General features: G+C 64.2%; 61 protein-coding genes, 1 tRNA gene and 1 pseudogene. 37 read left to right on the top strand and 26 right to left on the bottom strand.

All coding sequences use genetic code 11. From position 1 onward, the window contains the following. Window positions 1-161 precede the first annotated feature (161 nt). The 3 genes and pseudogenes from J1M81_RS25530 to J1M81_RS25520 all read right to left on the bottom strand — a co-directional run. Window positions 162-518 (bottom strand): annotated as a pseudogene (locus J1M81_RS25530) (biotin/lipoyl-containing protein); the annotation flags it as partial. Continuing rightward, window positions 515-1,519: an alpha-ketoacid dehydrogenase subunit beta gene (locus J1M81_RS25525; RefSeq protein WP_206499133.1), complete on the bottom strand. Its 1,005-nt coding sequence runs from the start codon at window positions 1,517-1,519 to the stop codon at window positions 515-517. The gene J1M81_RS25525 and the pseudogene J1M81_RS25530, both read right to left, overlap by 4 nt. After that, complete coding sequence (locus tag J1M81_RS25520) at window positions 1,516-2,631, bottom strand: thiamine pyrophosphate-dependent dehydrogenase E1 component subunit alpha (RefSeq protein WP_094651622.1); 1,116 nt, start codon at window positions 2,629-2,631, stop codon at window positions 1,516-1,518. The genes J1M81_RS25525 and J1M81_RS25520 overlap by 4 nt, the downstream gene beginning before the upstream one ends. Window positions 2,632-2,789: 158 nt before the next feature. On the opposite strand from J1M81_RS25520, the gene J1M81_RS25515 reads away from it, so the two are divergent. Further along, a complete protein-coding gene (locus tag J1M81_RS25515; protein WP_032368670.1) occupies window positions 2,790-3,275 on the top strand; it encodes an Lrp/AsnC family transcriptional regulator in 486 nt (161 codons plus the stop codon). Between the two features lie 28 nt (window positions 3,276-3,303). On the opposite strand, the gene hppD is transcribed toward J1M81_RS25515, so the two are convergent. Then, window positions 3,304-4,509, bottom strand: a complete 1,206-nt coding sequence (gene hppD / locus J1M81_RS25510; protein WP_206499132.1) for a 4-hydroxyphenylpyruvate dioxygenase — start codon at window positions 4,507-4,509, stop codon at window positions 3,304-3,306. 162 nt (window positions 4,510-4,671) lie between these two features. On the opposite strand from hppD, the gene J1M81_RS25505 reads away from it, so the two are divergent. After that, window positions 4,672-5,184, top strand: a complete 513-nt coding sequence (locus J1M81_RS25505; RefSeq protein ID WP_032367826.1) for an Lrp/AsnC family transcriptional regulator — start codon at window positions 4,672-4,674, stop codon at window positions 5,182-5,184. Window positions 5,185-5,190: 6 nt separating this feature from the next. Here J1M81_RS25505 and fahA read toward each other — a convergent pair whose 3' ends face one another. The 4 genes from fahA to J1M81_RS25485 all read right to left on the bottom strand — a co-directional run bounded on the left by fahA (window position 5,191) and on the right by J1M81_RS25485 (window position 8,954). Beyond that, window positions 5,191-6,357 (bottom strand): fumarylacetoacetase, encoded by a 1,167-nt coding sequence (gene fahA / locus J1M81_RS25500; RefSeq protein ID WP_206499131.1) that lies wholly within the window; start codon window positions 6,355-6,357, stop codon window positions 5,191-5,193. A gap of 19 nt (window positions 6,358-6,376) precedes the next feature. Continuing rightward, window positions 6,377-7,195, bottom strand: coding sequence for a hypothetical protein (locus J1M81_RS25495; protein ID WP_308051318.1), 819 nt, complete (start codon window positions 7,193-7,195; stop codon window positions 6,377-6,379). Continuing rightward, window positions 7,162-8,355 carry a homogentisate 1,2-dioxygenase gene (locus J1M81_RS25490; RefSeq protein WP_206499130.1) on the bottom strand — a complete coding sequence of 398 codons (1,194 nt, stop codon included), beginning with the start codon at window positions 8,353-8,355 and terminating at the stop codon, window positions 7,162-7,164. Before J1M81_RS25490 ends, J1M81_RS25495 begins: the two co-directional genes overlap by 34 nt. A 71-nt stretch (window positions 8,356-8,426) precedes the next feature. Beyond that, window positions 8,427-8,954 carry a MarR family winged helix-turn-helix transcriptional regulator gene (locus tag J1M81_RS25485; RefSeq protein ID WP_032373313.1) on the bottom strand — a complete coding sequence of 176 codons (528 nt, stop codon included), beginning with the start codon at window positions 8,952-8,954 and terminating at the stop codon, window positions 8,427-8,429. 93 nt (window positions 8,955-9,047) lie between these two features. On the opposite strand from J1M81_RS25485, the gene J1M81_RS25480 reads away from it, so the two are divergent. Continuing rightward, window positions 9,048-9,257: a hypothetical protein gene (locus J1M81_RS25480; RefSeq protein WP_032368666.1), complete on the top strand. Its 210-nt coding sequence runs from the start codon at window positions 9,048-9,050 to the stop codon at window positions 9,255-9,257. Here J1M81_RS25480 and J1M81_RS25475 read toward each other — a convergent pair. Next, window positions 9,229-9,627, bottom strand: coding sequence for a hypothetical protein (locus J1M81_RS25475; protein ID WP_032373314.1), 399 nt, complete (start codon window positions 9,625-9,627; stop codon window positions 9,229-9,231). The genes J1M81_RS25480 and J1M81_RS25475 overlap by 29 nt on opposite strands. Before the next feature lie 125 nt (window positions 9,628-9,752). Here J1M81_RS25475 and J1M81_RS25470 point away from each other — a divergent pair, with 125 nt between their 5' ends. The 5 genes from J1M81_RS25470 to J1M81_RS25450 all read left to right on the top strand — a co-directional run bounded on the left by J1M81_RS25470 (window position 9,753) and on the right by J1M81_RS25450 (window position 14,699). After that, window positions 9,753-10,163 carry a hypothetical protein gene (locus J1M81_RS25470; protein WP_032368664.1) on the top strand — a complete coding sequence of 137 codons (411 nt, stop codon included), beginning with the start codon at window positions 9,753-9,755 and terminating at the stop codon, window positions 10,161-10,163. A 196-nt stretch (window positions 10,164-10,359) separates the two neighbouring features. Further along, the gene (locus J1M81_RS25465; protein WP_032368663.1) at window positions 10,360-11,241 is read left to right on the top strand and encodes a dioxygenase; all 882 of its coding nucleotides are present in this window, start codon (window positions 10,360-10,362) and stop codon (window positions 11,239-11,241) included. Between the two features lie 202 nt (window positions 11,242-11,443). Beyond that, on the top strand, window positions 11,444-12,865 hold the full coding sequence (locus J1M81_RS25460) for a lipase family protein (protein WP_032373315.1): 1,422 nt from the start codon (window positions 11,444-11,446) through the stop codon (window positions 12,863-12,865). A gap of 51 nt (window positions 12,866-12,916) precedes the next feature. Continuing rightward, a complete protein-coding gene (locus tag J1M81_RS25455) occupies window positions 12,917-13,558 on the top strand; it encodes a TetR/AcrR family transcriptional regulator (protein ID WP_032399335.1) in 642 nt (213 codons plus the stop codon). A gap of 31 nt (window positions 13,559-13,589) precedes the next feature. Continuing rightward, entirely contained in the window at window positions 13,590-14,699 is a 1,110-nt protein-coding gene (locus tag J1M81_RS25450) for a CaiB/BaiF CoA-transferase family protein (protein ID WP_206499129.1), read from the top strand. A gap of 114 nt (window positions 14,700-14,813) precedes the next feature. Here the strand turns inward: J1M81_RS25450 and J1M81_RS25445 are convergent, their stop codons facing one another. Beyond that, window positions 14,814-15,542, bottom strand: coding sequence for an SIMPL domain-containing protein (locus J1M81_RS25445; RefSeq protein ID WP_230072852.1), 729 nt, complete (start codon window positions 15,540-15,542; stop codon window positions 14,814-14,816). Window positions 15,543-15,580: 38 nt separating this feature from the next. Beyond that, window positions 15,581-16,132 carry a YceI family protein gene (locus J1M81_RS25440; RefSeq protein ID WP_032388009.1) on the bottom strand — a complete coding sequence of 184 codons (552 nt, stop codon included), beginning with the start codon at window positions 16,130-16,132 and terminating at the stop codon, window positions 15,581-15,583. A 70-nt stretch (window positions 16,133-16,202) separates the two neighbouring features. Between J1M81_RS25440 and dhaL the strand changes: the two genes are divergently transcribed. Further along, window positions 16,203-17,861, top strand: coding sequence for a dihydroxyacetone kinase subunit DhaL (gene dhaL, locus J1M81_RS25435; protein WP_206499127.1), 1,659 nt, complete (start codon window positions 16,203-16,205; stop codon window positions 17,859-17,861). Here dhaL and J1M81_RS25430 read toward each other — a convergent pair. Genes J1M81_RS25430 through J1M81_RS25410 form a run of 5 tightly spaced genes read right to left on the bottom strand, consistent with a single transcriptional unit; the run spans window position 17,845 to window position 21,696 of the window. Beyond that, a complete protein-coding gene (locus J1M81_RS25430) occupies window positions 17,845-18,330 on the bottom strand; it encodes a GAF domain-containing protein (RefSeq protein ID WP_206499126.1) in 486 nt (161 codons plus the stop codon). The two genes, dhaL and J1M81_RS25430, sit on opposite strands and share 17 nt — an antisense overlap. Continuing rightward, complete coding sequence (locus J1M81_RS25425) at window positions 18,306-18,995, bottom strand: DUF998 domain-containing protein (protein ID WP_308051317.1); 690 nt, start codon at window positions 18,993-18,995, stop codon at window positions 18,306-18,308. The genes J1M81_RS25430 and J1M81_RS25425 overlap by 25 nt, the downstream gene beginning before the upstream one ends. 9 nt (window positions 18,996-19,004) lie before the next feature. Next, a complete protein-coding gene (locus tag J1M81_RS25420; protein WP_206499125.1) occupies window positions 19,005-20,063 on the bottom strand; it encodes a hypothetical protein in 1,059 nt (352 codons plus the stop codon). Between the two features lie 56 nt (window positions 20,064-20,119). After that, window positions 20,120-20,551, bottom strand: coding sequence for a very short patch repair endonuclease (locus tag J1M81_RS25415; RefSeq protein ID WP_032373321.1), 432 nt, complete (start codon window positions 20,549-20,551; stop codon window positions 20,120-20,122). Beyond that, on the bottom strand, window positions 20,548-21,696 hold the full coding sequence (locus tag J1M81_RS25410; RefSeq protein WP_179274536.1) for a DNA cytosine methyltransferase: 1,149 nt from the start codon (window positions 21,694-21,696) through the stop codon (window positions 20,548-20,550). Before J1M81_RS25410 ends, J1M81_RS25415 begins: the two co-directional genes overlap by 4 nt. 210 nt (window positions 21,697-21,906) lie before the next feature. On the opposite strand from J1M81_RS25410, the gene J1M81_RS25405 reads away from it, so the two are divergent. Further along, a complete protein-coding gene (locus J1M81_RS25405; RefSeq protein ID WP_206499124.1) occupies window positions 21,907-23,700 on the top strand; it encodes an ABC transporter ATP-binding protein in 1,794 nt (597 codons plus the stop codon). Further along, window positions 23,693-25,516, top strand: coding sequence for an ABC transporter ATP-binding protein (locus tag J1M81_RS25400; protein ID WP_206499123.1), 1,824 nt, complete (start codon window positions 23,693-23,695; stop codon window positions 25,514-25,516). The genes J1M81_RS25405 and J1M81_RS25400 overlap by 8 nt, the downstream gene beginning before the upstream one ends. Here the strand turns inward: J1M81_RS25400 and J1M81_RS25395 are convergent. Next, window positions 25,513-25,860 (bottom strand): hypothetical protein, encoded by a 348-nt coding sequence (locus J1M81_RS25395; RefSeq protein WP_032373325.1) that lies wholly within the window; start codon window positions 25,858-25,860, stop codon window positions 25,513-25,515. The genes J1M81_RS25400 and J1M81_RS25395 overlap by 4 nt on opposite strands. A 299-nt stretch (window positions 25,861-26,159) precedes the next feature. Between J1M81_RS25395 and J1M81_RS25390 the strand changes: the two genes are divergently transcribed. Further along, window positions 26,160-26,675 (top strand): putative glycolipid-binding domain-containing protein, encoded by a 516-nt coding sequence (locus J1M81_RS25390; RefSeq protein WP_032373332.1) that lies wholly within the window; start codon window positions 26,160-26,162, stop codon window positions 26,673-26,675. Here the strand turns inward: J1M81_RS25390 and J1M81_RS25385 are convergent. After that, a complete protein-coding gene (locus tag J1M81_RS25385) occupies window positions 26,648-27,619 on the bottom strand; it encodes a prephenate dehydrogenase (RefSeq protein WP_032373333.1) in 972 nt (323 codons plus the stop codon). The two genes, J1M81_RS25390 and J1M81_RS25385, sit on opposite strands and share 28 nt — an antisense overlap. Before the next feature lie 63 nt (window positions 27,620-27,682). Between J1M81_RS25385 and J1M81_RS25380 the strand changes: the two genes are divergently transcribed. From J1M81_RS25380 to J1M81_RS25365, 4 genes are all read left to right on the top strand, one after another. Then, window positions 27,683-28,222 (top strand): tRNA adenosine deaminase-associated protein, encoded by a 540-nt coding sequence (locus J1M81_RS25380; RefSeq protein WP_027494611.1) that lies wholly within the window; start codon window positions 27,683-27,685, stop codon window positions 28,220-28,222. A 3-nt stretch (window positions 28,223-28,225) separates the two neighbouring features. After that, a complete protein-coding gene (locus J1M81_RS25375) occupies window positions 28,226-28,681 on the top strand; it encodes a nucleoside deaminase (protein ID WP_027494610.1) in 456 nt (151 codons plus the stop codon). Between the two features lie 93 nt (window positions 28,682-28,774). Beyond that, complete coding sequence (locus tag J1M81_RS25370; RefSeq protein WP_027494609.1) at window positions 28,775-28,972, top strand: CsbD family protein; 198 nt, start codon at window positions 28,775-28,777, stop codon at window positions 28,970-28,972. 58 nt (window positions 28,973-29,030) lie between these two features. Beyond that, window positions 29,031-29,120, top strand: a tRNA-Ser gene (locus J1M81_RS25365). A 15-nt stretch (window positions 29,121-29,135) separates the two neighbouring features. Here the strand turns inward: J1M81_RS25365 and J1M81_RS25360 are convergent. Continuing rightward, complete coding sequence (locus J1M81_RS25360; protein ID WP_206499122.1) at window positions 29,136-30,287, bottom strand: tyrosine-type recombinase/integrase; 1,152 nt, start codon at window positions 30,285-30,287, stop codon at window positions 29,136-29,138. Then, entirely contained in the window at window positions 30,274-30,774 is a 501-nt protein-coding gene (locus J1M81_RS25355) for a helix-turn-helix domain-containing protein (protein ID WP_206499121.1), read from the bottom strand. The genes J1M81_RS25360 and J1M81_RS25355 overlap by 14 nt, the downstream gene beginning before the upstream one ends. A gap of 115 nt (window positions 30,775-30,889) precedes the next feature. Between J1M81_RS25355 and J1M81_RS25350 the strand changes: the two genes are divergently transcribed. The 14 genes from J1M81_RS25350 (at window position 30,890) to J1M81_RS25285 (ending at window position 37,809) form a co-directional block, all read left to right on the top strand. Beyond that, the gene (locus J1M81_RS25350) at window positions 30,890-31,111 is read left to right on the top strand and encodes a DNA-binding protein (protein WP_206499120.1); all 222 of its coding nucleotides are present in this window, start codon (window positions 30,890-30,892) and stop codon (window positions 31,109-31,111) included. Between the two features lie 112 nt (window positions 31,112-31,223). Continuing rightward, the gene (locus J1M81_RS25345; protein ID WP_206499119.1) at window positions 31,224-31,670 is read left to right on the top strand and encodes a hypothetical protein; all 447 of its coding nucleotides are present in this window, start codon (window positions 31,224-31,226) and stop codon (window positions 31,668-31,670) included. Window positions 31,671-31,690: 20 nt separating this feature from the next. Further along, window positions 31,691-31,897, top strand: coding sequence for a hypothetical protein (locus J1M81_RS25340; RefSeq protein ID WP_206499118.1), 207 nt, complete (start codon window positions 31,691-31,693; stop codon window positions 31,895-31,897). Continuing rightward, the gene (locus J1M81_RS25335; RefSeq protein ID WP_206499117.1) at window positions 31,891-32,280 is read left to right on the top strand and encodes a DUF2742 domain-containing protein; all 390 of its coding nucleotides are present in this window, start codon (window positions 31,891-31,893) and stop codon (window positions 32,278-32,280) included. Before J1M81_RS25340 ends, J1M81_RS25335 begins: the two co-directional genes overlap by 7 nt. Further along, window positions 32,277-34,031, top strand: coding sequence for a hypothetical protein (locus J1M81_RS25330; RefSeq protein WP_206499116.1), 1,755 nt, complete (start codon window positions 32,277-32,279; stop codon window positions 34,029-34,031). The genes J1M81_RS25335 and J1M81_RS25330 overlap by 4 nt, the downstream gene beginning before the upstream one ends. Then, entirely contained in the window at window positions 34,028-34,189 is a 162-nt protein-coding gene (locus J1M81_RS25325; protein ID WP_206499115.1) for a hypothetical protein, read from the top strand. The genes J1M81_RS25330 and J1M81_RS25325 overlap by 4 nt, the downstream gene beginning before the upstream one ends. Further along, window positions 34,186-34,542, top strand: a complete 357-nt coding sequence (locus tag J1M81_RS25320; RefSeq protein WP_206499114.1) for a WhiB family transcriptional regulator — start codon at window positions 34,186-34,188, stop codon at window positions 34,540-34,542. Before J1M81_RS25325 ends, J1M81_RS25320 begins: the two co-directional genes overlap by 4 nt. Further along, window positions 34,539-34,949 (top strand): helix-turn-helix domain-containing protein, encoded by a 411-nt coding sequence (locus tag J1M81_RS25315; protein ID WP_206499113.1) that lies wholly within the window; start codon window positions 34,539-34,541, stop codon window positions 34,947-34,949. The genes J1M81_RS25320 and J1M81_RS25315 overlap by 4 nt, the downstream gene beginning before the upstream one ends. Next, window positions 34,928-35,122: a hypothetical protein gene (locus J1M81_RS25310; RefSeq protein ID WP_206499112.1), complete on the top strand. Its 195-nt coding sequence runs from the start codon at window positions 34,928-34,930 to the stop codon at window positions 35,120-35,122. Before J1M81_RS25315 ends, J1M81_RS25310 begins: the two co-directional genes overlap by 22 nt. Further along, window positions 35,119-36,051 carry a hypothetical protein gene (locus tag J1M81_RS25305; RefSeq protein ID WP_206499111.1) on the top strand — a complete coding sequence of 311 codons (933 nt, stop codon included), beginning with the start codon at window positions 35,119-35,121 and terminating at the stop codon, window positions 36,049-36,051. Before J1M81_RS25310 ends, J1M81_RS25305 begins: the two co-directional genes overlap by 4 nt. 377 nt (window positions 36,052-36,428) lie before the next feature. Then, a complete protein-coding gene (locus J1M81_RS25300; protein ID WP_206499110.1) occupies window positions 36,429-36,791 on the top strand; it encodes a hypothetical protein in 363 nt (120 codons plus the stop codon). Continuing rightward, the gene (locus J1M81_RS25295; RefSeq protein ID WP_206499109.1) at window positions 36,791-37,066 is read left to right on the top strand and encodes a hypothetical protein; all 276 of its coding nucleotides are present in this window, start codon (window positions 36,791-36,793) and stop codon (window positions 37,064-37,066) included. Before J1M81_RS25300 ends, J1M81_RS25295 begins: the two co-directional genes overlap by 1 nt. Window positions 37,067-37,168: 102 nt before the next feature. Further along, window positions 37,169-37,453 (top strand): hypothetical protein, encoded by a 285-nt coding sequence (locus J1M81_RS25290; RefSeq protein WP_206499108.1) that lies wholly within the window; start codon window positions 37,169-37,171, stop codon window positions 37,451-37,453. Next, the gene (locus J1M81_RS25285) at window positions 37,450-37,809 is read left to right on the top strand and encodes a hypothetical protein (RefSeq protein WP_206499107.1); all 360 of its coding nucleotides are present in this window, start codon (window positions 37,450-37,452) and stop codon (window positions 37,807-37,809) included. Before J1M81_RS25290 ends, J1M81_RS25285 begins: the two co-directional genes overlap by 4 nt. Window positions 37,810-37,846: 37 nt before the next feature. Here the strand turns inward: J1M81_RS25285 and J1M81_RS25280 are convergent, their stop codons facing one another. The 5 genes from J1M81_RS25280 to J1M81_RS25260 all read right to left on the bottom strand — a co-directional run bounded on the left by J1M81_RS25280 (window position 37,847) and on the right by J1M81_RS25260 (window position 41,717). Continuing rightward, window positions 37,847-38,473, bottom strand: a complete 627-nt coding sequence (locus J1M81_RS25280; protein WP_206499106.1) for a hypothetical protein — start codon at window positions 38,471-38,473, stop codon at window positions 37,847-37,849. Between the two features lie 31 nt (window positions 38,474-38,504). Then, window positions 38,505-38,762 carry a hypothetical protein gene (locus J1M81_RS25275; protein WP_206499105.1) on the bottom strand — a complete coding sequence of 86 codons (258 nt, stop codon included), beginning with the start codon at window positions 38,760-38,762 and terminating at the stop codon, window positions 38,505-38,507. Between the two features lie 533 nt (window positions 38,763-39,295). After that, window positions 39,296-39,772: a hypothetical protein gene (locus J1M81_RS25270; protein ID WP_032399325.1), complete on the bottom strand. Its 477-nt coding sequence runs from the start codon at window positions 39,770-39,772 to the stop codon at window positions 39,296-39,298. A gap of 23 nt (window positions 39,773-39,795) precedes the next feature. Then, on the bottom strand, window positions 39,796-40,710 hold the full coding sequence (locus J1M81_RS25265; protein WP_032373327.1) for a S9 family peptidase: 915 nt from the start codon (window positions 40,708-40,710) through the stop codon (window positions 39,796-39,798). Continuing rightward, entirely contained in the window at window positions 40,707-41,717 is a 1,011-nt protein-coding gene (locus J1M81_RS25260; RefSeq protein WP_206499104.1) for a PHP domain-containing protein, read from the bottom strand. The genes J1M81_RS25265 and J1M81_RS25260 overlap by 4 nt, the downstream gene beginning before the upstream one ends. Window positions 41,718-41,837: 120 nt before the next feature. On the opposite strand from J1M81_RS25260, the gene J1M81_RS25255 reads away from it, so the two are divergent. Next, window positions 41,838-42,527 (top strand): YceI family protein, encoded by a 690-nt coding sequence (locus tag J1M81_RS25255; protein WP_206499103.1) that lies wholly within the window; start codon window positions 41,838-41,840, stop codon window positions 42,525-42,527. On the opposite strand, the gene J1M81_RS25250 is transcribed toward J1M81_RS25255, so the two are convergent. Beyond that, the gene (locus J1M81_RS25250) at window positions 42,508-43,413 is read right to left on the bottom strand and encodes a sterol desaturase family protein (protein WP_032399324.1); all 906 of its coding nucleotides are present in this window, start codon (window positions 43,411-43,413) and stop codon (window positions 42,508-42,510) included. The genes J1M81_RS25255 and J1M81_RS25250 overlap by 20 nt on opposite strands. A 71-nt stretch (window positions 43,414-43,484) precedes the next feature. Here J1M81_RS25250 and J1M81_RS25245 point away from each other — a divergent pair, with 71 nt between their 5' ends. The 6 genes from J1M81_RS25245 (at window position 43,485) to J1M81_RS25220 (ending at window position 51,218) form a co-directional block, all read left to right on the top strand. Continuing rightward, window positions 43,485-43,940, top strand: a complete 456-nt coding sequence (locus tag J1M81_RS25245; protein ID WP_230593350.1) for a GNAT family N-acetyltransferase — start codon at window positions 43,485-43,487, stop codon at window positions 43,938-43,940. 29 nt (window positions 43,941-43,969) lie between these two features. Continuing rightward, on the top strand, window positions 43,970-44,428 hold the full coding sequence (locus tag J1M81_RS25240; protein WP_027494603.1) for an Rrf2 family transcriptional regulator: 459 nt from the start codon (window positions 43,970-43,972) through the stop codon (window positions 44,426-44,428). Window positions 44,429-44,511: 83 nt separating this feature from the next. Then, the gene (locus J1M81_RS25235) at window positions 44,512-45,165 is read left to right on the top strand and encodes a TetR/AcrR family transcriptional regulator (RefSeq protein ID WP_032368645.1); all 654 of its coding nucleotides are present in this window, start codon (window positions 44,512-44,514) and stop codon (window positions 45,163-45,165) included. 2 nt (window positions 45,166-45,167) lie between these two features. Next, on the top strand, window positions 45,168-47,456 hold the full coding sequence (locus tag J1M81_RS25230) for an MMPL family transporter (RefSeq protein ID WP_032399322.1): 2,289 nt from the start codon (window positions 45,168-45,170) through the stop codon (window positions 47,454-47,456). A 91-nt stretch (window positions 47,457-47,547) separates the two neighbouring features. After that, the gene (locus tag J1M81_RS25225) at window positions 47,548-49,281 is read left to right on the top strand and encodes an ABC transporter ATP-binding protein (RefSeq protein ID WP_027494600.1); all 1,734 of its coding nucleotides are present in this window, start codon (window positions 47,548-47,550) and stop codon (window positions 49,279-49,281) included. A 41-nt stretch (window positions 49,282-49,322) separates the two neighbouring features. Then, window positions 49,323-51,218, top strand: a complete 1,896-nt coding sequence (locus J1M81_RS25220) for an ABC transporter ATP-binding protein (protein WP_032399359.1) — start codon at window positions 49,323-49,325, stop codon at window positions 51,216-51,218. Window positions 51,219-51,381 lie beyond the last annotated feature (163 nt).

Below are 51,381 nucleotides of genomic sequence, written 5' to 3'. Positions count from 1 at the left end.
CATCCGGGCATCCGATCTGGCCATGGATTACTCCATAGCCGGTCACAGTGCCCCGCAGCATCATCACAGCCCGTGTGTCACATGTCCGTGGACATCTCGTGTCTCATATGTCCCCAGACTGAACACGTAGTCTGGGTCGAGTTTCCACTCACGTGCGAAGCTCTTCTTCGACGGCCGGTCGGGCCGTGTCCCGTGCCATAGCCGATCAGCACATTTCCTGAGCCGGCGCGTTCTTCTTCGCGGTATCGCTCATGGGCCGCAGGGGTATCGGCGACGGCACCGCCGGTGATGCTGATCAAGGGTGCGCCGACGGCGAGTGAGGTGCCCTCGGCCGCATGCAGTTCGCCGACAACACCCTCGAAGGGGCAGGGCACCTCGACGGACGCTTTTGCCGTCTCTACTTCGACGACGACCTGATCGATGGTGACGGTATCGCCGGGCTTGACCTTCCACTCCACGATCTCGGCCTCGGTCAGTCCTTCACCGAGATCGGGGAGCAGGAATACCTGCATGCTCATACCGTGACCGCCTTGCTGAGGTCGGGGGCATCGTTCCACTGCAGTCGGTCCATGGCATCGAGCACACGGTCGGCGGACGGCAGGTGAAAGTGCTCGAGTTTCGGTGCAGGGTAGGGAATGTCGAGTCCGGTCACTCGGAGTACCGGAGCGTGCAGGTGATGGAAGCAACGCTCGGATACCCGCGAGGCGATCTCCGCGGCGACACCGGAGAAGCCCTGCGCTTCCTGAATCACGATGCAGCGTCCGGTCTTCCGTACCGAGGCTGCGACGGTTTCGTCGTCGAACGGATTGATCGACCGCAGATCGATCACCTCGACGCTCCGGCCGTCCTCGGCTGCGAACTCTGCGGCCTGCATGGCCACCGACACGGTGGGTCCGTAGGCGAGAAGCGTGACGTCGGTACCGGCACGACGCACGACGGCGGTGCCGATCGGCTCGGTCTTGGTCAGCTCGATGTCGTCCTTGGAGAAGTACAGCCGCTTCGGTTCGAGAAAGATCACCGGATCCGGATCGGCGATGGCATCACGCATCAGCGAGTACGCGTCGGCGACGGTGGACGGGGAGACGACTTTCAGGCCCGGGGTGTGCGCGTAGTAGGCCTCGGACGAGTCGCAGTGATGTTCGACGCCGCCGATACCTCCCGCGAACGGGATGCGGATGACCATCGGCGCGGTGAGTGATCCGCGAGTTCTGTTGCGCAGCTTGGCAACATGGGACACGATCTGCTCGAAAGCCGGGTAGGCAAAGGCGTCGAACTGCATCTCGACGACGGGCTTGTAGCCCGACATCGCCATGCCGATCGCGAATCCGACGATGCCGGACTCCGCGAGCGGGGTGTCGAAGCAACGATCGTCACCGAAGTCTCGGGTCAGTCCGTCGGTGACACGAAAGACGCCGCCGAGCGTGCCGACATCCTCGCCGAACACGACGACCTTCTCGTCCTCGGTCAACGCGTCGCGCAGGGCGGCGTTGAGGGCTCCGGCCATGGTCATCGTGGTCATGACAGTTCTCCTGCTGCGATCTCGGCGGCGACCTGATTTCGCTGTTCGATCAGGCCGGGGGTGGGGGAGGAGTAGACGAACCGGAACAGATCCTCGGGGTCGACGTCCTGCTCGACGTTCATGCCCGCGCGAAGTGCCGCGGCATCCGCGTCGGCGGATACCGTCATCTGCTCGCGCAGGTCGTCGGTGAGCAGACCCTGGGCTTCCAGGTAGGAATCGAGGCGCGAGAGCGGATCTCGGGCCAGCCACCCTTCGACCTCGTCTGCCTTGCGGTAGCGCGTGGCGTCGTCGGCATTGGTGTGGGCGTCCATGCGGTAGGTGTGCGCCTCGACGACCACTGGTCCCTTGCCTGCTCGGACGTACTTCACGGCCTCGTCCATCACGGCCATCATCGCGATCGGGTCGTTGCCGTCGACCTGCTCGCTGCCGATGCCGTAGCCGACACCCTTGTGCGACAACGAGGGTGCTGCACTTTGACGTGCCAGCGGAACGCTGATGGCGAATCCGTTGTTCTGGACCAGGAAGATCACCGGTGCGCGGAACACCGCGGCAAAGTTGAGGGCCTCGTGGAAGTCGCCTTCACTGGTCGCGCCGTCACCGCAGAACGCGAGGGCGATGGTGTCTCGTCCCTGCTTGGCCTCGGCGTAGGCGAAACCGGTCGCGTGCAGCAATTGTGTTGCCAGAGGCGTGCATTGGGGAGCGACCTTGTAGGCGGTGGGATCGTATCCGCAGTGCCAGTAGCCGGCGAGCATACCGAGCAACTCCACCTGGTCGACGCCTCGCGCCGCGAGAGCCATCGAGTCTCGGTACGTCGGAAACATCCAGTCCTGCTCACCCAGGCAGAGTGCCGCGGCGATCTGGCAGGCTTCCTGTCCACGCGAGGAGGGATAGACCGCGAGCCTGCCCTGTTTGGTCAATGCTGTTGCCTGCTGGTCGAATCGGCGGCCGTGGACCATCGAGCGGTACATCTCGAGCAGGCGCTCGTTCGACGGGTGTGCGTAGCGGGCGGCACTGTCCACGCCCGTTCCATCGGGTGCGAGGTACTGCACGGGACGGTCGGCAGGCATGAACTGTTGGTAGGACGTTGCCGGAACCTTCTCGACGGTCGTCATGGGGCATTCTCCTGAGATCGGCTTGTACGGTGATTCTGGCCGAATCGGTGAGGAAGAAGTCCTATGGTCGTAGGATTGCAGACATATTGCCGACATTTCAGGTACGAACTGACTATCTGTCGGATCGGCGTAGCGAACCACCAGGTAGGAGCGGACGAATGGACGACGTCTCGAGACGTGTGGAATTGGACGACACGGATCGTCGCATCCTCGCCGAGCTGACTGCCGACGGGCGGGTCTCGATGCGGGTGCTGGCCGATCGATTGAATCTCTCTCGGGCACATACCTATACACGGGTGGACAGGCTCAAGGATGCGGGTGTCATCGAACGGTTCACCGTGCAGGTGGATCACGGGGCGTCCGGGCTAGGGACCTCAGCGTTCATCGCGTTGTCGATCCGTCAGGATTCGTGGCGCAGTGTGTCCGAGGGGTTGCGGTCGATGGAATTCGTCGACCACTTCAGTTTGCTCGGAGGGGATTTCGACGTGCTGGTACTCATCAGGACTCCCGACAACGAGAGCCTGCGGCAAGTGGTGCTGGAGGGGCTGCAGTCGCTCGACGGCGTCCGGGCGACGCGCACGTGGTTGATCTTCGACGAGGACCGAGGTGGTCTGGGACGAACTGCGCCGCCCACCGAACGCTGACAGTGGGCGGCGTCGTTCGGGGTACGGGTCAGAAGTTGCCGCGAGCGTCCTGCTCACGTTCGATGGCCTCGAACAGTGCCTTGAAGTTGCCAATGCCGAAGCCGAGCGAGCCGTGGCGTTCGATCATCTCGAAGAACACCGTCGGGCGATCGACCAGCGGCTTGGTGAAGATCTGCAGTAGGTACCCGTCCTCGTCTCGGTCGACGAGAATTCCGCGCTTCTGCAACTCTTCGATCGGCACTCGGACGTTACCGATTCGGGCTCGCAGTGCGGGATCCTCGTAGTACGAATCAGGAGTGGCGAGAAATTCGACGCCCGCCGCGCGGAGCGCATCGACCGAAGACAGGATGTCGTTGGTCGCCAGCGCCAGATGCTGTGCGCCCGGGCCGCGGTAGAAATCCAGGTACTCGTCGATCTGTGAGCGCTTCTTCGCGATGGCCGGCTCGTTCAGCGGGAACTTCACTCGGTGGTTGCCGTTGGAGACGACCTTGCTCATCAAGGCCGAGTAATCGGTGGCGATGTCGGCCCCGACGAACTCGGCCATGTTCGTGAAGCCCATGACGCGGTGGTAGAAGTCGACCCACTCGTCCATCTTGCCGAGCTCGACATTGCCGACCACGTGATCGAGAGCCTGGAAGATGCGCTTGGGAGCGCCCTCCGGTCGCTGCAACGTCGACGTGCGTGGCACATAACCGGGGAGGTAGGTGCCGGTATAGCGGGCGCGGTCGACCAACGTGTGTCGGGTGTCGCCGTAGGTCGCGATGGCCGCGGTGCGGACCGTGCCGTGCTCGTCGGACATGTCGGTCGGCTCTTGTAGGACGCGCGCGCCCTGGGCTCGCGCATGCTCGATGCATCGGTCGACATCGGGTACGGCCAGCGCGATGTCGATGACGCCGTCACCGTGGCGCGTGTGGTGTGCCACCAGTTCGCTGTCGGGGTCGACGGCCCCCTTGATGACGAAACGCACTGCGCCGGACTTGAGCACGTAGGCGTGGTGGTCACGTTGGCCGGTGGTCGGGCCAGAGTACGCAACGAGCTCCATGCCGAACGCGGACTGGAAGAAGTGTGCGGACTGCGTCGCATTCCCGACGACCCACACGATCGCGTCCCAGCAACTGACCGGGAAGGGGTCGCGCTTGTCGTCGTACTCGACCAGACCAACGAGCTGCCGCAGCTGATCGGCGTCGAGATCGGCGAGCTTCTCGTCGTCGTTGAGGATGTTGTCGAGGCTCATGAAAGCTCCTGGTTGGTCCGAGTGAGGCACACTGTTCCGCCCAGCCCAACATCGCGGTGCAGGGGAGTCAATCGACGCCTGAATAGCTGTCCGTGCTGTGCAGATAGGGCAGGTTGTTCCGCACTTTGCTATACGATTCGTATAGCAAAGTGGAGGTGCGTCATGGAATCGACGTTGGACGAATTGGACCGGGCGATGCTCGCTGCGCTGCATGACAATTCGCGGATCGGCGTGCTCGAGCTGTCGCGAACGCTCGGTGTTGCACGTGCGACTGTGTCGGCCCGCCTGCAGCGATTGGAGGACAGCGGTGTCATCACCGGCTATCAGCCTCGAATCGGTTTGGCAGCAGCCGGTTACGGCGTGCAGGCGTTCGTCACATTGGAGATTGCCCAGGGTGCGCTCGGTGACGTCGTCGCCGTCCTGGAGCAGATACCCGGAGTGTTGGAGGCATTCGCGACAACCGGCGTCGGCGATGTGTTGTGCCGGGTCGCCGCGGCGTCTCATGATGATCTGCAGCGAACGTTGATCGCACTCAATCAATCTCGCACGATCGCGCGGTCGACCAGTGTTGTCGTACTCTCGGAATTGGTCGAGTTCCGGGCACTGCCACTGCTCAACAGCGCCGAGTCCGATCGAACCCCCAGAGCCCCCGCATACAGACGGACGCGCGAGTGATAGGCCTCAGGCCGGAACGATCCGGCCACGTACGTCACCGAAGCCGATGCGCGCACCGTTCGGCCCCGGAGCGCTGGCGGCGATGACGACCTCGTCGCCGTCTTCGAGGAACGTCCGGGTCTCCGCGCCGAGTGACACCGGTTCCTTTCCGCCCCAGGTGAGTTCGATGAATGCGCCGCGCTGATTCTTCTCGGGTCCCGAGATGGTGCCCGACGCGAACAGGTCACCGGTTCGGGATGTCGCGCCGTTGCTGGTCTCGTGAGCCAGCATCTGGGCCGGCGACCAATACATCGAACTGTACGGCGGACGGGATACGACGTGGCCGTTCCATGTGACGGACAGATCGATATCGAGTGCCCAGGAACGGGATTCGCGGAGGTGTTCGAGCGGCGCGGGCTCCTGCGCCGGTGTCGACACCCGCGCCTGATCCAACGCGAGCAAGGGGACCACCCAGGGCGAGATGGACGTCGCGAAACTCTTGCCGAGGTTCGGCCCCAGCGGCACGTACTCCCAGGCTTGGATGTCGCGAGCAGACCAGTCGTTGACGATGACGACACCGAACACGTGCTCGGAGAACTGATCCGGCGAGATGGGACCACCCGCCGGAACGCCGACGACGAAGCCCATCTCTGCCTCGATGTCCAGTCGCCGACTCGGACCGAACGTGGGCGACGGCTCGTCGGGTGCCTTGCGTTGACCGTTCGGACGCTTGACGTCGGTACCGGACACGACAACCGTCCCTGCCCGGCCGTGATACGCCACGGGCAGGTGCTTCCAATTCGGTAGCAGCGGTTCGGCATCGGGACGAAAGAGTCGGCCGAGATTGGACGCGTGGTGCTCGGACGCGTAGAAGTCCACGTAGTCCGCAACTTCGAACGGCAGGTGCATCGTGACGTCGGAAACCGAGACAATCGCTTCCGCGGGGGTCGTGCCACTGACGATCATGGCGGTGACGGACTCGCGGACCTCGACCCACCGACTGCGGCCGCGCGCCATGAAAGCATTGAGGCTGGGCGAGGCGAAATCCGAATCGTTCAGAGCGACAAACAGATCGATCACATTGTCGCCGTAGCGGACTCCGACCCGAGCGTCCGAACCAGGAGTACTGAAGATGCCGTAAGGAAGGTTGTCGATTCCGAACTCGGAGTCGGCGGGGATGTCGATGTGCGTCATGAACGGCGTGCTCCTTGGTTCACTGAGGTGGGACGAGTCCGAGGCGGACGAGGTCGTCCAGCGGTTCGCGGATGCTGCAGGTGCCGAACGATGCGAAGGCGCGTTGACCCTCGATCCCGGCGACGAGACCGGCGAGGACGTCGGCGTCCCGGATCGCCAGGATCTTCTGGAGCTCACCGACGCGTGCGCCGCTGTGTGCGGCCTGCGCGGCGAGGATCACGTTGAGGAAACCGTGTTGCTCGAAACCGTTGTGGGTATCGGTGTTACGGGCGGCATGGTGCAGACCCGCGGTGGCTTTGAAGTGGACCTCGCGTTGTGCCGCCTCGTAGATGAGCGCGGCAAGCTCTCGCTCGTCCGGGTACTCGTCGGCCGTGACGCCGCCGGTCCTGAATTTGGCGCGATACCCGAACTCGTCGACTGCGTCGAAGATGTCGTCTCGTCGGGAGTCTCGGGGGATTTCGACATAGATGTCGATGTCCTGAGTGATGTTGCGCAAGGCGTCGATGTTCGTGCCGTCGGGTACGGCCACTTCGACGGCAACGACCGTCACGCCGGCGGTCCGGTCGGCGGCGCGTAGGCCTGCCTCCACGCTGCCCGGACCGGCAGGTGCGGTCAACGCGACCTCCATCCGGGCGCCCAGGACGAGTTCGTGCACCCGGTCCATCGGAACGACCAACGGGCCGACGAGGTCTGCGAAAGAACTCGCCCGGTACTCGAGATGTTGTGCTGCAGCAACATCGAGTGGTGCATTGCCGGGAGGGAAGGCAGCGGCGTCGTCGCACAGGCGGTGGAAGAACTTCGGGATCATCGGTTCGGCCCCCGGCCTGCCCACGTCCACGCATACCCGGTGTCCTCGCACGCGAGCGCTCCTTCACCGAGTTCGAGGGGGCGGAAAGTATCGACCATGACGGCCAGTTCGTCGAAGAACTCGGCGCCGATACTGCGTTCGTATGCACCGGGTTGCGGACCGTGAGCATGACCGCCCGGATGCACCGAGATCGATCCCTGGCCGATTCCGGAACCCTTGCGGGCCTCGTAGTCGCCGCCGACGTAGAACATGATCTCGTCGGAGTCGACGTTGGAGTGGTAGTACGGCACCGGAATTGCGAGCGGGTGGTAGTCGACCTTGCGCGGAACGAAATTACAGATCACGAAGTTGGCCCCCTCGAATGCCTGATGCGCAGGCGGCGGTTGATGCACACGGCCGGTGATCGGTTCGTAGTCGGAGATGTTGAACGTGTACGGATACAGGCAGCCGTCCCACCCCACCACGTCGAACGGGTGTTGCGGGTAGACGTAGCGGGTTCCGACGATGCCCGTCGAACCACGGTGCTTGACAAGTACTTCGATGTCTTCGCCGTCGGCGAGTAGAGGCTCGGTGGGGCCGTGCAGATCGCGTTCGCAGTAGGGAGCGTTCTCGAGCAACTGGCCGTACTTCGACAGGAACCGCTTCGGTGGAGCGATGTGACTGTTGGCCTCGATGGCGTAGGCGCGCAGGGGGCCGTTGGGAATCCAACGGTGCGTCGTCGCACGCGGAATGAGCACGTAGTCACCCTGCTGCGCCTGGAGAGTACCGAACACCGTTTCGACGGTGGCAGAACCGGATTCGACGTAGACCATCTCGTCACCGATCGAATTGCGATACAGCGGTGAAGTTTTCGATGCGACGACGTAGGACAGTCTGACGTCGGCGTTGCCGAGAACGAGGCGTCGGCCGGTGATGACGTCGGTGTCCGCCACCGTGGATTCGGGAAACAGCTCGTGCAACTTCAGGTGCCGCGGCACGAGCGGATGGTTGGGCGTCGTCGATTGATCGGGCAGGTCCCAGACCGTGGCATCGATGATGGCCGACGGTATGTGGCGGTGGTACAGCAGAGACGAATCCGAGGAGAAGCCCTCTTCGCCCATCAGCTCCTCGTAGTAGAGGTTGCCGTCGGGAGTTCGGTGCTGGGTGTGCCGCTTCGGCGGTACCGATCCGAGCTGCCGGTAGTAGGCCACGTGCTCTCTCCTGAGTTCTGTCACCGCTTGTAGTAAAGACATTAACTACTTTGACGTGATCTACGCAACCTTCAGTTACGCCCCCGGACGTCGAACTGGCTGCGGTTGGTGATCAGTTTGGTCAACAGCATCACCAGGATTCGCTGTTCGGGTTCGGTGAGCGCGCTGGCCCATGCGTTCTCCCGTTCGTTCTGTTCGGCGAATGCCTCGACCATCTCGTCGTGCCCCAGCGCGGTCAGGGCGAGGCGCACCGAACGTCCGTCCTTCTCGTCGGGCGTGCTGGCGAGCAGGCCGCCGGAGATGAGTGTCTTGGACAGGTTCGACACGGCGGCGCGGCTCATGCCGGTCAGTTCGGCTGCTCGTCGCGGTTCGATCGGGCCGGCCAGCCACGTGACGAACATCAGCCGAAACGACGACCATGACCAGCCTCGCGGGCGATGAACCGTCGACTCGAGGTCGTACGTGACGATGTTCGACGCTCGGTTCAGTGTCAGCAGAACCTCGGTGGCCAGCTGATGCTCGAACCCGTACTCCCGGGCCAGTGTGTTGTTGGCAGTGTCGATGAACGACCAGAAATCGGGCTCGGGTGCGTCGGTCACGGATTCACTGTAGCCACGATCTCATCTGATCAACACCTTTACTACTCCCGCAGCGAGATTCGTGTCCCACCGAGGAGGGGCCATGATGGACCCATGAGCTCGAAGAACCTGTTCGGTGGCCCCCGCACCCTGCTGATCGTGGCAGCAGTGGTCATCGTGATCGCACTCGTCGCTGCCGCCGCGACCCTGATCGTCCGCGCCGTGCTCGGACCGCCCGAGGGGGAGAACAAGTTCGAGATCCAGGGCTACTCCGTCGTACAGGTCGATCCCCAGGTCAGCGACCTCGCGCTCGCCACACGCTAGCCGACTCTGCACCGACCTGCGGGTCGTGCGTCTGCTGAAAATTTCGCCCGCCGCGCGCGAATGTGCGTAGCGTCGCGGCGGGTACCTCGTGTTCGGGAACAGGCTCGCCGATCCACTCGCAGTCACGGACGAAGATCAGGTTCGACGCCACCGCGTCGGCGCTGTGATCTTCCCGCAGTGGGCCGAAAATTCGGCCGAGGAAGTACTCGCCGTGCTCGGTTCGCGTCCAGACGAAAGATCCGTCCGCGACCTGCTCGAAACGCTCGACCCGTCGTAGCGAGCGTTCGTCGTCGGCTGACATGCCGCAGAGTCCGTAGGTGAGGGCACGCTCGACGCCATTCGGCATCGGGGCGCGGTAGACATCCGGCATACAGCCGAGCCTAGGACCCGAGGGGTCTACATACCGCTTGGTCCGTTGCAGGATGTTCTCGAACAGCGGACGAATTCGACGAAATGGGGAGCATCGCGTTTTCGAGAAATAGAGTCCTTCGCCTCGTGGCGGCACCATTGGTGGCGGGAGCCCTGACGCTGGGGTCGGCGGGCATCGCGTCGGCCGCAACCACCACGGAGCTCAGGCCGGTACAGGCATTCGTCTTCTTGCAACACGGCGTCAGTTTCGGGTCGGGGCCGGTCGAGGCAACGGCGACGGTGATCGAGGCAGGGGAGGTCACGGTGACGACAGTGAGCAAGATTTCTGGTGCGGGTGACATGGGCTCGTCAGCGGTCGGCCTGCTGCCGGTTCCGGTGGCCGTGGTGTGGACGAACATCGACAACGGCCGATCCGGTTCGGCGGGTGGGATATCGACCGAGCCGATCACTCTCGCTACCGGTGCGGGCCGTGTCGATCTCACGATCACGACGGACACGCCCAACCTTCCCGGTGGTGGCCGCGTCGTCGTGGAGTAGCCGTGTCCTCGGCGTGGAGCACTGACGTGAGCGTCCACAATTCGCTCTCACAAACGGGAAAAGGTATTTCAGCACTAATAGTGGGCGCTGAGGTCACCCACAGTGTGGTTCGGTCCAGACCGGCTGGTCCGATGTTGTCGTGATTGGACTCGAGTGGTAAGTTGAAGGTTCAACTTGAGCACTCGAAGGACCGATCATGACATCTGTCGTCAACCCGCCGATCGCGGGCGCAGCGTTCGACGCATTTCTCGCCGATACCGCACCCGCGAGCCGATCCCAGCAGATGTGGACCCCGAACGACGGTCCGATGCCTGCCCTCTACATCAGCCACGGTGCACCCCCGGTGTTCGACGACGCGCTCTGGATGAACGAACTCTTCACCTGGTCGCAGTCGATGCCCAAGCCGAAGGCGATCCTGATCGTCAGCGCACACTGGGAAGAGGCCCCGTTGAGCCTGTCCGCGACGGCTGCGGCGACACCACTCGTCTACGACTTCGGTGGATTTGCCCAGCGTTACTACTCGATGGAATACCGGACTCCCGACGCTCAGGCACTGGCCGCACGGGTGGCCGCGGCCATTCCGGCGTCGGAGAACCTGCATCGGCACACCGCGCGCGGACTCGATCACGGTGCCTGGGTGCCGCTGAAGGTCATGTATCCCTACGCCGATGTCCCGGTTCTGCAATTGAGCCTTCCGACGCACGCCCCCGATCGGCTGATGGCGATAGGCGCTGCGCTGAAGGAACTTCGGGCCGAGGGTGTGTTGGTCATCGGTTCCGGGTTCATGACCCACGGACTGCCGTTCCTGTCCCGGGAGAATTTCGCAACCAATACCGTGCCGACGTGGTCCGAGGACTTCGACCTCTGGGCAGCCGACGCCTTGTCTCGCGGTGACGTCGGGACTCTCGCCGACTTCCGCAGTGCCGCACCGGGAATGCCGTACGCGCACCCCACCGTCGAACATTTCACGCCGTTGTTCGTCACCCTCGGTGCCGCCGAGAATCCGGAAGCTCCGGTGACGACGGCCATCACCGGCTTCCAGTTCGGTTTGGCGAAGCGGTCTTTCGCGGTCGCGTGACGAACGGGAACTACCCCGTGCACTTGGGCTCGATTCAGTTCTGAATCTTTTTCGGCTCGGGGATTGTTATCCACGCCACTTCGCTCTACAGTTCTGAGCACCATCTCGGACATCGGTGTCCAAGATTGTCGGATGCGCTGTACGAAATGTCGCCGGGCGCGCGTCCTGTGGACCCCGTTGTCCGGCGCGAAGGAGTACAGCCGTGTCTTCTGCCCGATCTTGGACGCTGCGGGTAGCGATCGGTGTGGCGACCGTAGCCGCCGCCGTTGCCGCTACGACCAGCCCCGCTTCCGCTGCACCCGATTCCAGCGGTCCGGCCGGTGTGGAGGTTCAGCCGCCTTTGCCGCCGCTCACGTGGCCGAAGATTCCCGAGTTCGACACCGACTTCTACCTTCCTCCCGCCGACGTGGTGGCAGCGGCCGCGCCGGGCCAGGTCATCGCCGCACGGCCCGTCGAGCTGGCTACTCTCAACGTCATTCCCACGCAGGTCGACGCGTGGCAGTTGTCGTTCCGGTCCAACAACGGGCGCGACGAGCCGATCGCCGCCGTGACCACGGTCATCAAGCCGCGGGGAGTGCCTGCGGCACCGCGTCCGTTGATCTCCATCCAGGTGGCCGAGGATTCTCTCGCGGCCTACTGCGCTCCGTCGTACGCGATGCGAGCGGGTGCCATCCCCTGGCCGGTGACCGGCGCGGTGACGTCGGGCGCTCAATTCCTCGAAGTGCAGGCAGCGTTGGCGCAAGGATGGGCGGTGTCGGTACCCGATCATCAGGGCCCGAACAATTCGTTCGCCGCCGGGCCGGTCGCCGGTCGGATCACACTCGACGGCATCCGAGCTGCCGAGAACTTCGCGCCGATGCAGTTGGCCGGGGAGGCCACCAAGGTGGGGATGAGCGGCTACTCCGGTGGCGCGATCGCCACCGGGCACGCAGCAGAACTGGCCGAAAACTACGCCCCTGAGCTCGATATCGTCGGAGTCACCGAGGGCGGCACCCCGGCCGAACTCGGGGCATTGGTCGACAACGCGAACAACACCCTGGGATCGGGCATCGTCGCCGCCGGCATCATCGGTGCCAGCCGCGAGAGTCCCGAGCTGGCCGCCTTCATCGACGAACACGTCGACCCGTTCGGTAGAACGTTGTTCGCGGCCAAGGACAACCTCTGTGTCGGCTACTCGTCGGCGCTGCTGCCGTTCGTCAACCTGAAAGGCTTGCTGCACACCGACGGCGACCCGATCCAGCAACCGGTGGTGAAGAAGGCCCTGTCTGCGATGCAGCTCGGCCGCACCACTCCGAACATGCCGCTCTACGTCTACCATTCCAACCCGGACTGGCTGGTGCCGATCGGGCCGGTCAACGCGATGGTCGAGTCGTACTGCAGCCGTCCGGGTGCCGACGTCACCTACACCCGCGATCATTTCAGTGAGCACATCAGCCTGGAGCTGATCGCTTTTCCGAGTGCGGTGTTGTGGATGCGCGACCGATTTGCCGGTGTTCCGGTGGAACCGGGTTGCCGGACGAACGATGTCGGCTCGATGGCGCTCGACACGCGTGCGCACCCGACGTTCGTCGCGGCCGTCGGCGAGATAATCGCCGGATTGTTCGGGAAGCCGATCGGGTCGTGATGGAACCCATCAGCGGGGCTGCGAACGGTGCGTCGCCTGTAGACTCCCTCGGTGACTGTCGCCGATGATCAGGGCCGCATCTACGCCGGACGATCCTCCGCTGTTCGGAAAGCCGATCGTCGAGCTCGGTTCTTGCACGCGGCTATCGAGGTCGTCGGGGGACGCGGATACGCCGCCACCTCGGTGGCGGACATCTGCGCCGCGGCCGGCCTCGCACGCAGTCAGTTCTACAGTGAGTTCGCCAACCGTGAGGCGCTGCTCGTGGACGTCTACGACCTGATCCAAGACGACGCGCTGGCCGCCGTCGTCGCCGCACTCGACGAGCAGGTCGACCGTGATCGTCGCTCTCTGGTCGTCGCAGCGATGACGGCCCTGGTCGGATCGATCGGAGGTGACCCACGTCGGGCGCGCATCTCCTATCTGGAGATGCTGGGTGTCAGCGATGCCGTCGAACAGCATCGGACGCGCCGACGTGCGCAGTGGGTGGAGTTCTTCGAGAACACCCTGCGCTCGGAAGTCGGTTCCGATTTCGTTCCCCCGGGTGGATACCGCTTGGCCGCAACGGCATTCCTCGGTGCGCTCACCGAGATCGTCTCCGACTGGTCCCGCACTGCTCCGCCTCGTCCACCCATCGAGCAGATCGTGGACACGATGGTTGCCGTCCTGGCAGCGTTCGTTCCGGACCTGAACTGAACTGCAGCCGGCCGCGCAATACAGTGGACCGATGACAGACGCCACCGGTCCGCTCGCAGGCCTCGTGGTCGCGGACTTCTCTCGTGTACTCGCCGGACCGTACGCGACGATGATGCTCGGCGACATGGGCGCGGACGTGATCAAGATCGAGCGGCCCGGCAGCGGCGACGACACCCGATTGTGGGGTCCGCCGTACGATTCTGCCGGTACGGCAACGTATTTCAACTCGGTCAATCGGAACAAGACGTCTCGGTTCATCGACCTGCAGTCCGAGAGCGGTGTGGCCGAGGCCCGTGAGATCGTCGCGGGCGCAGACATCGTGATCGAGAACTTCCGCGCCGGAACGATGGACCGGCTCGGTCTCGGCTATCAGGCTGTCGCGCAGACGAACCCTGGCCTGATCTACTGCTCGATCACCGGCTTCGGTACCGGCGGCGGTGCTGCTCTTCCTGGATACGATCTGGTGGTCCAAGCCGTCGGCGGGCTGATGAGCGTCACCGGACCCGACGCATCCACACCGACGAAAGTGGGCGTGGCGATGGTCGATATCGTCACCGGTCTGCATGCGCTGAGCGGAATCCTTGCCGCACTGCATCATCGATCGAACACCGGTGCGGGTCAGCAGGTACACACCTCGCTGATGGCGTCGGTACTGTCCGCACTCAGCAATCAGTCGGCGGCATATCTCGGGGCGGGCACCGTGCCGGTTCCGATGGGCAACAAGCATCCGTCGTTGGTGCCGTACGAGGTGTTCGAGACCGCCGATCGACCGCTCGCGTTGGCCGTGGGCAACGATCGGCAGTTCCAGGCGTTGGTCGACGTGCTGGGTACCCCGGATCTGGTTGCGGATCAACGCTTCTCGTCCAATTCTGCTCGCGTCGAACATCGAGATCAGTTGGTCGACCTGCTCAACACGGCGTTGCAGACGCGTACTGCGGACGAATGGTATCGAGAACTGATGGCGCGGCACGTTCCCGCCGGGCCGGTCAATTCCATCGAGGAGGCATTCGCGTTCGCGCAGTCGTTGGGTCTCGAACCACGCATCGAGGTTCCCGGGGCAGTGGCCGAGGGCGTCCGAAATCCGGTGGATTTCTCGACGACCCCGGTGAACTACCGGCTGCCGCCCCCGCCGGCCGGCTGAGCCCGTGCGTGGGGGTCCTGCAACTTGTGCTCCACTCCAGGGCTCGAGTCGGCGAATCCCCGGTCTGCAACCTCTTCAGTGGAGCAATAGTTGCAGCGGCAGTAACTCGCTGCGCTAGTTCAGCGCCCACTTCACCGACACGGACACGCTGACGGTCTGCTGTCCCGGTTCGATGGGCACTGCCGTGTCGAACGAAGCGGAGTCGCGAAAGCTCGTCGGCTGCTCCTGACCGGTGATCGACTCGGTGATCGACAGAACGTCACCGAGTTCGCCGCCTGCGAGCGACGCATACTGCTCGGCGCGATCGCGGGCGTCGGCGAACGCCCTGGACCGGGCATCGGTGATCAGCTCGGAATCGTCGTCGATCTTGAACGAGACCCCGGAGATTCGGGTCGCGTTGCCACCGGCGGAGGTGGCGTCGCCCAGGACTGCAGACGCCTTCGACAGGTCGCGCACCGTGACCTGCAACGTGTTGGTGGCCTGATATCCGGAGATGGCCGAGGTGCCGCCCGGCAGTGCTCCGGAGTACTGCGGATCGATCGACACCTGCTGCGTCTGAATGTCCTCGCGCGCGACGCCGGCAGCAATCACTGCGTCGGTCACCTCGGTAACTGCAGCATTGGCCTGTTCGATGGCGGCAGTGACGTCCTCGGCTGTGGCCTGAACGCCGATCTGAGTCGTCAACGTGTCCGGTGCACCCTGGACTTCGCCCACTCCGTTGACGTTCACTCCGGGAGGTCCGTCCGGGGACGTGGTCGCCGGACTGCTGCAGCCTGCGGTCAGGGCTGCGGCCAACACCAGGGCCGATGCGCACGATCCGATCGTCCATCGATTTCGGTTCACCGCCGTAGTGTCCACCATTGCAGGTGAATTGGGAAGGCTCAGGGCTTGCGATACTCGGCGTCGAACGTGACGGTCACGTCGTCTGCCACCTTCATGGCTCCGAACATCTGCGAATACGGCGTGATCTTGTAATCCGTTTGACGCACGGTAGTTTCGGAACCGATCTGCCATCTGTCGCCGGAGTCGGTGACGTCCACGTCCACGGTGATCTCCTTCGAGACACCGTGTATCTCGGCGGTGCCCGCCAAGCGAAATCCGGAGGCAACGGCAGTGATCTCCTCCGAACGAAATCGAATTGTCGGGTACCGATTGGCGTCGAAGGTCTTGAGTGCGTTGGCTTTTGCGACGATCTTCTCCGGCCCGATCAGCGGTGTCAGTCCGCCCTCGCCGTGGATCACCTCGAGTGAGCCGACCTCGGCGGTCAGTGACACCGCGGTGGGGGCGTCCCCGGACCACTCGACCGTCGCGGTCCAGGAGGTCACCGCAATCGTGAGTCGATGCCCCATCTTCGATGCCCTCCCGGTGACATCCGTCCGAACAGCCAGCTGCCCGCCGTCCGATGCGTCGAAAGCCCAGGTCTCGGTGGTCATCTTCGCGACTGTGGACGCGCGGCGGCCCGGCAGCTCACCGAAGCCGACAATGGAGGCTTAGTGTGAAGGAATGTTCTCCAATTCTCCTCGAACATTCGTCGCCGACGCCCTCCGCGGCTTCGTGGCCGCCACCGACGACGTCACCTGGCACGCCGATCCCGGATTCCTCACCCGTCGCTATCGCATCTCCGACGGTCAAGTCGCGCTGCTGTCCGGTGGCGGATCGGGCCACGAGCCGATGCATGCCGGATTCATCGGTCGCGGCATGCTCACCGGCGCGTGCCCCGGCCTGGTGTTCACGTCACCGAACGCCCTCCAAGTACACGAGGCATCCAAGGCCGTGGACTCCGGCGGCGGAGTGGTGCACATCGTGAAGAACTACACCGGCGACGTGATGAACTTCAAGATCGCCCGAGACTTGTTGCAGGAAGACGGTATTGCAGCCGATGTCGTTCTCGTCGACGACGACGTGGCCAGCGAGAGCGAGGACGGCCCGGGTCGCCGTGGCACTGCCGCGACCATCGTCGTCGAAAAGGTGTGCGGCGCAGCGGCAGAACGTGGCGACAGCCTGCAGGCGGTGGTCGCGCTGGGGCGTCGAACAGCGGAGAACGCGCGCAGCATGGCGGTCGCACTGAACCCGCCGACGCTACCGGGTGCCGACGGGCCGTCGTTCGAACTGCCCAAGGAGGAAATCGAACTCGGCATCGGTATCCACGGCGAGCGCGGCACCGACCGGGTGCCCCGGCTGCCTGCTCAGGAGGTCGTCGAGAAGCTGACCGAGCCCATCGTGAGCTCGCTCGGATTGAACTCGGGCGAATCGGTGATCGCCATCGTCAACGGGCTCGGCGCAACGCACCCGCTCGAACTGCATCTGCTGTTCGGAGAACTCTCGGAGTACCTCGCGGGTAAGGGCATCGAGATAACCCGCTCACTCGTCGGAAGTTTTGTCACCGCGCTCAACATGGGCGGAGCGTCCATCACTCTGGTGCGCGCCGACGACGAGATGCTCGAACTCTGGGACGCCCCCACCCATGCGCCCGGTTGGCCCAACGCGCAGAACCAAGGCGCGAAACCGGTGGGCGAGCGCGGCGCATTCGGGCCGACTTTCTCGCCGTCCGACACCGGAGAGAAGTCGGCATTCGTCTCGGAGTGGATCGGGTCGTGGGCCCAGCGGGTACTCGACGAGGAGCCCGCTCTGACCGAGTTGGATCGCAAGGCGGGCGACGGCGACTTCGGTACCAACATGGTGGCCGCACTGGAACAACTCGACCTCGACGCGATCAAGGAAACCTATTCGGCAGCAACGGTATTCGAAGCCGTGAGCGAGGCCTACCTCGGCCACGCAGGCGGTACGTCCGGTGCACTGTTCGGCATCTGGTTCCGCCAGTTCTACCGAACGATGCTCGAATCCGAGCCATCTGCCGTGGCTGTCGCAGCGGCCGCGCGGGCCGGACTGGACAGCATCACCGAACTCGGTGGAGCCCGCGTGGGCGACAAGACGATGATCGACGCCATTGCCCCGGCCGTCGACGCGCTCGAGAAAGACGGCGGCACCCTGCAGGATGCCGCCGACGCCGCGAAGTCCGGAGCCGAATCGACCAAGGACATCACCGCCAACCGGGGCCGCGCCAGCTATGTCGGTGAGGCCGCGCGAGGCGTCGTCGACCCCGGTGCGTTGGTCATGGCCTGGTTCTTCGAGGCAGCAGCTAGTTCTACTCCAGCGAGCTGAGAAACACCGCCGCGATCGCTTCGAGGCCGGCCTGATCGTCGGCGTCGAAGCGATCGGGTATCGGGCTGTCCAGATCGAAGACACCGATCAGTTTCTCGCCCTGGTACAGCGGAACGACGACCTCGGAGCGAGTGTTCGCATCGCACGCGATGTGGCCGGGGAAGGCATGAACGTCGGCCACTCGCTGTGTCTCGCGGGTGGTCGCGGCAGCGCCGCAGACCCCTTTGCTCAGCTCGATACGAACACAGGCAGGCTGGCCCTGGAACGGACCGACTACCAGTTCGGTGCCGTCGAACAGGTAGAAGCCGACCCAATTGACGTCGGGCAGAGCGTGATAGACCAACGCGGAGAGATTGGCGGCGTTGGCGATCAGGTTGGATTCCTCGTAGACGAGGCCCCTGGCCTGCTCGGCGAGCTGCTGGTACTGCTCGACCTTGGACCCGTTCAGTGCTGTCGCGGTGAAGGACATGCGCCGAGTCTAAGCGCACACCCCAGCACCACCAGATACGCCGACATCCCGCCCACCTGCACCCGCTGAGCGATGCCGAGGCCGTGATCGCCGGGAAGGTTGTCGGCGATCATCAGCCACGCCGTGGCGAGGGCGGTGACGGCCAGTACTGCGACACCGAGCGTCCGAAGCAGGGGATAGGCCCCGTAGCGGAATGCGGCGAGCGTGAACGCGATCATGACCGTGAAAATCGCGAACACCGCGATGGTGCTCGTCAAAGCATGAAGATGATGAAGCTGGGGGAACAACCCGCTGGGCTCGATCGGGCAGCTCGGATCGTCGGCGGCCACACACTCGAGTGGCAGTTTCGCGTCGGCGATGGTGGCAATACCGAAGATGCCCGACGCCACCCAGCCGGTGACGATGAGCCGTCGGCGAGGGCTGACGAGGAAACCGAGCACGGCGGCGAGGATCATCAGCGAACCCGTGACCACGTCTGCGGTGGAGAAGAATTCGCGGTACGGCTGATCGCGGGCATCGAGTTCGCTGAGGAACGACCGGGCCGGGTCGAGCCCGGTGTCGAGGAAGAATTCGGCCACCCACGCGGAGTACAGCACCCCGGCGAGGATCAGAAACACCACCGCGATTACTCGGCGGATATCCACACCTTCGGTTTTCGAGCGCACCGACCAAGGCTAACCAGTGAGCTCGTCGGCAGCTGCCACCGCCAGCGCGACGGCGGAGTCGCAGTCGTCCGCCATGACGGACAGCTCGGGAACCGTGCGGGCGTAACGCGCGGCCGAGTCCTCGTTATCGGGCAGGCCGAGAACGGGGTTGCCCAACACGATGTCGGCCGAACACACCGAATCCGAGTCGCGAGTCTCGACGGTGTAACCGCCCTGCCGGATCTTCTCGCGATCTGTCGAACGCAAGTCGCTGTCGTCGTAGGTGAGCGCGACGTCGAGCAGTACCAGGTTGTCCTCGAACGTCGCCGACGACGCCTCGAAGTGGCAGCCGTACGGATCCGCGGCAGGGTTCCACCGGTCGACAGTCCAGGTCTCGGGCAGATGCTCCAGAACGCTGCACGGATCCTTCGTGGCCAACGGAAGGTTGTACCTGGAATCGGCACGGAGTGGTGGATCGCTCACGAGGCCGAGTGCGGTCTCGGTGACGGATTTCGCTGCACTGCAGGCGTCTCCGTCAGCAAGATAGACGTCGATCGTGGCGAAACTACGACCCGATTCGGTGAGGACATCGTCCATGGGCCCGGAGGTGGTGCCGTCGAACTCGTCGCGCAGCGGGAAGCTGACGCGACACGTCCCTCGGGAGGCGTCGTCGAGGTACACCTGTTCGTCGCCGATCGTGACTTGCTCGAAGTTCGGGTCGGCCGGCGTCGGCTGGTATCCGTTCAGCTTGATCGACACGGAGTCCGTGGCGTCCGACCGCCCAGGGTCGACTTCTGCCGAGCAGGTACTCAGTTCACCGTCCGGTCGCAACTGAACCACGGTGCCGAGGGCGGTGAGGTCGTCCTCGGTGAGGAAGCCGCAGGGATCGAGGCTGCGGACGAAGGCCGCCGAGTCGGCCAGATAGCGGTCTGCCTCCGACATCTCGAATCCGTACCGGTTCTGCCCCGCAGGCGACGCACTACCGGCGGGGAACGCGCTGCCGAGCAACACCACCGCGCATCCACTGGTCGATACCGACATCGCCGCTGCCATCGCCGCAAGCACCCAACTTTTACGCACTGTCCTCATCCCCCGACTCGAATCGACCGATCATCAGGTTGGACGCGCGGGGAGTGCTGTGGGTTTCAGTCGGTCACTATCGGATCTGCAGCAAGATCATCGACGACGCGTTGGGCGGCGACGACCGGGTCCTCGTGTTCCCAGATCCGCACGACGCGCCAGCCTTCCTCGATCAGGCGGGTGTCGGTGTCGCGGTCGCGGGCCACGTTGGCAGCCAGCTTGTCGGCCCACCACTGGGCGTTGTTGCGGGGTTTCGTCGCGTGGACGGGGCAACTGTGCCAGAAGCAACCGTCGACGTAGACCGCCACTTTGCGACGGGGAAACACCAGATCTGCTCGACGCCGCATGCCCTTCAGCGGAGCGCGGTCGACGAAATAGCGCAGTCCTCGTCGGTGCAACTCACGACGCAGCGCCACTTCCGGTTTGGTGTCGCGGCGGCGCTGCTTACTGAGCCGTGCACTGGTTTTCGCGTCGGTGACGGGACGTGTCGCGCTCACACCGACACCCGTTGCGTGTACCCACCCATGCGCTCGAGGTGGGCGTCGAGGTCGTCGAGAAAGCCGTCGGCGAAGCGGAGGTTGCCGGCTCGCGCGCGCTTGAGGAACCCGGCCGTGGCTCGCGCCGACAGCAGGGTGGAGTCGTCCAGGAAGTCGATCAGGTCCTCGGGCGGTTCGTGCACCGGCATGGTCGAGACGGTCACCTTGAAGCTCGCGCGGTCTCGGCCCCACGCGGCCGTCGGCCAGGCCTGACCGGGCAGCAACGCGGTGTCGCCTGCGACGTCGTAGGGCTTCGGGTCGTCGAGTGCGGCGGCGACCCACGACGCCATCCGCACACTGACGGCATTGCCGACGAGCTTCCAACGATGCCCGGTACGCACTCCGGCGCGCTCGACCGCAGGCAGCGTCCAGTCCGGATCGAACCCCTGCAGCCGCTCGGCCCCGATGATGCCGGGCGTGACGATCTCCCCGGACGGCAACCGCACGGCCGGCGGACTGGCGATGCCGAGGGAGGAACCGCCCTTGAGGGTGGGGACGGCGTTGACGGCCCAGCCCAGTCCGCGGGTGCCCTCGGTCCAGTAGAAGCCGCAGGGCGCAGTACTCGGATCGCCGTCGGGCAACGGCCCGGCATCCTGCGAGAACAGCACCTCACGCGGATCGTCGGTGCGCGAGGCCAGCATCACCACGCGCTGTCGACGCTGCGGCAACCCGAACGCACGGGCGTCGACGACGCGGTAGGCCCACATGTAGCCGAGGTCCTCTAGCGCGTCGGTGATGTGTCGCATCGCTGCGCCACGTCCGAGTTGCAGCATGAACGGCACGTTCTCCATCAACAGCCACCGCGGGCCGCGGCGACGTGAGACCAGCCGGAACACCTCGTCGACCAGCCCGGAGCGAGCCCCGGTGATGCCTGCGGTCCGTCCGGCCTGGGAGAGGTCCTGGCAGGGGAAGCCGGCAGCAACGAGCTCGGTGCCGGTGGGCAGGCTGCGCAGCGTGGTGACGTCGGTGTGCAGCGGAACGTTCGGCATGCGCGCCGACAGCACCGCGCCGGCACCCGGATCGATCTCGCACAACAGCTGCGTCGTCCACCCTGCCTCGGCCAACCCCAGCTCGAGCCCGCCGATACCGGCGAACAACCCGACCATCGACCGTGTGCTCACGTGTGCCCTTCTCTCGCCCGACGGGTTCACGTTACTCGAGAGCCGGTGCGTTGAAGGTCCACAAGCTGAGCGTCGGTCGAACTTGACCTCGACCGTGCTCGAGGTTCCACACTGGAATGCACGCCGCCGAAAATCGGTTGGAAACTGAGCCTGAGCAATGAAATCATTCGGGCACCGCAATAAGGAGAACAACACGTGTCCACGGGTGTGCTCGACCCCGAAGCCCCAACCGTCGTTGAGTCGAACCCGAATGCTGCGCGGACACCCACGTCGCTGCAGCGTTTCGCGCCGTTCCTGGCCCCGTACAAGTGGTTCTACATCGGCTCCATCGTGGTCTCGCTCATCGCGACCCTCACCGGCCTCGTCATTCCGCTGGTGATGCAACGCGTCATCGACGGGCCCATCGCCGACCGCAACTTTTCCGCGGTGTGGTGGCCCGCGGCTTTGATCCTGCTGCTCGGCACCATCGACGCGGCCGGCATCTGGGTGCGTCGATACCTGGTGTCCCGCCCGTCGAGCCAGTTCGAGATCAGTGCTCGGGCAACGGTATTCGACAAGCTGCAACGGCTGTCGGTCGCGGCGCACGAGAGCTGGGAATCGGGTCAGCTGCTTTCCCGTGCCATCGCTGATCTCGGGTCGCTGCGCCGGTTCATGGCGTTCATCGGTCCGTTCATCATCATCAATGCCGTCACGCTCGTCGTGGGTATCGGCGTATTGCTCGTTCAGGCATGGCAATTGGGTCTGATCATGTTGGTGACATCGGTTCCGCTGGTGATCGCCTGCACCAGGTTCGAGACGCTGTACCGCGTCGTCGCGCGTGATGCTCAGGACCAAGCGGGCGATGTGACGACGACGGTCGAGGAGTCCATTCAGGGCATCCGTGTTCTGAAGGCGTTCGGGCGAAGTGCGCACCTGGGCAAGCAGTTTCTGCGTCAGGCCTACACTCTTCGCGGCACCGAGCTGAAGAAGGTGCGCTATCTCGCGATCATCTGGGCGGTGATCGTCGGACTGCAGCCGATCACCATCGGCGCGATTCTGGCCGTGGGAACCTACTCGATCGTGCAGGGCACGATGACGGTCGGCACGCTCGTCGCTGCCATCGCCATCGTCACGTTCCTGCTGTGGCCGATCGAATCCTTCGGATACCTGCTGGCGGAGTTGAACAACGCGCGGACCGCGGCGGATCGGTACTGGGAGATCATCGACACCCCGGAAACCGTGACGGATCCGGACAACCCCGTCGAATTGCCCGACAAGATCCGTGGCCGAGTGCAGTTCGACCGCGTCGGATTCACCTTTCCCGACGCGTCCTCTCCGCTGCTCGCCGATGTCAGTTTTGTCGTCGAGCCGGGGGAAACCGTTGCGCTCGTCGGCAACACCGGCAGCGGAAAGACGGCACTGACGAACCTCGTTCCTCGTTTGTTCGACGCCACCGACGGCACCATTTCGATCGACGGTATCGATGTGGCGTCGATGCGCCTGGCCGATCTGCGCTCGATCGTCTCGGTAGCGTTCGAGGATCCGGTGCTGTTCTCGGCCAGTGCGCGCGAGAACATCGCGCTCGGCTCTCCCGGCGCGTCCGATGCCGAGATCACCGAGGCGCTGGAGATTGCTCACGCAACGGAATTCGTCGACCGGCTGCCGTGGGGTCTGGCCACGCGCATCGGTGAGCAGGGCATGAGTCTGTCGGGCGGGCAGCGGCAGCGTCTGGCACTGGCCCGTGCGGTGCTGGGCAAGCCGCGGGTGCTCGTGCTCGACGACCCGCTCTCGGCACTCGATGTGGACACCGAGGCGAAAGTGCAGAAGGAACTACGTCGCGTGCTGGCCCATTCGACGACGTTGCTGGTGGCTCACCGGCCGTCGACTGCGGCGTTGGCCGACCGGGTGCTGTATCTGGAGAACGGAAGAATTGTGGAGCAGGGAACGCACGAGGGACTGCTGGCGTCGTCGCCGCGGTACCGCGACGTCATGGGGTCGATCCATGGCTGAGCAGACCGCAACCGCAGACTGGCGGGGAGTGGGCGGCGAGGACTCGGAGGTCGACGCCACCGGAAACCTGGTGTTGGCCGGACGTTCTCGGCGGTTGCTCGCCTCTCTGGTGCGCCCGTACAAGAAGCAGGCCCTGCTGTCTTTCGTCATCATCCTGATCGACAACATCACCTATGTGGCCGGCCCGCTGTTCGTCGCCTACGCCCTCGATAGCGGCGTCGGTGCTGCCGGACAGGGTGATTGGGGTCCGCTGCTGTGGGCCGTGGGCGGATACACCGGCTTCGGCCTGCTCGGAATGTTCACCACCTACGCGTTTCTCACCGTCTCGGGCCGGCTCAGTCAGAACATTCTCTACGACCTGCGTGGACGCGTGTTCGACCACGCGCAGAAACTCAGTCTGTCGTTCCACGAGAAATACACGTCGGGACGGTTGATCTCGCGGTTGACCAGTGACGTGGAGTCGTTGCAGACGCTGCTCGAAAGTGCGCTCAACGACGCGTTGACGGCCATCCTGTCGATGGTCTCGATCGCCGTCATCCTCGTGTATCTCGATGTTCCGATGGCGATGATCGTGCTCGCCGGCTTCGTACCGCTGGTGCTCGTCACCCGGTGGTCACAACGGCGCCAACGCCAGGGATACCGTCGAACACGGGTGGCGATCGCACGTGTGGTGGTTCATTTCGTGGAGTCGATGGGCGGAATCCGTGCCGTACAGGTCTTTCGGCGTGAAGGTCGCAACGACGCGATCCTCGAGACCGAGGACTCGGAGTACCGAGATGCCACCACCGCGGCCCTGCGCGGCATGGCGAGCTACACCGGAATCGTTCGGTGGATCGGCAACGTCACTCTGGCGATCATCCTGGTGTTCGGTAGCTGGCGAGTGATCAACGGGCACATGGACGTCGGCGTGCTCGCCGCGTACGTGCTGTACCTTCGCCGGTTCTACGGCCCACTCGACGAGCTGGCGATGGTGTTCAACGCCTACCAGTCGGCCGCCGCTGCACTGGAGAAGATCTCCGGCGTACTCGAGGAAGAGCCGTCGGTGGTTGACCCGAAGAACCCGGTGTCGATCGGAACGGTGAAGGGAGACATCACGTTCGACGACGTGCACTTCTCCTACGGCACCGAGCGCGTCGTGCTGCCCGAGTTCTCGCTGCACGTGCCGGCGGGTCAGGTGGTTGCCATGGTCGGTGCGACCGGAGCCGGAAAGTCGACGTTGGCAAAGCTGTTGGCGCGCTTCTACGATCCGACCGCCGGATCCGTGCGACTCGACGGCATCGACATGCGCGACATCTCCGACGAGGACCTGCGCCGCAACGTCGTCATGGTGACACAGGAATCGTTCCTGTTCTCCGGCTCGGTGGCCGACAACATCCGCCTCGGGCGTCCCGACGCGACGGACGCCGAGGTCCGCGCTGCCGCGGAGGCCGTCGGACTGACCGAGTTCATCGCCTCGCTCCCCGAAGGGATCGATACCGACGTGCGTAAGCGCGGAGGCCGATTGTCCTCGGGCCAAAGGCAATTGGTGGCCTTCGCGAGGGTGTTCCTCGCTGCGCCGTCGGTGATCGTGCTCGACGAGGCGACGTCGAGTCTCGACATCCCGAGCGAGCGGTTGGTGCAGCGCGCACTCGAAACGATTCTGCAGGGCCGGACGGCGTTGATCATCGCGCACCGCCTGTCGACCGTGGCCATCGCGGACCGCGTCCTCGTCATGGCGGACGGGAACATCGTCGAGGACGGAACCCCGGCGGACCTCATTGCGGGAGAGGGACGCTTCGCGCACCTGCACGAGGCGTGGGAGGACTCGCTCGTCTAGGTCCAGGGGGTGATCGGCGGCTTGACCCACATGATCTTCTCGTCGGCGTGCTGGGGCGTCGCCCCGTCGTGACCCGGGTGCTCGGCCGCCCACGCGGATTTGCGGTCGAGCAACTCGGCCACGATGGTCCACGTTTCCATCGTGCTCGGTGGATGCAGGTCCGCTGCGCGGGCCAGTTTTCGACGGGTGGCGTCGGGAAGATCGAGCAGTTCCGCGCCGCTGATCCCGCGCTCCCAGACGTAGCGCGCCAGAGCGGTCGCCTTGTCCTGTCGGCTCTTCGCGGCCTGCTCGGAATGCGCGAAATCGAACTGGCCGCCGCCTGGGTTCCCTGTCGTCACGGCCATCACCTTAGTAATCGTGAGCGAAATCGACAGGGCCCGGCCGCTGTAAGGCGTCGCACACGGTGTCGGGCCAGAAGTCGACGTCGACGGGGGTCGGCCGAGGCCGAGCGCAGCATGAACGGCTGGGTCGGTGCAAAGAAAAGTCGCGTCCGCTTGTTCTACAGGGGGCCCTGTCGCATACCGTAGGACCCGTGATCACTCAAGCATCGGGTGCAGAGCACGTCTCCGTTCCCGCAACCGCCACCACCGACGCGAAATCCTGGCCCTCGATCCTGACGTGGCGAGCGCACGACGTTCCCCGCATGGAGTCCGTACGCGTCCAGCTTTCCGGCAACCGCATCAAAGCTGCCGGACGCATCATCGGTGCCGCCTGCAGTGATCATCCCGCGTTCAGTGCGTCGTACGACCTGGTGACCGACGAATACGGCGTCACCAAGAGGCTCTCGGTGCGCACGTCGCTCGCGTCGGGTGACCGGCAGGCCTCGGTCAGCCGCGACGATGAGGGCTACTGGATGGTGGAGAACTCCGCCAACCACCAGCGCTCGACCTACAGCGGTGCCCTCGACGTCGACATGGTGCTCAGCCCGTTCTTCAACACCCTGCCGATCCGACGATTCGGTCTGCACACCCAGGTCCAGGACCTCGAGGTGCCGACGGTGTACGTCAACCTTCTCGACCTGAGCATCCAGGAAGCGACCCTGACCTACAGCAGCGGCGCGCACGGCATCCACGTCATCTCGCCGGTCTCGACATCGTCGGTGACGGTCGACGCCGACGGTTTTGTCATCGACTACCCGGGACTCGCCGAGCGGATCTGACGCACGACGCCACCGCGTCGCCCCGCGTCCTGCAGGTTCTCTCGCCACCCCGGCTCGCCCGGGGTTACGTCGGTGATGTCGAATCGCTGATGCTGCTCGTACTGCAGTCGCGCTGCGTGTCCGGCGTCGACCAGCGTTTCGGTCGAGTTCTCGTTCAATTTTTCGCGCGCTGTGGTGAGCGCATGCAGCGCCTCGTCGAGCGCGGTTCGTAGCGCGGTCGCGTTGCCCTCGGTCATCGCACGGACGAGAGTCGGCGCCGAGGACGCCACCCGGGTGCCGTCGCGAAACGACCCCGCGGCGAGCCCGAGCGCCAACGGCCCACCCGCGGCCCCCACGATCGCCAACGCCTCGGCCAGCAGATGCGGTAGGTGCGAGATGCGGGCGACGGCGCTGTCGTGCTCGACGCTGCCGGCCGGAACGACCACCGAACCGCAGGCCAGGGCCAGCTGGGCCACCCGCACCCACACGTCGGCGTCGACACCGGAATCCGTGGACACCACCCAGACCGCGTCGGCGAACAGTGCCGGGTCCGTCGCCGACCAGCCCGAGTGGTTGGTACCCGCCATCGGATGGCCGCCGACATAGCGGGCCTGTAGTCCGCGAGCAGCGACGGCCGCGGCAACCTCGGCCTTGACGCTCACCACGTCGGTGATCGGGGCGGTGGGTGCGTGCTCGGCGATGGCCTGCAGAGCGGAGTCGACGGCAGGCATCGGAACGGCGATGACGATCAGCGCATCCTCATCTGCAGCCCTGGTCAGGGCGGTTGCCAGATCGGTGCCGACGTCATAGCCATCGTCCGCAGCCCCGGCGATCGCGTCGGCCGATCGGTTCCAGCCCCACACCCGGCGACCGGCGTCGTGCGCCGCCCGCAGAATCGACCCACCGATCAGTCCCAGACCGAGAACGCACACCGAAGAAGAAGTCACCCGATCAGATTGGCACAGGTGGGTGACTTCCAAGGGAGGTGGACTTCGAATACCGGCACCTACCGGACTACCGTTGCGCACATGGCCGCACAGCGCGCGAACAACAACCGTGCCTCCGCATCGGAGTACGACGACCTCGAAGGATTCGGCGTTGCAGTTGTCCGAGAGGACGGCAAGTGGACCGTGACGCCACTGTCCGACGACGCACTGACCAGCCTGTCGGCAGCAGAGACCGAATTGCGTGAACTACGCAGCTCGGGAGCGGTGTTCGGACTGCTCGACGTGGACGAGGAATTCTTCGTCATCCTGCGTCCCGCACCCAACGGCACCCGCCTACTGCTGTCCGACGCGGTCGCCGCCGTCGACTACGAAATCGCCGCCGACGTCCTCGACGCACTCAACATCGAGATCCCCGACGTCGACCCCGACGAACTCGACGACATCGAACCCTACGAGGAAGGCGACCTCGCTCTCCTCGCCGACCTGGGCCTGCCCGAGGCAGTCCTGGGCATCATCGTCGCCGAGACCGACGACTACCCGGACGAACAACTGCAATCCATCGCCGAGCGCCTGGGCTTCGAGGACGAATTCGCCGCAGCGGTGAACAAGCTGCGGCGGTAACCGATGCCGCTGCCCGACGCGGACATGATCCGCGCAGCGCTGTCGGCCGCAGCCGAGGCATCGGACGCCGACGTCCCCGTCGGAGCCGTCGTGTACGACGCGTCGGGACGTGAGATCGCGCGAGCCTGCAATGCGCGGGAGGCGTCGGGCGACCCCACTGCGCACGCCGAAGTGCTCGCATTGCGTCGAGCAGCCGCCGTCCACGGAGACGGCTGGCGGCTCGAAAACTGCACTCTTGCAGTCACTTTGGAACCCTGCACGATGTGCGCCGGTGCCCTCGTTGCGGCCCGCGTCGGCACCGTGGTGTTCGGAGCCTGGGAACCGAAAACCGGGGCCGTTGGCTCGCTGTGGGACGTCGTCCGAGACCGTCGACTCACCCACCGCCCACAGGTGCGCGGGGGAGTGTTGGAAGCCGAATGCGCCGAAGTGCTGACCCAGTTCTTCGCCCGCCAGAGATAACGATCTCGTCACGGGGTGGCCGGAATGTCCAACATTGGGGAGGGTGGAGGGCAGGGCGCAACGCTGCGCTCCGAACTTGCGAAGGAGACACTCATGGGACTCGACGACAAGATCTCGAACAAGACCGAAGACCTCGGCGGCAAGGCAAAAGAAGCCGCAGGTTCGGCAACCGGAGACAGGGACCTCGAAGCAGAGGGCAAGGGCGATCAGACCTCCGCCGCATTCAAAGACGGTGCCGAGAAGGTCAAGGACGCGGCCTCGAACATCAAGGACAAGCTCACCGGCAAGTAACTTTGCGCTCTGAGCAGGCGATTTAGCCTCAGGCCGTCATTCCGGTACAGTCTTCTGCGGTGGCGTGTCCGAGCGGCCTAAGGAGCACGCCTCGAAAGCGTGTGAGGGTTCACCCCCTCCGAGGGTTCAAATCCCTCCGCCACCGCCACAGCTCCCCACCTGTTCACGCAGGTGGGGAGCTTTTTTGTGCGCTTTCGACGTCCGCAAGCTGCCCGCGTGACCACATTTTGACCACACTCGTCTGTGAATACGCGTCATTCATGGTCACCGCCACGGCATCGAGATCCGTGTCGAACAGGTCTGCATACGTGTCCAGAGTGACCTTTGCCGACGTGTGTCCGAGCATCCGTGCGAGTGCCAAGACGTTGACGCCCGAGCTGATCGCAAGGTTCGCCGTCGTGTGCCGGAGGTCGTGCGGAGTGATGGTCTGGATGCCGGCGCGCTTCACTGCGCCGATGAACCATCCGCCGTCGGACTTCGGCCGGGGGAGGTAACGCCCCTCGGGGCCGGGAAACACCAGATCGGTCGGTTGCTTGCCGCGGCATCGCACTGAGAGCAGATCAAGGATGAACTGTGGGGCGGGCACCGAGCGCCCTCGACGGCTCTTGGTCAGCCCCTCGGCATGGTCGACACCGAGCTGCACTGCGTTGTCGTGGACGCTGATGCGTCGACGTAGGAACTCCACATCTTTGACCCTGAGCGCCACCAGCTCGCCCCAGCGCAGGCCGGTATAGGCAAGGGTGAGCACCAGTGCCGAATGCTGCCCTGATTCACGTGCGAGAGCCGCAACGTCATCGGCCGAGAGGTACACATGCCGCTTCGTTGTCTTGCGGGGCAAGTTCTCGACTCCACGCGCTGGGTTTCTCGAGATACGTCGGAGCTTCACTGCGTCGTCCAGGACGCCGGCCAGAACACCGTAGGCGCGGATGACAACGGTCGCGCCCTTGCCGCTGCGTCCAAGATCCGCGATCCAGCTCTCGACTGCGGCCGGCTCGATCTCGGCTAGGCGTACGGTTCCCCACCGTGGCCCGACGTGATTCCGCCATGCCGACTCAAGCGTCCGGTAGTTCGACGGTGCAACGTCAATCTGTTTGCGCTGCAACCAATCCGGCGCGAGCTCTGCGACCGTCACCCGGCCGAGTGCCGGCGCAACGTAATCGCCCATGAGCTTCTGGACTTCGACGGTCGCCGAGAATGCCTCGGCGTCTCGCTTCGTCCTGAACCCACGTTTAGTGGTCTGGCGATGATCCGGCATCCGGTAACGCACCATGTACCGATTGCCGGCCTTGGTCGAGTAGCGCTCAATCGTTGCCACGGGGGGACTTCTTCTCGTGCTCGTCAGCGATCCGACGTAGATCCGAGGGCGACATAGGGGCTCGGTCGACGATCTCCGGAAGGTGCCACGGCGGCTTTGACTTCCACTGAAACTCCATGTTGCGCATCACGTCGGCCGAGGTCGCGCCGAGGGGTAAGTCCGTTCGCAGCCAATGCCAGAGTTCGATAGCTGGCACGTCACCTAGTCCGGTCGCCTCGACAGGCTGTTCCGCCGTTTCGGTCGTCGGCATCAACAGCGTGAGTGGAGAAACACCAAGCGCCTGAGCTAGTGCAAGCAAATCGTCGACGTCTATTCGTCTCTCTCCGTTCTCAATTCGAGAGAGGCCCAATGTCGCGATGGGTCGGCCCAGCCCGTCGAGTACTCGGCTCATCTCCGCGTAACTCAACCGCTGCGTTTCACGCAGCCGCTTAACGTTCGCAGCCGCCGTCCGTCCGGTGCGTCCGAGCGCAATTCGTTTCTCAGCCATGAGACGAGTATGCGCTATCAAAATGATTCTCTCCACTATCACCTTGACTCACAGTGCTGGTCCATGCATGATGATGTTGTACAGAATCAAGATGATGCGTTCAGGAAGGATTTCGATGGTCACACCCTCTGCTCCAACCGAGCTCGCCACTCCAGCTGAGGCGGCAGCCTTTCTTCGCACAACAGTTGGTGCGCTCGCCCAGGACCGCTACCGCAACCGCGGGCCGAAGTACATCAAGCGCAACAACCGTGCAGTCCTCTACTCGTGGGAGGCCCTGCGGGACTACGTATCTCAGAACACGATGACCGGCACTTCGGGTCGCCCGGGCGCGGCCTGATGCCGCTGACACCAGACCCGTACGAACTCGACGCCAACGAAAATGCCCCCGACGCCGGCCAGGGCATCGAGGGCGAGACGAACGAAACCAACCGTGAAGAAGGAACGATCTGATGACCGACAATACTCCCCGCTACCACTACTTCCGATGCCCGGCCGTCGAACTCACCGCAGCAGTGGTGTTCGGCGTGGTGCTCCGCAAGCCGTTCGGTCCGGCCTACTTCTACTTCGACGAGCATAAAAAGCGAGTCTTCAAGAACCTGGGCATGATTTTGCTGTCGCCTTCAACGGGTCGGATCGAGGCTTTTCCGCTGGAGGGGTTGTCGGAACTCGAGACAAAAATGTTGATCGGGGCGGCGGAAAAAGCCTTTCGCCAACCGCCGACCAAAGCCACCGGATGGCGATTCAATCAGAGGAAGGCCGGAAACTATTGGCTGACCTACATCTCGGCGGCTATCAAGCCTGACGGGAATGCCGTCGCAAAGGCGGTCATGAGCAACATGGACAACGTAGAAGTTCAGAGGCTCGCCCTGAAGCAGCAGATCGTCGAGGTGGCCTGATGTTCGCTGAACTCAACGATATGACCGACGCCCCAGTGACGGCAGAGATCGTGCCCGGTAACCGTGTCCGCATCGCTTACGGTCGCAGTGTCATGTTCTCGCTCGACGTGGGCGAGGCAGTCGATCTGGTCGACGCCGTTGCATCGGCGCTGGCAGCTCTCGAAGGCATCCCCGAGAAGACGGCTCCGAGAGCCGTTGCGTTCGCGCTGAAGGACGAACCGTGGTGAACGCCACCCTCCCGGCTATCGGCACCGTGAGCATTCCGCTTGCCGTGTCGATGGCAGGGGGGCACCCGAGCCGCGAGGTCGATTTCATCGCCGTGCACGACCGTCTCGCTCCCATTCTCGACGATGCCGTGCTGCTCGGAGACATCCCTATCCTCGGCTCACCCGCGTGGGTCGACATCGCGAACGACGATGTCCGGTGGCGGCATTCGGTCGTGGCCGCCGGCTACCGCTGGGCGGCACGCGAATGGCTCGAACAGGACGCCCGCATCGAGGCATCGCGCGAGCTGTCAGTGTCCCGAGACTGGTCGGCCGTCTCGAGGTCCATCCGTCAACGCAACGACTATCTCGCCGCGAATCCGTGGGCAAGGAGACAACCCGCATGACGACAACCGACGACCTGTTCGACGCCACCTCTGAGCTGTCGATCATCCGGCAGTGGGCGCGTGCTCGCTACGCCGCAGTGTGGGCAGTATTCGGCGGCGTCCTGCTCAGGGTCGCCGCCACCACCGGCCCCGAGATCCAACTGCCCGGTGTCATCGGCGGACGCGCATCGCTGAACCTGTTGTGTGCGTTCGTCGCACCCTCCGGTGGTGGCAAAGGGATCAGTGACAAGGTGGCCCGGCTGGCGTGGCCATCACCGATCGTCGAGCGACCCATCGGATCTGGGGAAGGCATCGCCGCGACCTTCATGCCTCCGAAGAAAGAGGGCGTCGAGCCGATCACCCGGGCAATCATCAGCGTCCCCGAGATCGACACCCTGACCGGCGTGACGGACCGGCAGGGGTCGATCGTCCTGCCACAGCTCAAGTCCGCCGCGATGGGTGAGCAACTGGGACAGGCCAATTCGAGTGAAGCCACCACACGGATCATTCCGCCGCACAGCTACCGCCTGTGCCTGTCGGTCGGTGCACAGCCGACCCACACCAAGGTGCTGTTCAACGACACCACCGGCGGCACCCCGCAAAGGTTCCTCTGGTTTCCCACGATCGACCCGAACATGTCCGCCGACATCTTCACCGACCCCGAGCCGCTGAATGCGCGCCTGCCGTTCTGGAAGCCCGACGAGGACGGTGTGGTCGAGATCGTCTACGGCCCCGACCATATTCGGCAGACGATCATCGACGCGCACATCGCTCGTCAGCGTGGCCAGCAGGACGCCCTCGACGGCCACGCAATGCTCACTCGGTTGAAGGTCGCTGCGATCCTGGCGCTCCTGCATCACCGCATCGTTGTCTCGGAGCTCGACTGGGAACTGTCCGGTGTGGTGATGGAGATGTCGAACGGCACCCGCGAGTGGGTTCTCGGTGAGGCGAAGAGGGCCGACCGGGCCAAGGTCCGAGACCGTGCCCTGTCGCGCGCGGCCGGTGACGAGTTCTACGACCAACGTCTCCTCGATCGAGTCAAGAGCAGTCTGTCGAACATGCTCGGTCGAGACGGTGAGCAGTCCAGCAGCGAGCTCCGCCGTCGTCTCGGTAAACGCGACAAGCGCGACCTGTTCGACCAGTCCATCGCAGAGCTGCAACACGAAGGAATCGTCGAGCAGGTACCGGGAAGGGATCGCGGCGTGAGGTTCCGTATATCGGGTCACGGTGACCAACTTGGTCACCCCCCATTTCCGCAGGTCAACGACGGTGACCAACCTGGTCACGGTGACCAAACAACAGACACTCATGTAGTCCCCGCAACCACCTTGCACGCAGTCTCGGACCCACCCGATCCACCGCCCATCCGAACGGCTCGCCAGTGGATCGACGAGCACGTCTCCGACCTCATCGCAGCCGGCACCACCACCATCGAATCCTCGGCTGTGTACACCGCAGGGGTCGATGCCGGATTCAAGATCGACAATCTGAGACAGGCGGTGAAGAAGTCCGATCTCATCTCGGTGGCTGCCCGCAAAGGTGGCGGCACTGTCTGGTCTCTCGGCACCGGCAGCACCAACACTGTCGTCTCTGCCGAGGTGTGGTTGACCGACTGGCTCCGCTCCACCGAGGGGTGGGTCAAAGCCGCCGACGTGTACGCCGCGGGTGCCGCTGCCGGGTACGGCCGAGATGCCCTCAAGTCCGCGAGTGTCCGCGCCGAGATCAGCAAGCGCGGCCAGTCCATCGCCACCGAGTGGTCGGTCGCGTCGTGACCCGCCACGACCGTTTCGGCGAACAGCTCGACGACTCGACCGAGCAGCCGCACGACCCACGATGCCGGCGCGGCTGGCTCGGTGAGGACGTCGACGGCCGGCCGGTGCCGTGCATCCTGTGCCGCCCCCATCTGTTCCGAACGGAGGTCACCCGATGAGCCGAATGCCGACTGGTAGGTCCGTCGCGACCGCCGCGCGTGGCCGCAAGGCCGTGATCAGTCCGGAGTTCGGTAGCCCCGTCGAGAACCTGTTGGTTTCGATTTTCGACGGCCTCCCACGTGCCTCCCTGGTCGGTGCGGCGTGTATCGGTCATTCACCCATATTCGACGACGTGATCGACGACGAGACAAGCGAAGACCGCAACTACCGCCACGCAAAAGCAGCACTGCTCTGCAATCGGTGCCCTGTGGCCGAGCGGTGCCGAGAAGCCACCATCGAGCTTCCGCCGGGCACAACGGGAGTGTGGGCCGGGGAACTTCTCGCTCGCCGACCGCTGAGTGACACCGCATGAGCGTTATCGGCCCCGGCGTGGTGGTTGTCCTCGCAGGCGATCACGTACACCGCGCACTGCTCCTGATTTCCGCGGGCATCCGTCACAACCAACTCCGCAACGGCATCGCCCCGCACCCCGAGGCGGTAGCGATCCAGCGAGCCCTCACCGCGGCGCTCGCAACCGCATCCACCGATGGACAGATGGACGACCAAACAGACTGCGAGAGTTCACAATCAGAGGACGACACCATCGACGCAGCAACCGCCGCGAAGGTTCTCGGACTCTCTCGCCGAAGTGTCTACCGCCTCATCCGAGACGGAGTGTTACCGGCCCGAAAGCATTGCGGCACATGGGTTCTCGCCCGAGACCTGCTCGACGACTACCGAACAGAAAGAAGCACACCATGGCAGACACCGAATCCCTGATCGCCGGAGCAGAGAACTACATCAGCTCCCTGACTGACGACGAATTCGCCGACCTTGTCACCCGTACCCGCGAACCGGCCGAAGAAGAAAAGCCGGGGCAGAGCAAAGCGCCCGCAACCGGCAGCGTGGCCAAGGGTGCCGAACTTTTCGCCTCACGACGGGCCGGGAAGTGACCCGCACCGTTGCCCCGGTTGGATCACTGATCGACCGGGCGTACGCGGCCATCGATGGCTACGCCGAGGCGACCGAGGCAGTGAAGACGGCCGAGAACTGGGTCGCCGGACTCTCGCTCCCACCGAGCCGGGACGTCCTCGAACGCGAACTGCACATCGAGACGGTAGCTGCCGCACGCCGCGGTGACCCGATGCCCGACGTCATCGCGCGTCTGCAGCAGTACGCCAACTCCTCGGCCTACGTCGTCGATCAGCGCCGCATCGCCGCCGCAGTAGTCGCCGACCTCCGCGCCGAAGTCGAGCAGGTCACCAAGGCCGGGATCAACAGTGCCTACGCAGTCCTCCGCGATGAGCTCGATGACATCCTCGCCGACGTCCGAGGCAGCGCCGACGCACTGCGAAACGTGCACAGCGCAGACGATGCAATCCGTGCCGGCGTCACAGAGCAGTGGCAAAGCGTCGACTCCCTGATCAGCCGATACGAAGAGCTGCGGTCGGCGCACTGGAAGCTGGTGCAAACTGAGGGCGTCGAATTGCAGCGCAGCATCTTCTACGCCTGTGGGCTACTGGCCGACCACCTCGAGCACGAGCCGGTCTGGGTCGCGCGCCGGTCGTCGTCGGCTGCCCACACCACTCAGGCCCCGTTCGCTCAGGCGCATCGAGAGTGGTTGCGATCGGCCCGAACGATCGGTGCCTTGTCGCCGGACGGTAGGGCGGCACTCTGGCCGGCCGAAGTCGAGCCGAGCACCTGGTTGCTGCACATCGCCACACACGCGCAGCCCTGGGTACCGAACGCGCAGACCATCCTCGATGTGCACAGGGCCGCAACCGAGGCCACCATCGCCGTCGACGACGGCATGTGGCTACGATCGGCCACCGCCGCACGCGCGCACCACGCGGAGCTCGTCGACTCGGTTCGAGCCCACTGATCTTGTCCTCATGTCGATGTCGAACCAATGCGGGAGACACGCGGTCAAGCACCTGCACGCGAAAGGTAGGCGACGCAATATTGCGCCTGCGTCGCCGCGCTGCATCGGCATGAGGGCAACACCCCAGCACCACCACCAACTTGTCCTCGCTGATGTCGAGCCGTCTCCTGTGAGATCCATCCGGCCAAGCACCTGTTCCACCCCGGGCAGGGCAGTGCACAAGAGCCCACTGCCCGCGCTGCATCAGCGAGGACGACCCGCAAGACGAATGGGGGTGGGGACATACCCCTCCCCCGGGGGGCTACGGAGACACGGTCGGCATAGGCGGTCCCCTTCCGTGCATTGCACACGAAAATCACACCCTGGAGGTGTTGGAGATGAGACGACCAACGTCAGCGGCCGGTCGGCGGCTGTTCAAGGCGCAGAACGATGCCCTGAAACGTGCATCGATCGAGCGTGGTCAAACCCTGCTGTGGTCGGAGGCCGAGGAAGTGGCACTCGAACGCGCCGGGGAGACCGTAGACCGGGCCGAGGCGGTCAAGGCAATCCTCGACAATGAGTTGGCCGGCGAGTCCCGGCCTGCTGTCGTGGTCAAGCTCTCCGGTGAGCTGCGTCTGCTCGACAAGCTGGTCGTCGACCTGGTGGCACGGCTGAACCCTGATGGTGTCGGCCCGGTGAAATCGCCCCGACATCAACGCGCTGCGCATTCGCGGTGGGACCGAACCAAGGGTGCGAGCTGATGGCCCGCATCGCCGCCACGCCAGTCTCCAGGGGTGCCCGAGCCGAACTCGTCGCGCAGCTCCACCTCCGCGCCAGCAGACAGCGACCGAAGACCATCGACCGCAAGACCGGTGGTGTGTTCGTTTCCCCGTGGCCGGCCTTGCAGCGGCGCGCCGAGGCCGGTGCCCAGATCGAGTTGCCGGCCTGGTTTTTCCCCCGGGACCGATGGCCTCGCCGCACCGGACCCAGCGATCGCCTGCGCCTGACAGTCGACGACCGAATCGTGCCCGTCTGACATCACCGCTGACGGCCAATCCTTGGCCGCGCCCGGAGCCCGTCTATGAGTCAAGTCACATTTACCTGTGCGGCAATGTTATTTGAGGTCTAGCATCGTGACATGACAGCTGCGCTCGCCCCGATTCCCTACGGCGATGACTCGATCATCGTAGAGGCCGACGCCTCCGCAGAGTTGCGTGTAGGCAGCAAGCAGCCGCACGAACGGTACGTCCAGACCACCGATGCCGCTGGTGTCATTCGTTTGATCCCGCTCGAATCGTTGCACGAATCAGAACGGGTCGTCCTTGAGAACCGCGCGCTCTACGAGCAGACGCGTCAGGGACTCGCCGACGCTCAAAGTGGACGCACTGTGTCTTCAGACTGGCTCTTTGCCGACGACGAGTGAACAACCCACCGGCGTACGTCGATCTCGCTCAGGTCGTCAGCGACTGGCTTGTCGATGCGAAGGCTGCGGCCCAGCTTTCGGACAAGTTCGAGAAGGTCAAAAAGGCGATCAAGTTCCTGCGCGAGGTAGGCCCAGGGCATCCCGGGTTTCACACCCACAAAATGGAGAATCTTCCCGGGCCAGACGGCCGGGACATCTGGAACTCGTACATCGAGAACAACACCGCCAATGCCTGGCGGATGTACTGGTTGTGGGAGGACGACGGCGGGATCACCGTCGTTTCAGTAGGACCTCATACGCACAATCCCGGCACTCAGCCGCAGATATCGCGCAAGGGAAAGATGGCAGACTCCTAGAGCGTCCGTGTTCGCGAACATCGGCGGTGCCGTCCGACTAGTACGGGAATTGCCACTGCTCGAGCTTGCTGCCCGGCATGGACTTCCACTTGCCTGATGGCTTTTGAACCCCACCACCCAACTTGCGAGCCCACGTCTGCTCGCACCACCAGCGATGAAGCCGCTTAGTCCTAGACCACTTGAATACCTGCACCTCGTGAGTGCTCAAGTTGACTCGGGTGAACTCGGTACGGATGCCACCGCCTACAACGACATTCCACCCGAACCCGAACCAAACCTGCGGAGTGAGTTCAACGGGGATCACGACCTCGCCGCGCGACGGCTCACTGTCAATGTCGAAGCGTGGTCGTTCATCGGTCTCCCATAGCGAGGGGCTCAACAGGCGGTCGCCCTCCCAGAACAACGTCGACACGTCGTAACGGACGCCCGGCCCGGTGGCCGCTACGGTCGGCTCGAAACGCCTTGCCTGCCCTCTACCGTCGAAGCACTGCACCGAGCTGCTGGCACCGGGATTGATGGTGATTCCCTGCACGTCCGTAGCTCTGCGGTTCCTGCGGTGCGCCCATGCAGAGAAGGCGAGACTGGCGAGTCCGACGAGTATTGCGAAACTCGACAACGACTGAAAGAACGCGAGCACGGATTCCATCACTGCGCGACCAGCCACGCCTGAACGGCTCTTGATTCCGAGTACGTCATTAAAAAATCTCAGTGCCGTACGGTCCTGTTTCGAACTTTGCGGACCACTTCATCACACCGTCTGAGTGGCGCACACCTTTACGCGCCGTGATTCGGACAGGCCACTCGTTGGTTTTGGAAAGTTCAGCGTGCACCTGTTTCCTTACGACGGCCCGAACCTCGTCGATGTCCAATCGCGAGGACACCAGGACGTCGATCCATCCAGTCCGGTACTCGGGAACGGTCGTGTTGTCCTGCGGCTGATCGGTCTCGCTCATGGCCGCGAGAGTAGCCGACTCGACCGACAATGAACGGGCATCGCTGAGCACATTTTGACCACAGTTGGTGGTCACGATCGGTGAAATGCGGTGATGAGCGGTGACCTAAAACGCCTGTTCAGACTCACTTTGTGGCTTCTGCCACTGGGCCGATAAGGGTTCAAATCCCTCCGCCACCGCCAAGAACTCCCCACCCGATCCGTCGGGTGGGGAGTTTTTTGTGCGCGGGGTGGGGTGGCTGGGTGTTGCTCGGCAAACGCGCGCGCATTCGTCAGACGCGAGCGAATTTGCCACCGATTCGGGGTCTACTTCGCGCGCACCTGGCAAACGCGCGCGCGTTTGCGGGATCACCAGGGCCCGGGCATCGAACCCCCAGGGCCCGGACGGGATCACCGGGCGGGTGTAGCTCGGCAAACGCGCGCGCATTCGTCAGACGCGTTCAGATTCGCCTCCGATTCGGGGTCTATTTCGCGCGCACCTGGCAAACGCGCGCGCGTTTGCGGCGGTAGAGGGGCGGCGACCGACTCAGACGCTCAGCATTGCCCCGCGCCCGCGGCGTCGAGTCCCCGCAGAATTTCGCCTTGATCGGCCTCGGGCACCTTGGACCAACTCGGCGCGGTGGTCATTTCGCTGCGCAGACCCTCGACGGATTTCGCACGATCGGAGATTCCAGTTTGCTCCAGTGCATCGATGGACGGGAGAAACTGGGTGCAGGTCTGACGGTAGAGATCGTCGCCGGTGACGCCTCCGGTTCCTCCGGTCACCGCGGGGTCGGCTGGATCAGCGGCGGGCGGTGCCTCTGGAGCCGGGCTGTCAGCGGGTGCATCGGCCGTCGGCGTGGCAGCTGCCGTGGTCGCCTGTGTCGTCGTAGCCGGAGCTGACGTGGCTTGAACGGACGTGGCTTGAACGGACGTGGTCGACGCGTTCTCGGTCGACGCGTCGTCGCCGCATCCGGCTACAGAGGTGGCCACGATCAGCCCGAGCAATCCGGTCGCGATCTTTCGTTTCATCGCCACTGTGTACCACCTGCGGCTCAGAGCAGTGTCTGCGCGCGCCCGGTGATGGTGCTCAGTGCGGTGGACCAGGCGATGTGCTTGGGGTCCAGGAACGCTCCGTGTCCGGCTCCGGGCAGTACGACCAGCTCGGGGTCCGTGCTCCCTGCGCGGGTGGCGGCGTCGACGTACACGCGGCTCTGGTTCACCGACACGGTCTGGTCCGCATCACCGTGCAGCGCGGTCAACGGGACGTCGAGCGGGAGGTATTCGATGGGGGAGGCGATCTTGTATCGACCGGGAACGTCGTTGGGCATGCCGCCGAGGAATGCGGGCACGAACTTGTCGTTGCCGATGTTCGCCGCCCGTTTCATGTCGAACACCCCGGCCATGATGGTGGCACTGCGCGGTCGGATTCGGGGGTCCGCTCCCGGTGCGTCGATCGGCATCAGATGACGCGCAGCGACCCACGCGGCCAGCTGTCCGCCGGCCGAATGTCCGGCGACGTGCACTCGATCGAGGTCGAGTCGCCCGTCGGCGGCGTTCTGTACGACGGTTGCCAGTGCCTCGGTGGCGTCGTCGACGTCGGTCAGGGTGTTGGCCCAATTGTTCGGTCCGCGCCGATACTCGACGTTCCACACGGCGATGCCTTGGTCCGCGATGGCCTTGGACATCTGCTGGAAGTACGACAGATCGAGGTTCTCCTGCCATCCACCGCCGTGGATCATCACCACCACCGGCAGCGACGTCGCAGTGTTGGCAGGGAGATACAGGTCTCCGATGTTGTCGGGTTGGTACCCGTACTTCAGCCGGATCGGATCTCCGGTCGGTCCCGAAACGGGTTGCAGTGCAGCCGAATACGTCTCTGCTGTGCTCGGTGAGGATGTAGTGTCCGTGGAACTGCAGCCGACCAGCGTGACAGCGAGCAGGCCGGACAGGAAGTGGCGACGATTCACGTGCCCTGAGCCGTCCAATCCAGCAGCTCGGACAGCGACCAGGTGTTGATGACGCGATCGGCGGGAACGCCTTGGGCTTCGGCGCGGACACAGCCGTAGCCCTGCCAGTCGAGCTGGCCCGGTGCGTGTGCGTCGGTATCGATGGAGAAGAGGCAGTCGCGCTCGAGGGCGATGTCGATCAGGCGCTCGGGCGGATCCTGGCGTTCGGGCCTGGCGTTGATCTCCACCGCGGTGCCGAACTGTCGGCATCCCTCGAACACCACCGGTGCGTCGAACGTCGACTCGGGCCGCTTTCCCCGGCCGCCCTCGACCAGACGGCCGGTGCAATGACCGAGTACGTCGACGTGCGGATTCGCGATAGCGGTGACCATGCGTTTCGTCATCGCCACAGAATCGGCCCGCAGGTTCGAGTGCACGCTGGCCACCACCACGTCCAGCTCGGCGAGCAATGCCTCGTCCTGATCCAGCGAACCGTCGTCGAGGATGTCCACTTCGATTCCGGTGAGGATACGGAACGGCGCGAGTTGCTCGTTGAGCTCGGCGATGATGTCGAGTTGTTTTCGCAGACGCTCCGCACTGAGTCCGTTGGCGACCTTGAGTCGTGGTGAATGATCGGTCAGCGCGCAGTACTCGTGCCCGAGGTTCTTGGCGGTGCGCATCATCTCGTCGATGGGGCTGCCGCCGTCGGACCAATTGGAGTGGGTGTGCAGGTCGCCTTTGAGTGCGGCCCGTAGTGCGTTGTTGCCGATGGGTTCTGCGGCATCGCGTTGTTCGGCCAGGTAGTCCGGAACGTCCTGGGTCAGCGCCTGCCGGATGATCAGCGAGGTCTTGGCACCGATTCCGGCCAACGACGACCAGCTGTCCGCCTTCTCGTGCTCGGATCGTTGTGCAGGAGAAAGCGATTCGACGACATCCGCGGCTCGGCGGTAGGCCTTGACGCGATGGGTGTCCGAGCGCGAACGCTCGAGCCAGAAGCCGATCTCACGAAGTGCCTCCACCGGATCCATGAACTCCATTGTGCCTGGCACCACCGACACCTGCGCACGGGGTAATCGGACAAAATTCTCAGGGAGTTGCCAGGTCGCTCACTCCCCATGGGCTTGAAGCTGCAACTATCATCGTCGGTCATGACCAAGAAATGGTGGACAGTCGGCGTCGTTGTCGTAGTGCTCGTGGCCCTCGGGCTGTATTTCGGTCCCAAGATCTACGCGTCCTTCCAGGAGGACGACGCTCGGGCGGCGACCGTCGACACCTCCGGTGCGCAGGCCGCGACCACCGACGATCTGAACGGCACCTGGACGGTGACCGCAGGCGATGCGTCGAACAAGACCGCGGCCGGCTACACCGTCGACGAGGTGCTCAACGGATCGGACGTGACCGTCGTCGGGTCGACGCCCGAGGTGAGCGGCTCGGTGACCGTGGCAGATAATTCGTTGACCGCCGGTGAGGTTGTGGTGCAGACCAATTCGATCACCACCGACAGTGACCGTCGAGACGGTCAGTTCCGCGGCAACATCTTCGACACCGCGACATATCCGACGGCGACGTTCACCATCGACCAGCCCGTCGACCTCTCGTCGTTGCCCAAGGACGGCACCACCCAAACCGTCACGGCGGAAGGCACATTGACGCTCAAGGATCAGACGCGTCCGGTGTCGGTCGAGATGGAGGTGCTGCAGTCCGGTGACACGCTCATCGCGTCGGGTGCAATTCCGACGACGTGGTCGGACTACGGCATCGAGCCGCCGTCGCTCGGATTCGTAACCGTCGAGGGTTCGGGAACCGTCGACTTCCTGATCAATCTGAGTCGGCAGTAGCCCGTTCTCGTGGGGCCGCCGGTGTCCATCCCGGCGGTCCGACGACGTATCCGACGCGTTCCTTCCATGACCTCGATGCCGCGACATCCCGTGCGATGTTGCGGTATTCGTGTGTTTGGAGCGTCCAGATGTTGAACGTGTCGACGGGCTTGGTCAGCCCGTAGTTCGGCCGTTGCACTTCGTCTGCGTAGCTGCCGAACAGCCGGTCCCAGACGATGAGGATGCCGCCGTAGTTCTTGTCGAGGTACTGCGGATCGCGACCGTGATGGACGCGGTGGTGAGAAGGCGTGTTGAAGACGAACTCGAACGGCCGCGGCAACTTGTCGATCCGTTCGGTGTGTACCCAGAACTGGTAGACGAGATTGATCGAGAAGCCCACGAACACCATCCACGGCGGCATCCCCAGCAGCGGCAAGGGCAGCCACATGATGATCTCGCCGCTGTTGTTCCACTTCTGCCGCAGCGCCGCGGCGAAGTTGAAGTACTCGCTCGAATGGTGAGCCTGATGGGTCGCCCAGATCAGTCGGGTTCGGTGCGCGATGCGGTGGTAGCCGTAGAACAGCAGATCGACGCCCAGAATCAGGATGACCCACGTGTACCAGGCATCGGCGGGTAGATGCCACGGCGCGATGTAGACGTAGATGGCCGTGTAGCCGATCAGGGCCAACGCTTTCCATGCCGTGGTGGTTGCGATCGAGACCAAGCCCATGCTCAGGCTCGCCCGTGCGTCCCGGGCCGAATACGCGCCGGCGGTTCCGTCTTCGAGTTTCTTCGCCGCGATCCACTCGATCGCCAGCAGCAGAGCGAACGCGGGGACGGCCAGGGCAACCGGATCCCGCAGCGGTTCGGGTAGCGAGTTCCACGCCGATGCGAGTTGGTCCCTCATGTGTACGGCCTTCCGTGCGTGACACTGCTGTTCGAAGTGTAACGACAGTATGGTGATCGTAGTCTCGACGCGTGAAAATTCGTAGCCGCCGTTCCGGGGATATGGCGTTCTGTGTGACCGCGCTGGCGACGGTGCACGAGGCAGACGGGTATCCCGCACTGTGGCCCGAGGATCCGGCCGCCTGGTTGCACTCGGCAACGCAGGTCGCCGCATGGGTAGCGGAGTCGAATGACCGGATCGTCGGCCACCTGGCACTCGACCTGGTCGACGACGGGCTGATGGTCTCGCGATTGTTCGTCCGTCCCGAGTGCCGGGGCACGGGCGCAGCCGCGGCCTTGTTGGACGCCGCAGTGGCGTATGCGGCGGAACGGTCGGTTGATATCGAACTGCACGTGGAGCAGGGCTCGGCTGCGGCGATCGCGTTCTACGAGAAGTCGGGCTGGGTCCGGACCGGCACCGCACCTGCGGACTGGGTGTTGCCCCACGGGCGCAGAGCCGTCGAACATCGGTATGTACCCGGTCGCTAATTTCCTATCGAAATGATAGGAATTGAATCGTGCACATCACGGCGAAAGCGGACTACGCGGTGCGGACTCTCGTCGAGCTCGCCGCGGTCGGCGGCCGAGCACCCGCCAAGGCCGAGGCGCTGGCCGCCGCTCAAGGGATACCGCACAAATTTCTCGAGTCGGTGCTCTCCGACCTGCGTCGCGCCGAGTTGGTGCGAAGTAGAAGGGGACCCGACGGCGGATACTGGCTCGCGCGGGAGGCGTCGAACATTTCCGTCGCGGACGTGATGCGTGCCGTCGAGGGGCCGCTCGCGTCGGTGCGCGGGCAACGGCCCGAGGATGCGCAGTACGCTGGTCCCGCCGAGCCGTTGACGCGGGTGTGGCTGGCCGTCCGGGTCAATCTGCGTGCGGTTCTCGAATCCGTATCGCTGGCCGACATCGTCGACGACGACCTCCCGGATTTTGTCGGAGAGCTGATCAGCGAGCCGACCGCATGGTCCCGTCGATGACCTGAGTCACAGTCGGCCGCTGATGTGGCGCGGTCGTCAATATTGCACAGCTCTGCAAACTTGCCGAGCTGTGCAACTTCCGTATGTTGGACAGGGTGACCACCCCGACCGGCCTTCGCGATCAGAAGAAGGCAGCCACCCGCGACGCCCTCGGCATTGCCGCAGTCCGTCTGGGAAAAGAGCACGGACTCGATGCCGTGACGGCCGACGCCATCGCACACGAAGCCGGAGTGTCGACCCGAACGTTCCACAACTACTTCTCCAACAAGGAAGAAGCGGTACTCCACAACATCGAGGCCTCGGCTCTGGAATGGTTCGAGCTGCTTCGCGCCAGACCCGAGGCCGAACCCATCTGGGATTCGTTGCAGCACATCGCCGTCAACCTCGTCGCCGACCCCGGCCGCGACCTCGACGACACATTCGCCGCAGCACGACTCATCGAGGCCAACCCGGCGCTGATGGCACGCAAGCTCGAAATGCACCACTCGCTCACCCGCAAACTCGGCGAGGCGATCGCTGAGCGCACCGGAACCGATATCGATTCCGACCTCTACCCCAACCTGCTGCAAATGGCAGTCGGCGGTGCCGTGACCGCCGCACTGAACCTGTGGATCAACGACCCCGGCGGAGAGAACACTCCGAAAGCGCTTGTGGAGAACGCATTTCAACAACTCCGCGCCGGAATCCCCGAGCCGAAATCTCGCCAGCACGTATCCGATAACAACCGAGGAGCCTGACAGTGGCCACCTATCTGTACCGAATCGGCAGATTCGCCTACCGCCGCAAGGGGGTCGTCCTCGGCCTCTGGCTCGTCATTCTGATCCTGGCCGGAGTGGGCGCAGCCACGCTGTCCGCGCCTACCGTCAACTCGTTCAGCATCCCCGGAACGCCTGCTCAGGCTGCATTGGATCTGCAGAAGGAACGATTCGGCGGAGCCGAGGATCCCCTTCAGGCCGTCAACGCCGAGTACGTGTTCCAGGCACCCGACGGTCAGTCGCTCGATGCCCCGCAGTACACCTCGGCCATCGACGCCACGATCGCCGAGATCGAGAAGGTCGATGCGGCCAAGCCGGCGGAAGGCGCTCCGCCGCTTGCCGATCCGGTCGAGGCCAACAAGGCCATCGTGCAGCAGTACACCGACGCAGCCGCCGAGGCAGGAACGCCGGCCGACAAGGTGGCAGCCGACGCGGCAGCCACGTCGCCGTTGAGCCCCAACGGCAACGTCGGCACCGTCACGGTTCCGATCAACGTCGAGCTGGCCGATGTCACCGACGCGATTCGCAGCGATCTCGATGCCGCGGCGCAACCCGCGCGTGACGCAGGGCTGACCGTCATCCTCGGTGGCACCGTCGCCCAGGAGAACCCGTCGCCCGGTGGAAGTTCGGAGATCGTCGGTCTGGCCGTCGCCGCCATCGTCCTTCTCATCATGTTCGGCTCGGCCGCCGCTGCCAGCCTGCCGCTGATCACCGCGATCGTCGGTATCGGTATTTCGAGTCTGGCCATCACGACGGCCTCCGGGTTCGCGAGCCTGTCCTCGTTCACGCCGATTCTCGCGATCATGATCGGTCTTGCCGTCGCGATCGACTACTCGCTCTTCATCCTCGCGCGGTACCGGCACGAACTCACGCTCACCGACAACCGCGAAGAAGCAATCGGTCGCGCGGTCGGTACCGCCGGATCAGCCGTCGTGTTCGCCGGCGCGACCGTGCTCATCGCCCTCGTCGCCCTGCGCGTCGTCGGCATCCCGTTCCTGTCGCAGATGGGTCTGGCAGCAGGCTTCGCAGTGTTCGTCGCGGTACTCATCGCCCTGACGTTCCTGCCCGCCATGCTGGGCGTCTACAAGGGCAAGGCCTTCGCGGGCAAGCTCAAGTTCGTCAACACCACCGACCCGGAGGACCCGAACGCAACCCCCACCAACGGTCTTCGGTGGGCACGGTTCCTGGTCAAGAAGCCGATCCTCGGCCTCGTCGGAGGCATCGTGCTGCTCGGTGTCATCGCGGGCCCGACCACCGGGCTGTCGCTGGCTCTCCCGTCGATCGCCACCTCGGACCCGTCCACGCCTGCCCGTCAGGCCTACGACATCACCGAAGAGGCATTCGGGCCGGGACGTAACGGACCGCTGCTCGTCATCGCCGACGCGTCCGACGTCGCCGAGGCAGACCGCACCGCGTCCTTCGGCAAGGTCATCGAGACGATCACCGCACAATCCGACGTCACGAACGCGCAGATCGTCGCCGTCAATCCGGCGGGTGACACCGCGCAGATACTCGTCACCCCGTCGAGCACACCCAACAGCGACCAGACGAAGGCGCTCGTGACCAACCTGCGCGATGCCGAGAGCGGATTGCAGGAGAGCTCGGGCGTCTCCTACGGAGTGACGGGCGAAACCGCGATCGGGATCGACATCTCGGAGCGGCTGCAGAGCGCGCTGATTCCGTACCTGGCCGTGGTCGTCGGACTGGCGTTCGTGCTGCTGATGCTGGTGTTCCGCTCGATTCTGGTGCCGCTGACGGCAACGGTCGGGTTCCTGCTCAGCGTGCTCGCCACCTTCGGTGCGACGGTGTTCATCTTCCAAGAGGGCGGGCTCGGCATCATTTCCAACCCGCAGCCGATCGTCAGCTTCATGCCGATCTTCCTCATCGGTGTGGTGTTCGGCCTCGCGATGGACTACCAGGTGTTCCTCGTCTCGCGCATGCGTGAGGAGTTCGTGCACGGCGCGGCCGCCAAGGACGCCGTCGTCAACGGCTTCAAGTACGGCGCACGCGTGGTCACCTCGGCAGCGGTCATCATGATCTCGGTGTTCGCCGCCTTCATCGCCGAGCCGGACTCGTTCATCAAGTCCATCGGCTTCGCATTGGCCGCCGCCGTCTTCTTCGACGCGTTCGTCGTCCGTATGGTGCTGATTCCGTCGGTGATGGCGCTACTGGGCGACAAAGCCTGGTGGTTGCCGAAGTGGCTGGACAAGATCCTGCCCAACGTCGACATCGAAGGGGCCAAGCTGAAGACGGCCCCGGAGAAGCGCGCGTAGTACTCGCGTCGCAGCTGAGAGGCCGAAGATTGCTCGTAATACTCGAAACGGAGAGACTGTTATCCATGTGTACGAGTAATCTTCGGTCATCATGCTGATCCCCCTTCTGCGTAGGTTTCTCGCCCCGTACAAGCTGCCGATTCTCTGCTTGGTGCTGCTGCAGCTGATCGCCACCCTCGCCGCGTTGTTCCTCCCGAGTCTCAACGCGGACATTATCGACAACGGTGTGACCGTCGGCGACACCGGCTACATCCTGTCCGCCGGCGGCGTCATGCTGTTGATCTCGGCAGTACAGATCATCAGCTCTGCCGCAGCGGTGTTCCTCGGTGCACGCACGGCCATGAGTGTCGGACGCGACCTTCGCGGAGCAATCCTCGAACGCGTCGGCACGTTCTCCGCCCGCGAGGTCGGAAAATTCGGTGCTCCGTCACTGATCACCCGCAACACCAACGACGTGCAGCAGGTGCAGTTGGTGATCATCATGGGATTCACCATCGTGGTGATGGCTCCCATCATGTGCATCGGCGGCATCGTGATGTCACTACGTGAGGACATCGGCCTGTCGTGGATCCTGCTCATCGCCGTGCCCGGCCTCGCACTCGCGATGGGCCTGATCATCGTCCGCATGGTGCCGGCCTTCCGCTCCATGCAGAAGCGCATCGACGCGGTCAATCGCGTACTACGCGAACAGATCACCGGCATACGCGTCGTGCGGGCGTTCGTTCGCGAACAATTCGAGGTCGACCGTTTCGGAGCAGCGAACACCTCGTTGACCGAGACGGCACTCAAGGTCGGCCGGCTGATGGCCCTGATGTTTCCGACCGTCATGCTCATCAGCAACGTCACCAGTGTCGCCGTCATCTGGTTCGGCGGTCACGCCATCGACAACGGCACGATGCAGATCGGTTCGCTCACTGCGCTTCTGAGCTACATCATGCTCATCCTGATGTCGGTGATGATGGCGTCGTTCATCGCGATGATGGTGCCGCGCGCATCGGTGTGCGCCGATCGCATCAGCGAGGTTCTGGCCACCGAATCCTCGGTGGTGCTGCCCGAGAATCCCCGGACGTTCGTGTCCTCACCGGGCACGGTCGAGCTCGTCGGGGCCGAATTCTCCTATCCCGGAGCCGAATACCCGGTGCTGTGCGGGGTGAATCTGACTGCCGAAGCAGGCAAGGTCACCGCCATCATCGGCGGCACCGGATCGGGTAAATCGACTCTCGTCAATCTGATTCCACGGCTGATGGACGTCACCGGCGGCCAGGTGCGGGTCGGCGGTGTCGACATTCGCGAACTCGATCTGGACCTGCTGCGATCCGAGATCGGATTCGTGCCGCAGAAGCCGTACCTGTTCTCCGGCACCATCGCCAGCAATCTGCGGTACGGCAAGGCCGACGCCACCGACGCGGAACTGTGGGAGGCGCTCGAGATCGCCCAGGGAGCCGACTTCGTGCGCGCGATGCCCGACGGCCTGGAGACTGCCGTCGCGCAGGGCGGCACCACCGTGTCGGGAGGACAGCGTCAACGACTGGCCATTGCCCGGGCGCTGGTACGCAAACCCAAGATCTACCTGTTCGACGATTCCTTCTCCGCTCTCGACCTCACCACCGACGCGAAACTGCGTGCGGCGCTGCGGCCGGTGACGCGAGATGCATGCATGATCGTTGTGGCTCAACGGGTGTCGACCATCGTCGACGCCGACCAGATACTCGTGCTCGACGACGGAAAGCCGGTGGGCGTGGGTAACCACGAGCAACTGATGGCCACCTGCCCCACCTACGCCGAGATCGTCGACTCGCAGCGGCAAGTTGCAGGTGCACTGTGACCGACACCGACACCACCAAGGATTCCGCAGCCAAGCCCTCTTTGGAGAAGAAGAAGGGCAGTCGCGTCGCGAAGGCACTGCCGGCCACGAAAGCCAAGAACTTCAAGGGCTCGTTCAAACGCGTCATCGGTCTGCTCGCGCCGGAACGATTTCTGCTGAGCCTCATGCTCGTGCTGGGAATCGTCAGCGTCGTCCTCAGCGTCGCTGCGCCGACCGTCCTCGGGCATGCCACCAACCTCATCTTCAACGGAGTTGTCGGCGGAGATCTCGAACCGGGGCAGACGAAAGAGCAAGCGGTCGAAGGCCTTCGGGCCGCCGGTAACGACACCGTCGCCGATCTCGTCTCGGGCATGGACGTGACGCCCGGTGCGGGAATCGATTTCGGTGCCGTCGGAACGGTGTTGCTCTGGGTGCTCGCACTGTACGTAGTGTCTGCACTGCTGGCGTGGGCGCAGGGCTACATCCTCAACATCGCGCTGCAGCGTCGAATTCTGTTGCTGCGCGGCAGCGTCGAGGCCAAGGTGCATCGCCTGCCGCTGCAGTACTTCGACAACAATGCCCGAGGCGAGACGCTCAGCCGCGTCACCAACGACATCGACAACGTCTCGACCAGCCTGCAGCAGACACTGAGCCAGCTCATCACCGGCATCCTGACCGTGCTCGGCATCCTCGGCGTGATGATCTGGATCTCGCCGTTGCTCGCTCTGGTTGCGCTGCTGACGATCCCGGCCTCGTTCCTGGTGACCGCGCTGATCGCCAAGAGGTCGCAGCCGCACTTCGTGGCGCAGTGGAAGCACACCGGCAAGCTCAACGCGCAGATCGAAGAGACCTACACCGGCCACGAGATCGTCAAGGCGTTCGGCCGCCAGGCGGAGGTGGAACGCGAGTTCGGTGACCGCAACGAGAAGCTCTTCCAAGCAGGCTTCCGGGCGCAGTTCATCTCGGGCCTGATCATGCCGATCATCATGTTCCTCGGAAACATCAACTACGTCGTCGTCGCCGTCGTGGGCGGCCTTCGCGTGGCGTCGGGAACACTGAGCCTGGGCGAAGTGCAGGCGTTCATTCAGTATTCGCGGCAGTTCACTCAGCCGCTGTCGCAGGTCGGCGCGATGATCAACCTGATTCAGTCCGGAGTCGCGTCCGCCGAACGCATCTTCGAGGTGCTCGACGCCGACGAGGAAGACCCGGACGTCGTGCCTGCGTCCAGCCCGACGGAGCGCCGCGGACGCGTCGTGTTCGACGACGTCTCGTTCAGCTACTCGCCGGAGCAGCCGCTCATTCAGAACCTGTCGCTCACCGCAGATCCGGGACATCTGGTGGCGATCGTCGGACCCACCGGTGCCGGCAAGACCACGCTGGTCAACCTGATCATGCGGTTCTACGAGATCGATTCCGGCCGAATCACACTCGATGGCGTCGACACACGCAAGATGACTCGCGACGAGTTGCGTTCACGAACCGGCATGGTGTTGCAGGACACGTGGTTGTTCGGCGGCACCATCCGAGACAACATCGCCTACGGTGACCCGACCGCCAGTGAGGAAGAGATTCTCGAGGCGGCTCGGGTGAGCTACGTGGACAAGTTCGTGCATTCGCTGCCCGACGGATACGACACGATCATCGACGAGGAGGGCAACAACGTCAGCGCCGGTGAGAAGCAGCTCATCACCATCGCCCGTGCCTTCCTGGCCAAGCCGCTGATCCTGATCCTCGACGAGGCCACCAGCTCGGTGGACACTCGCACCGAACTGCTGGTGCAGAAGGCGACGGCAGCGCTGCGCAACGACCGCACCAGTTTCGTTATCGCGCATCGTCTCTCGACCATCCGTGACGCCGACACCATCGTCGTGATGGAAAACGGCAGCATCGTCGAGCAGGGCAATCACGAGGAATTGCTCGAGGCCAAGGGTGCGTATTACCGGCTCTACAGCAGTTAGGCGGCTGGCGCCGCACGTGAGTGGAAAATCGTAGTGGGCTACGTGTGCTGTCTTGATACATGTGGGACACGGGTGTCTCGATACATGTGAGACACGATTCTAGGCTGCGGGGCGGTGGAGTTGTCCTTGGTAGCGCTTGTCGGTGTTCAGGTGCAAGTGGCCG

It is taken from the genome of Rhodococcus sp. KRD175, assembly GCF_017168275.1.
Lineage (GTDB): Bacteria > Actinomycetota > Actinomycetes > Mycobacteriales > Mycobacteriaceae > Rhodococcoides > Rhodococcoides fascians.
The sequence above is the reverse complement of the archived record's forward strand: the minus strand, read 5'-3'. Positions and strand labels throughout refer to the sequence as shown.

Excerpts from the sequence above, each read along its gene's own strand:
- J1M81_RS25525 (WP_206499133.1), bottom strand. The coding sequence starts at position 1,519 with ATGACCACGATGACCATGGCCGGAGCCCTCAACGCCGCCCTGCGCGAC.
- J1M81_RS25520 (WP_094651622.1), bottom strand. The coding sequence starts at position 2,631 with ATGACGACCGTCGAGAAGGTTCCGGCAACGTCCTACCAACAGTTCATG.
- J1M81_RS25515 (WP_032368670.1), top strand. The coding sequence starts at position 2,790 with ATGGACGACGTCTCGAGACGTGTGGAATTGGACGACACGGATCGTCGC.
- hppD (WP_206499132.1), bottom strand. The coding sequence starts at position 4,509 with ATGAGCCTCGACAACATCCTCAACGACGACGAGAAGCTCGCCGATCTC.
- J1M81_RS25505 (WP_032367826.1), top strand. The coding sequence starts at position 4,672 with ATGGAATCGACGTTGGACGAATTGGACCGGGCGATGCTCGCTGCGCTG.
- fahA (WP_206499131.1), bottom strand. The coding sequence starts at position 6,357 with ATGACGCACATCGACATCCCCGCCGACTCCGAGTTCGGAATCGACAAC.
- J1M81_RS25480 (WP_032368666.1), top strand. The coding sequence starts at position 9,048 with ATGAGCTCGAAGAACCTGTTCGGTGGCCCCCGCACCCTGCTGATCGTG.
- J1M81_RS25475 (WP_032373314.1), bottom strand. The coding sequence starts at position 9,627 with ATGCCGGATGTCTACCGCGCCCCGATGCCGAATGGCGTCGAGCGTGCC.
- J1M81_RS25465 (WP_032368663.1), top strand. The coding sequence starts at position 10,360 with ATGACATCTGTCGTCAACCCGCCGATCGCGGGCGCAGCGTTCGACGCA.
- J1M81_RS25450 (WP_206499129.1), top strand. The coding sequence starts at position 13,590 with ATGACAGACGCCACCGGTCCGCTCGCAGGCCTCGTGGTCGCGGACTTC.
- J1M81_RS25440 (WP_032388009.1), bottom strand. The coding sequence starts at position 16,132 with ATGACCACCGAGACCTGGGCTTTCGACGCATCGGACGGCGGGCAGCTG.
- dhaL (WP_206499127.1), top strand. The coding sequence starts at position 16,203 with ATGTTCTCCAATTCTCCTCGAACATTCGTCGCCGACGCCCTCCGCGGC.
- J1M81_RS25430 (WP_206499126.1), bottom strand. The coding sequence starts at position 18,330 with ATGTCCTTCACCGCGACAGCACTGAACGGGTCCAAGGTCGAGCAGTAC.
- J1M81_RS25420 (WP_206499125.1), bottom strand. The coding sequence starts at position 20,063 with ATGAGGACAGTGCGTAAAAGTTGGGTGCTTGCGGCGATGGCAGCGGCG.
- J1M81_RS25410 (WP_179274536.1), bottom strand. The coding sequence starts at position 21,696 with ATGGTCGGGTTGTTCGCCGGTATCGGCGGGCTCGAGCTGGGGTTGGCC.
- J1M81_RS25400 (WP_206499123.1), top strand. The coding sequence starts at position 23,693 with ATGGCTGAGCAGACCGCAACCGCAGACTGGCGGGGAGTGGGCGGCGAG.
- J1M81_RS25395 (WP_032373325.1), bottom strand. The coding sequence starts at position 25,860 with ATGGCCGTGACGACAGGGAACCCAGGCGGCGGCCAGTTCGATTTCGCG.
- J1M81_RS25390 (WP_032373332.1), top strand. The coding sequence starts at position 26,160 with ATGGAGTCCGTACGCGTCCAGCTTTCCGGCAACCGCATCAAAGCTGCC.
- J1M81_RS25380 (WP_027494611.1), top strand. The coding sequence starts at position 27,683 with ATGGCCGCACAGCGCGCGAACAACAACCGTGCCTCCGCATCGGAGTAC.
- J1M81_RS25375 (WP_027494610.1), top strand. The coding sequence starts at position 28,226 with ATGCCGCTGCCCGACGCGGACATGATCCGCGCAGCGCTGTCGGCCGCA.
- J1M81_RS25370 (WP_027494609.1), top strand. The coding sequence starts at position 28,775 with ATGGGACTCGACGACAAGATCTCGAACAAGACCGAAGACCTCGGCGGC.
- J1M81_RS25355 (WP_206499121.1), bottom strand. The coding sequence starts at position 30,774 with ATGGCTGAGAAACGAATTGCGCTCGGACGCACCGGACGGACGGCGGCT.
- J1M81_RS25350 (WP_206499120.1), top strand. The coding sequence starts at position 30,890 with ATGGTCACACCCTCTGCTCCAACCGAGCTCGCCACTCCAGCTGAGGCG.
- J1M81_RS25345 (WP_206499119.1), top strand. The coding sequence starts at position 31,224 with ATGACCGACAATACTCCCCGCTACCACTACTTCCGATGCCCGGCCGTC.
- J1M81_RS25340 (WP_206499118.1), top strand. The coding sequence starts at position 31,691 with ATGACCGACGCCCCAGTGACGGCAGAGATCGTGCCCGGTAACCGTGTC.
- J1M81_RS25330 (WP_206499116.1), top strand. The coding sequence starts at position 32,277 with ATGACGACAACCGACGACCTGTTCGACGCCACCTCTGAGCTGTCGATC.
- J1M81_RS25320 (WP_206499114.1), top strand. The coding sequence starts at position 34,186 with ATGAGCCGAATGCCGACTGGTAGGTCCGTCGCGACCGCCGCGCGTGGC.
- J1M81_RS25315 (WP_206499113.1), top strand. The coding sequence starts at position 34,539 with ATGAGCGTTATCGGCCCCGGCGTGGTGGTTGTCCTCGCAGGCGATCAC.
- J1M81_RS25310 (WP_206499112.1), top strand. The coding sequence starts at position 34,928 with ATGGCAGACACCGAATCCCTGATCGCCGGAGCAGAGAACTACATCAGC.
- J1M81_RS25300 (WP_206499110.1), top strand. The coding sequence starts at position 36,429 with ATGAGACGACCAACGTCAGCGGCCGGTCGGCGGCTGTTCAAGGCGCAG.
- J1M81_RS25295 (WP_206499109.1), top strand. The coding sequence starts at position 36,791 with ATGGCCCGCATCGCCGCCACGCCAGTCTCCAGGGGTGCCCGAGCCGAA.
- J1M81_RS25290 (WP_206499108.1), top strand. The coding sequence starts at position 37,169 with ATGACAGCTGCGCTCGCCCCGATTCCCTACGGCGATGACTCGATCATC.
- J1M81_RS25275 (WP_206499105.1), bottom strand. The coding sequence starts at position 38,762 with ATGAGCGAGACCGATCAGCCGCAGGACAACACGACCGTTCCCGAGTAC.
- J1M81_RS25270 (WP_032399325.1), bottom strand. The coding sequence starts at position 39,772 with ATGAAACGAAAGATCGCGACCGGATTGCTCGGGCTGATCGTGGCCACC.
- J1M81_RS25260 (WP_206499104.1), bottom strand. The coding sequence starts at position 41,717 with ATGGATCCGGTGGAGGCACTTCGTGAGATCGGCTTCTGGCTCGAGCGT.
- J1M81_RS25255 (WP_206499103.1), top strand. The coding sequence starts at position 41,838 with ATGACCAAGAAATGGTGGACAGTCGGCGTCGTTGTCGTAGTGCTCGTG.
- J1M81_RS25250 (WP_032399324.1), bottom strand. The coding sequence starts at position 43,413 with ATGAGGGACCAACTCGCATCGGCGTGGAACTCGCTACCCGAACCGCTG.
- J1M81_RS25235 (WP_032368645.1), top strand. The coding sequence starts at position 44,512 with ATGTTGGACAGGGTGACCACCCCGACCGGCCTTCGCGATCAGAAGAAG.
- J1M81_RS25225 (WP_027494600.1), top strand. The coding sequence starts at position 47,548 with ATGCTGATCCCCCTTCTGCGTAGGTTTCTCGCCCCGTACAAGCTGCCG.